Annotated in this window: 48 protein-coding genes and 1 pseudogene (1 of these 49 running past the window's edge); 20 read left to right on the forward strand and 29 right to left on the reverse strand. The window is 62.3% G+C overall.

Annotated elements, in window-relative coordinates; translation table 11 throughout:
• Positions 1-416: 416 nt before the first annotated feature.
• On the forward strand, positions 417-1196 hold the full coding sequence (locus tag PQQ96_RS13965; RefSeq protein WP_408292501.1) for a winged helix-turn-helix domain-containing protein: 780 nt from the start codon (positions 417-419) through the stop codon (positions 1194-1196).
• A 34-nt stretch (positions 1197-1230) separates the two neighbouring features.
• Here PQQ96_RS13965 and PQQ96_RS13970 read toward each other — a convergent pair whose 3' ends face one another.
• Both PQQ96_RS13970 and PQQ96_RS13975 read right to left on the reverse strand, forming a co-directional pair.
• Positions 1231-1560: a hypothetical protein gene (locus PQQ96_RS13970; protein ID WP_408292503.1), complete on the reverse strand. Its 330-nt coding sequence runs from the start codon at positions 1558-1560 to the stop codon at positions 1231-1233.
• A gap of 122 nt (positions 1561-1682) precedes the next feature.
• On the reverse strand, positions 1683-2045 hold the full coding sequence (locus tag PQQ96_RS13975; RefSeq protein WP_408292505.1) for a DUF2866 domain-containing protein: 363 nt from the start codon (positions 2043-2045) through the stop codon (positions 1683-1685).
• A gap of 253 nt (positions 2046-2298) precedes the next feature.
• Between PQQ96_RS13975 and PQQ96_RS13980 the strand changes: the two genes are divergently transcribed.
• Together PQQ96_RS13980 and PQQ96_RS13985 are read left to right on the forward strand one after the other, a co-directional pair.
• Positions 2299-3930 carry an ATP-binding protein gene (locus tag PQQ96_RS13980; protein ID WP_408292507.1) on the forward strand — a complete coding sequence of 544 codons (1632 nt, stop codon included), beginning with the start codon at positions 2299-2301 and terminating at the stop codon, positions 3928-3930.
• Between the two features lie 4 nt (positions 3931-3934).
• Entirely contained in the window at positions 3935-4639 is a 705-nt protein-coding gene (locus tag PQQ96_RS13985; RefSeq protein WP_408292508.1) for a response regulator, read from the forward strand.
• Between the two features lie 56 nt (positions 4640-4695).
• Here PQQ96_RS13985 and PQQ96_RS13990 read toward each other — a convergent pair whose 3' ends face one another.
• Positions 4696-5634 carry a LysR substrate-binding domain-containing protein gene (locus PQQ96_RS13990; protein ID WP_408292510.1) on the reverse strand — a complete coding sequence of 313 codons (939 nt, stop codon included), beginning with the start codon at positions 5632-5634 and terminating at the stop codon, positions 4696-4698.
• Between the two features lie 157 nt (positions 5635-5791).
• Between PQQ96_RS13990 and PQQ96_RS13995 the strand changes: the two genes are divergently transcribed.
• The 6 genes and pseudogenes from PQQ96_RS13995 to PQQ96_RS14020 all read left to right on the forward strand — a co-directional run bounded on the left by PQQ96_RS13995 (position 5792) and on the right by PQQ96_RS14020 (position 10815).
• The gene (locus PQQ96_RS13995) at positions 5792-6874 is read left to right on the forward strand and encodes a tartrate dehydrogenase (RefSeq protein ID WP_408292512.1); all 1083 of its coding nucleotides are present in this window, start codon (positions 5792-5794) and stop codon (positions 6872-6874) included.
• 37 nt (positions 6875-6911) lie between these two features.
• Positions 6912-7907: a M14 family metallopeptidase gene (locus tag PQQ96_RS14000; RefSeq protein WP_408292514.1), complete on the forward strand. Its 996-nt coding sequence runs from the start codon at positions 6912-6914 to the stop codon at positions 7905-7907.
• Between the two features lie 34 nt (positions 7908-7941).
• The gene (locus PQQ96_RS14005) at positions 7942-8286 is read left to right on the forward strand and encodes a cupin domain-containing protein (RefSeq protein ID WP_408292516.1); all 345 of its coding nucleotides are present in this window, start codon (positions 7942-7944) and stop codon (positions 8284-8286) included.
• 275 nt (positions 8287-8561) lie between these two features.
• Positions 8562-8771, forward strand: a pseudogene (locus PQQ96_RS14010) (porin); the annotation flags it as partial.
• Between the two features lie 80 nt (positions 8772-8851).
• Complete coding sequence (locus tag PQQ96_RS14015) at positions 8852-10210, forward strand: MFS transporter (RefSeq protein WP_408292517.1); 1359 nt, start codon at positions 8852-8854, stop codon at positions 10208-10210.
• Positions 10211-10485: 275 nt separating this feature from the next.
• Positions 10486-10815 carry a hypothetical protein gene (locus tag PQQ96_RS14020; protein WP_408292519.1) on the forward strand — a complete coding sequence of 110 codons (330 nt, stop codon included), beginning with the start codon at positions 10486-10488 and terminating at the stop codon, positions 10813-10815.
• A 48-nt stretch (positions 10816-10863) separates the two neighbouring features.
• On the opposite strand, the gene PQQ96_RS14025 is transcribed toward PQQ96_RS14020, so the two are convergent.
• The 6 genes from PQQ96_RS14025 to PQQ96_RS14050 all read right to left on the reverse strand — a co-directional run bounded on the left by PQQ96_RS14025 (position 10864) and on the right by PQQ96_RS14050 (position 18512).
• Positions 10864-12024, reverse strand: a complete 1161-nt coding sequence (locus PQQ96_RS14025; RefSeq protein WP_408292521.1) for a glycoside hydrolase family 53 protein — start codon at positions 12022-12024, stop codon at positions 10864-10866.
• Positions 12025-12148: 124 nt separating this feature from the next.
• The gene (locus tag PQQ96_RS14030; protein ID WP_408292523.1) at positions 12149-14113 is read right to left on the reverse strand and encodes a beta-galactosidase; all 1965 of its coding nucleotides are present in this window, start codon (positions 14111-14113) and stop codon (positions 12149-12151) included.
• 37 nt (positions 14114-14150) lie between these two features.
• Entirely contained in the window at positions 14151-15002 is an 852-nt protein-coding gene (locus tag PQQ96_RS14035) for a carbohydrate ABC transporter permease (protein ID WP_408292525.1), read from the reverse strand.
• Positions 15003-15021: 19 nt separating this feature from the next.
• Complete coding sequence (locus PQQ96_RS14040; protein WP_074288550.1) at positions 15022-15927, reverse strand: carbohydrate ABC transporter permease; 906 nt, start codon at positions 15925-15927, stop codon at positions 15022-15024.
• Between the two features lie 65 nt (positions 15928-15992).
• Positions 15993-17246 carry an ABC transporter substrate-binding protein gene (locus PQQ96_RS14045; RefSeq protein ID WP_408292527.1) on the reverse strand — a complete coding sequence of 418 codons (1254 nt, stop codon included), beginning with the start codon at positions 17244-17246 and terminating at the stop codon, positions 15993-15995.
• A gap of 126 nt (positions 17247-17372) precedes the next feature.
• Complete coding sequence (locus PQQ96_RS14050; protein ID WP_408292529.1) at positions 17373-18512, reverse strand: ABC transporter ATP-binding protein; 1140 nt, start codon at positions 18510-18512, stop codon at positions 17373-17375.
• Between the two features lie 205 nt (positions 18513-18717).
• On the opposite strand from PQQ96_RS14050, the gene PQQ96_RS14055 reads away from it, so the two are divergent.
• The 7 genes from PQQ96_RS14055 (at position 18718) to PQQ96_RS14085 (ending at position 26696) form a co-directional block, all read left to right on the forward strand.
• Positions 18718-19734: a LacI family DNA-binding transcriptional regulator gene (locus PQQ96_RS14055; RefSeq protein WP_408292531.1), complete on the forward strand. Its 1017-nt coding sequence runs from the start codon at positions 18718-18720 to the stop codon at positions 19732-19734.
• Positions 19735-19943: 209 nt separating this feature from the next.
• Positions 19944-21416: an NAD-dependent succinate-semialdehyde dehydrogenase gene (locus PQQ96_RS14060; protein WP_408292532.1), complete on the forward strand. Its 1473-nt coding sequence runs from the start codon at positions 19944-19946 to the stop codon at positions 21414-21416.
• A gap of 376 nt (positions 21417-21792) precedes the next feature.
• A complete protein-coding gene (locus PQQ96_RS14065) occupies positions 21793-23142 on the forward strand; it encodes an MFS transporter (RefSeq protein ID WP_408292533.1) in 1350 nt (449 codons plus the stop codon).
• 57 nt (positions 23143-23199) lie between these two features.
• Positions 23200-24417 carry an acyl-CoA dehydrogenase family protein gene (locus PQQ96_RS14070; protein ID WP_408292535.1) on the forward strand — a complete coding sequence of 406 codons (1218 nt, stop codon included), beginning with the start codon at positions 23200-23202 and terminating at the stop codon, positions 24415-24417.
• A gap of 16 nt (positions 24418-24433) precedes the next feature.
• Positions 24434-25006: a 4-hydroxyphenylacetate 3-monooxygenase, reductase component gene (gene hpaC / locus PQQ96_RS14075; RefSeq protein ID WP_408292537.1), complete on the forward strand. Its 573-nt coding sequence runs from the start codon at positions 24434-24436 to the stop codon at positions 25004-25006.
• Between the two features lie 2 nt (positions 25007-25008).
• Positions 25009-25725 (forward strand): EthD family reductase, encoded by a 717-nt coding sequence (locus PQQ96_RS14080; RefSeq protein ID WP_408292538.1) that lies wholly within the window; start codon positions 25009-25011, stop codon positions 25723-25725.
• 29 nt (positions 25726-25754) lie between these two features.
• Entirely contained in the window at positions 25755-26696 is a 942-nt protein-coding gene (locus PQQ96_RS14085; protein WP_408292540.1) for a LysR family transcriptional regulator, read from the forward strand.
• A 35-nt stretch (positions 26697-26731) separates the two neighbouring features.
• Here PQQ96_RS14085 and PQQ96_RS14090 read toward each other — a convergent pair whose 3' ends face one another.
• From PQQ96_RS14090 to PQQ96_RS14100, 3 genes are all read right to left on the reverse strand, one after another.
• Positions 26732-27586, reverse strand: coding sequence for an AraC family transcriptional regulator (locus PQQ96_RS14090; protein ID WP_408292542.1), 855 nt, complete (start codon positions 27584-27586; stop codon positions 26732-26734).
• Between the two features lie 23 nt (positions 27587-27609).
• On the reverse strand, positions 27610-28323 hold the full coding sequence (locus PQQ96_RS14095) for an alanyl-tRNA editing protein (RefSeq protein ID WP_408292544.1): 714 nt from the start codon (positions 28321-28323) through the stop codon (positions 27610-27612).
• A 194-nt stretch (positions 28324-28517) separates the two neighbouring features.
• Positions 28518-31370 (reverse strand): ATP-binding protein, encoded by a 2853-nt coding sequence (locus tag PQQ96_RS14100; RefSeq protein WP_408292546.1) that lies wholly within the window; start codon positions 31368-31370, stop codon positions 28518-28520.
• 391 nt (positions 31371-31761) lie between these two features.
• Between PQQ96_RS14100 and PQQ96_RS14105 the strand changes: the two genes are divergently transcribed.
• Positions 31762-33105, forward strand: a complete 1344-nt coding sequence (locus PQQ96_RS14105) for an MFS transporter (protein WP_408292548.1) — start codon at positions 31762-31764, stop codon at positions 33103-33105.
• On the opposite strand, the gene PQQ96_RS14110 is transcribed toward PQQ96_RS14105, so the two are convergent.
• The 6 genes from PQQ96_RS14110 to poxB form a co-directional block, all read right to left on the reverse strand.
• Positions 33047-34903, reverse strand: coding sequence for an ATP-binding protein (locus PQQ96_RS14110; RefSeq protein WP_408292550.1), 1857 nt, complete (start codon positions 34901-34903; stop codon positions 33047-33049). The genes PQQ96_RS14105 and PQQ96_RS14110 overlap by 59 nt on opposite strands.
• A 237-nt stretch (positions 34904-35140) precedes the next feature.
• Positions 35141-36100: an HlyD family secretion protein gene (locus PQQ96_RS14115; protein WP_408292552.1), complete on the reverse strand. Its 960-nt coding sequence runs from the start codon at positions 36098-36100 to the stop codon at positions 35141-35143.
• 81 nt (positions 36101-36181) lie between these two features.
• The gene (locus tag PQQ96_RS14120; RefSeq protein ID WP_408292554.1) at positions 36182-36382 is read right to left on the reverse strand and encodes a DUF1656 domain-containing protein; all 201 of its coding nucleotides are present in this window, start codon (positions 36380-36382) and stop codon (positions 36182-36184) included.
• Positions 36366-37865, reverse strand: a complete 1500-nt coding sequence (locus PQQ96_RS14125; protein ID WP_408292556.1) for an efflux transporter outer membrane subunit — start codon at positions 37863-37865, stop codon at positions 36366-36368. Before PQQ96_RS14125 ends, PQQ96_RS14120 begins: the two co-directional genes overlap by 17 nt.
• Positions 37862-40120, reverse strand: coding sequence for an FUSC family protein (locus PQQ96_RS14130; protein WP_408292558.1), 2259 nt, complete (start codon positions 40118-40120; stop codon positions 37862-37864). The genes PQQ96_RS14125 and PQQ96_RS14130 overlap by 4 nt, the downstream gene beginning before the upstream one ends.
• Positions 40121-40176: 56 nt before the next feature.
• The gene (gene poxB / locus PQQ96_RS14135; protein WP_408292560.1) at positions 40177-41898 is read right to left on the reverse strand and encodes a ubiquinone-dependent pyruvate dehydrogenase; all 1722 of its coding nucleotides are present in this window, start codon (positions 41896-41898) and stop codon (positions 40177-40179) included.
• Positions 41899-42176: 278 nt separating this feature from the next.
• Between poxB and PQQ96_RS14140 the strand changes: the two genes are divergently transcribed.
• A complete protein-coding gene (locus PQQ96_RS14140; protein WP_408292562.1) occupies positions 42177-43097 on the forward strand; it encodes a LysR family transcriptional regulator in 921 nt (306 codons plus the stop codon).
• Between the two features lie 7 nt (positions 43098-43104).
• Here the strand turns inward: PQQ96_RS14140 and PQQ96_RS14145 are convergent, their stop codons facing one another.
• From PQQ96_RS14145 to PQQ96_RS14185, 9 genes are all read right to left on the reverse strand, one after another.
• The gene (locus tag PQQ96_RS14145; RefSeq protein ID WP_408292564.1) at positions 43105-46119 is read right to left on the reverse strand and encodes an ATP-binding protein; all 3015 of its coding nucleotides are present in this window, start codon (positions 46117-46119) and stop codon (positions 43105-43107) included.
• Positions 46120-46280: 161 nt separating this feature from the next.
• Positions 46281-46799: a DUF3331 domain-containing protein gene (locus tag PQQ96_RS14150; protein WP_408292566.1), complete on the reverse strand. Its 519-nt coding sequence runs from the start codon at positions 46797-46799 to the stop codon at positions 46281-46283.
• A gap of 53 nt (positions 46800-46852) precedes the next feature.
• Entirely contained in the window at positions 46853-48397 is a 1545-nt protein-coding gene (locus PQQ96_RS14155) for an alginate export family protein (RefSeq protein ID WP_408292676.1), read from the reverse strand.
• Positions 48387-49337 (reverse strand): VOC family protein, encoded by a 951-nt coding sequence (locus tag PQQ96_RS14160; protein ID WP_408292568.1) that lies wholly within the window; start codon positions 49335-49337, stop codon positions 48387-48389. Before PQQ96_RS14160 ends, PQQ96_RS14155 begins: the two co-directional genes overlap by 11 nt.
• 80 nt (positions 49338-49417) lie before the next feature.
• Positions 49418-49669, reverse strand: a complete 252-nt coding sequence (locus PQQ96_RS14165) for a DUF1427 family protein (protein ID WP_408292570.1) — start codon at positions 49667-49669, stop codon at positions 49418-49420.
• A gap of 115 nt (positions 49670-49784) precedes the next feature.
• Positions 49785-50426, reverse strand: a complete 642-nt coding sequence (locus PQQ96_RS14170; protein ID WP_408292572.1) for an HD domain-containing protein — start codon at positions 50424-50426, stop codon at positions 49785-49787.
• A gap of 129 nt (positions 50427-50555) precedes the next feature.
• Entirely contained in the window at positions 50556-52025 is a 1470-nt protein-coding gene (locus PQQ96_RS14175; RefSeq protein ID WP_408292574.1) for a mechanosensitive ion channel domain-containing protein, read from the reverse strand.
• 39 nt (positions 52026-52064) lie between these two features.
• A complete protein-coding gene (locus PQQ96_RS14180) occupies positions 52065-53933 on the reverse strand; it encodes an amidohydrolase (RefSeq protein ID WP_408292576.1) in 1869 nt (622 codons plus the stop codon).
• 75 nt (positions 53934-54008) lie between these two features.
• Positions 54009-54698: a hydrolase gene (locus PQQ96_RS14185; protein WP_408292678.1), complete on the reverse strand. Its 690-nt coding sequence runs from the start codon at positions 54696-54698 to the stop codon at positions 54009-54011.
• 510 nt (positions 54699-55208) lie between these two features.
• On the opposite strand from PQQ96_RS14185, the gene PQQ96_RS14190 reads away from it, so the two are divergent.
• A complete protein-coding gene (locus tag PQQ96_RS14190; protein WP_408292578.1) occupies positions 55209-55391 on the forward strand; it encodes a hypothetical protein in 183 nt (60 codons plus the stop codon).
• On the forward strand, positions 55388-56209 hold the full coding sequence (locus PQQ96_RS14195; protein WP_408292580.1) for an alpha/beta fold hydrolase: 822 nt from the start codon (positions 55388-55390) through the stop codon (positions 56207-56209). Before PQQ96_RS14190 ends, PQQ96_RS14195 begins: the two co-directional genes overlap by 4 nt.
• 56 nt (positions 56210-56265) lie before the next feature.
• Here the strand turns inward: PQQ96_RS14195 and PQQ96_RS14200 are convergent, their stop codons facing one another.
• Complete coding sequence (locus PQQ96_RS14200; protein WP_408292582.1) at positions 56266-57267, reverse strand: 4-hydroxythreonine-4-phosphate dehydrogenase PdxA; 1002 nt, start codon at positions 57265-57267, stop codon at positions 56266-56268.
• Positions 57268-57289: 22 nt separating this feature from the next.
• On the reverse strand, positions 57290-57671 hold the 3' portion of the coding sequence (locus tag PQQ96_RS14205; RefSeq protein WP_408292584.1) for an L-rhamnonate dehydratase. It continues 794 nt past the right edge of the window; 382 of the gene's 1176 nt are visible here — the last part of the coding sequence; the start codon falls outside the window, past its right edge; it ends in the stop codon at positions 57290-57292.

Below are 57671 nucleotides of genomic sequence, written 5' to 3' on the forward strand. Positions count from 1 at the left end.
TTGGTCCTGCATGAAATCACTGAGATGTATCGCATCTTCAGGCAGCACGAATAGATCGCTCAGACGAATTGTGGGCAATCCTGAGGTCGTTGTATGGGGGCCGCGGGCATCGCCGGCATCATTGCATCGCGTTTTCAGGCGAACCCAGACATCCCACGTCACCGGCCCGAATCGGTTAACCGTCCGTTCAAAGCTCAGCGTCTTCCCTCTCCCGATCCGATTTCACAAAGTCTCCTCAATTTCGCCATTGTTGCTCCGACTTTAGTCCCTATCATTCGCTCATCGTCAAAGCGACCGCGTACGGTTCGCTGTTGAGCTCAATAAGTCGTTCCAGGGCAGCAGAGGGTTGAAATGGCTGAACGTGAACATCGCACAGACCGCAACTGTCGATTCCGGTTGGGAGGTAACGCAGATTGATGACTATCAGCCTTCTTGTCGTCGAACCGGATCAATCAGTCCGGGATCAATTGCGCGTTCACCTGCATAAGAACCAGATCGCGCTCTCAGTCCTGTATAGCGCGGCTCAGCTTGTCAGCCGGGTGGAGCTGGAGTGTCCGTCAGCGATTCTATTGCGCGCCGAGTCGCCGATGATCGAAGCGCGAGATGCGCTCCGGCAACTGCGGCTAGCGGGCTACGACATGCCCATCTTCGTACACAGCACCTCCGACGAGATCGTCGACAAAATCGTCGCTTTCGAATTGGGTGCGGACGACTATATCGTCGACCCGGTCGATCCGTATGAGTTGGCCGCCAGAATCAAGCGCGCGGTGCACCGCTGCAACCGGACGCTTTGCGACGCGCCGGAGATTCGTGAAAAGGTTTCGTTCGGCAGTTACCAGATCGACTTCGCTACGCGACGTCTGCTCAAGAACGGCTGCGAAATTTCATTGCGATCCGGCGAGTTTGCTTTACTCAAGCTGTTCGCCAGCAACCCGATGCGAATATTGACGCGTTCTATGGTCAACAGCCAGCTAGGAAGGGCGGAGAGCCAGAAGGCCAGTCTGGATGTAGCGGTCTGCCGGCTGCGCGGCGTGATTGAGGACGATCCGTCCACCCCTAAGTTCATTCAGACCTTGCGCGGACGAGGCTATATGTTCGTCCCGTCGCCAGCGTCGCCACCCTCATATGGGGCGCGCGAAAGTGCGGGTTGTGTCGGGCTCAGGGCGTTCGGCGAACGAGGCACCGGGTTTGTATGACACAAGCGCCAACAGGAAGAACCGCTAAACAGTGCTATTTTTGACCTTCCGCCACCGCTAGCTGCATGATAGGCAAGGTCATCGTGGCGTCGATCACGTCGATATAGTCGACGTAATCCGTGTACAGGTTACTGGTCGCCGCCAGCAGACCACCGAACCCGTAATGGAAATCCGCCGTAACAATGGGCCTCAACCCCGAGGCGTAGTGGGCCCGTGACGCGCACCCGCTCAGATCATCCGCGATGCCCGCGGGACCGCTGCCATGGCCGGCTGCGAAAGCATTGACGCTCTCCAGGCGAAAACCATGGCGGATCGAAGGACAACAGAGCGATGCCACGACCAGAACGAGTATGAAGATGCGCATAGGGAAAGGCTCAAAGTTGATCTTCCAATTCAGACAGCCATAGGACACCGAAGTTTTTTTGGCTGAATTACCATCTCTTTCCGCTGGACTGGCATATTTTCGGCGAAGCGGGTCTGCAGCGCTCAGGCACGCCGCAGACGCACGCGGCCCGCAGGCGCAGCGGGGTCGTCCGCCAGAGTGTGACGCTGACCGTCGCGATGCATACGCACACGCTCCCTGATCTCAGCGACGGTCGCGGCGCCCCGCACGGCAATGCATGAATATTCACCACTGCGGCTGATCCACTCGACGATCCGGTAACACTCGCCCCACAGTTGCATGAGCGGCTCAGAAACGCGGCAGCCGCGTATCTTGACGACGTCCGCAACCGGTGCCGCGCTTACACCGCGTTCAGTCTTGCCGCGGGCTGTGGCGGCGGTGACCGTCTTTCTGCCGGGCCGGAAACCGCGCGACTCGGCACGGCTCACTGGTGAAGAGACTTGCATGAGATTGCTCCACTGACGGAACTAACCACCGAATACGGCCTCTTTGTCAGGCCATCGTAAAAGTGCCAACCCATCATATCCAGACAACACGCAGACACAACGAAGAAAGGATGGAGAAGTTGTGGAGATTCGATGGGAACTGCGGGTCGACGTCGCATTCATCTAGAATTCAGCCATGCAAAGTGAAACCATCCGCGTTCGTCCAAGCCGCCCTTTCGGAACCCTTCTCTCTCGCGCGCGGCCGCAGCAGCGAATGAAGATGCGCTTTGGCATCACTTGGAAAATGTTCCTCGCGGTACTCATCGCCTGCCTGACGATTTCCCTAACGATGGGATACGCCCTGCGCGTGAGCTTCGAGAACGGTTTCCTGCACTATGTTCGGGAGCGCAACGCCGGGCGCATCAAAGCTGTCATGGCGAAGGTGACAAGCGAATACGCCGTTCACGGCAACTGGAATTTCCTGCGGCAGCATCCCGACGCATGGCTCGCGCTACTGGACAGCGCCGCGCACGATGCGCTGCGCGAAGAACTCGCCACCGCGCAGTTGGGCAAGTTGCCGGGCTGGCGAACCTTTCCCGGAAGCGGCAGTGTTCAGCAACTGCTCGGACCGCTGTCGGGCCCGTCTGAAGGACCGCACTGGGGCATGCGCCTTCCCCCGGCGCCGCCGCGCAATCCGGACATCACGCTGGAGCGTGACCGTGTGTCGGCAAGCGGTGTCGTGGGCGGCGAAGGGAGTTATGACCGGACTCCCCCGCTGCCCTCTCAAGACAGCATGAGCCGCGACACGCCGCCCGAGGGGCCGCCCGTCACACTCTACGACGCCAGCCACGAACTCGTGGCGAGCTCAGGCCGGCCGCCACCACCCGGCAGCACGATGAGACCGGTTGTCTACAGCGGCAAGGTGGTGGGCTGGCTGTCCGTGAACGGCCCCGACACGCTTTCGGACGCGGCCGACATCGCCTTCCAAGCGCAGCAGAAGCGCTCGACGTGGGAGATCGCGGGCGTGGCAGTGGTGCTCGCGGCGCTCGTTGCACTGATACTGGCGCGCATCGTTCTCGCCCCGGTCAAGCGTTTGATGAACGCCACCCATCGCCTTGCCGGCGGCGACTACACGACACGGGTGCCGGCCGGTCGACGCGACGAGCTTGGCCGGCTCGCGGGTGACTTCAACGTGCTGGCCGATTCGCTACAAAAGGCCGAGCGCTCCAGGCGCGATTTCATTGCGGATATTTCACATGAGCTGCGCACGCCGCTCGCGGTGCTGCGCGGCGAGCTGGAAGCCATAGAAGACGGTGTGCATGTGTTCAACCGCGATTCGCTCACGTCGTTGCAAACCGAAGTGAACATGCTCAACAAGCTCATCGAGGATCTATACGAGCTGTCTCTGAGCGATGTAGGCGCACTCAGCTATCGCAAGACGCCAACCCATGTCGGGCAATTGACGCGAGCTTCGATCGAGGCCATGCGGGAGTCGTTCAAGGCGAAACGAATCGAGCTCGACCTGAGCTGCATGCCGGAAGTCGCCAACACGACTTTCGCCGTCGACCCCGCGCGTTTCGTCCAGTTACTGAAAAACCTGCTGCAAAACTCTTTGCGCTATACCGACCCGGACGGTCAGGTGCGCGTGTCGCTTTCGCAAAGCGCCAGCGGTTGGCAACTTGACGTGCAGGACTCGCTGCCCGGCGTGCCCGAGGCTGCGCTCGGTCATCTGTTCGACCGTTTCTATCGCGTGGACGAATCACGCCGCCGTCAGAACGGTGGCGCGGGCCTCGGCCTCTCGCTGTGCCACGCCATCGTGACGGCGCATGGCGGCACGATCGACGCCCTGGCCTCGCCACTCGGCGGCGTCTGGATCACGGCCCGCTTTCCGCCGGAAGGAGACTGACAACATGAACGAAGGGCGTCCGCCGCACATCCTGATTGTCGAGGATGAACCCAAGCTCGCCGCCGTGCTCGAAGCGTATTTGCACCTCGAGGGCTTCGCCACCACGATCCTCGACGACGGCCACCAGGTGATGCCATTCATTCGCTCAACACCGCCGGCGCTGATGCTGCTCGACCTCATGTTGCCCGGGCGCAGCGGCATGGATATCTGCCGGGAGCTACGGCAATTTTCGGCACTGCCCGTCATTATCCTGACCGCGCGCATCGACGAAATCGACCGTCTGCTGGGTCTTGAGATCGGTGCCGACGATTACGTCTGCAAACCATTCAGCCCGCGCGAAGTGGTTGCGCGTGTCAAGGCGATCCTGCGCCGTGCAACGCCTGCCGCAGCCGCCCCGGCGGCGGACGGTTTGCCCCAGGCGTCACGCGGTCTCGAAGTCGACGAGCAGTTTCATCATGCCTTACTCGACGGCAAGGAGCTCAAGCTCACGCCGCTTGAATTACGGCTCCTCGCGCTCCTGATGAAATCGCCGGGACGCATTTTTCCGCGCGACTACCTGCTAAGTCATCTCTACGCGGATCACCGGGTGGTTACCGACCGCACCATCGACAGCCATATCAAGAACCTGCGCCGCAAGCTGCAGGGCGCACGGCCGGATAGCGAGCCGATCGCGTCCGTGTACGGCGTAGGTTATCGCCTGGAAATCTGATCGCTATGCTCCGGTGCCTCATTGCCGCCCTCATCAGGCGCTAACCCTGTTCGAATTCAGCTCGCCTGCGCGACCGTTGTGTCAGGCGGCGGGCTCCATTGCGCGAATTCCTCGCTCAGAAAATCGACGCACACCCGCACCTTCGCCGACTGCGCGAGCCGCGCCGGATACACCGCCCACAGGTTCGCCGGTTGCGTGACATCCGGCAGAACCTGCTGCAACTGGCCGCTGTCGAGCAGCGGCCGCACGTCCCACATCGAACGCAGCACGATGCCGCGTCCCGCCAACGCCCATTGCACCGCCACCTCGCCGTGATTGGTCGACAACGGTCCCGTGACTTTGATCGACACCGCTTCCCCGCGCACCGTCAAACGCCACAGACCGAATGGATGGTCGCGCTCCTTGATCGCGAGACACGCATGCGACGACAGGTCGGCGACTTGCCGCGGCGTGCCGTGCCGGGCGAGATAGCCGGGCGACGCGCACAGCACGCGATGATTCGACGCGAGCCGTTTGGCAATCAGATGCGGGGCGATCTCGTCGCCGATCCGGATATCGAGGTCGAAGCCTTCACCGCCTACGTCGACGAGACGGTCGAACAGATCGAGCCGCACGCTCAGTTGCGGATAGCGCTCCGAAAACCTGGCCAACGCGGGCGCCACGAAACGGCGGCCAAAGCCGAAGCTGCTGGAAATGCGTAATTTGCCGCCGGGAATGCGGCGCGTGGTGGAGACGTCTTCCACGAGTTGGTCGACGTCGTCGAGAATTTTTTCGGCCCAGGTGTAGACCCGCTCGCCGGCTTCCGTGATCGCGACGCGTCGCGTGGAGCGATGCAATAAACGCGTACCAAGCGTAGTCTCGAGCACATTGATGCGTTTGCTGACGTACGCCGCGGACACCGACAGCGCCTCCGCCGCCGCGCTGAAGCTCGATTTGCGCGCCACTTCACAAAACACGCGCAAATCGCCGAGATCGGGTGACGGAACGGTATTCATAGGTCGCTTAATTGGCCACGGGTTTGTACACGAATCGTGCACAGTGGCTTAACTAAAGCGACCATTTTAGGCTTAAATGGCAGGAATAAAATAACCGTTCTCGAATCAGCGAAACATCGCGTTGGAATGTCGAACGCCCTAACGGAGGAGCAGAAGCATGTCGAAGACCTATCGGATTGCGGTCATACCCGGCGACGGCATCGGTGTCGAAGTGATGCCAGAAGCCATTCGCGCGCTCGAAGCGGTGAAAAAGCGCTTCGGCATCGAACTGGAGTATCAGCACATCGAATGGGCGAGCTGCGATTACCACGCAAAGCACGGCAAGATGATGCCGGACGACTGGAAAGCCCAACTGCAATCCGCCGACGCGATTCTGTTCGGCGCGGTCGGCTGGCCCGACACGGTGCCCGACCATATCTCGCTGTGGGGGTCGCTGCTGAAGTTCCGGCGCGAATTCGATCAGTACATCAACCTGCGCCCTGCCCGGCTCTTCGCCGGTGTGCCCTCGCCGCTCGCGGGACGCAAGGCGGGCGACATCGATTTCTGGATCGTGCGCGAGAACACCGAGGGCGAATATTCATCGGTGGGCGGCGTGATGTTCGAAGGCACCGAGCGCGAGTTCGTGCTGCAGGAATCCGTATTCACGCGGCACGGTAGCGAACGCGTGCTGAAGTTCGCGTTCGATCTGGCGCAACGGCGCGAACGCAAGAAGATCACCGTGGCCACAAAGAGCAACGGCATCGCGATCAGCATGCCGTGGTGGGACAAATGCGCGGCCGGCATCGCGGCGCAATACCCCGATGTGACGTGGGACAAGCAGCACATCGACATTCTCTGCGCGCGCTTCGTGCTGAACCCGGACCGCTTCGACGTGGTGGTCGCCACCAATCTGTTCGGCGACATCCTGTCCGATCTGGGTCCTGCCTGCACGGGCACGATCGGTCTCGCGCCGTCGGCCAATCTGAACCCGGATCGCAAGTTTCCCTCGCTGTTCGAACCCGTGCACGGTTCGGCGCCCGATATCGCCGGCAAGAATATCGCCAATCCGATCGCGATGATCTGGTCGGCCGCCATGATGCTCGACTTCCTCGGCAATCACGAGGGCGCGGAACGCGAGGCGCATGACGCGATTCTCGCGGCAATCGAAGCGACGCTGATCGAAGGTCCGCATACGGGCGATCTCGGCGGCAAGGCGAACACGACCGAAGTCGGCCAGGCCATCGCGGCTAAACTCGGCTAAGCCTGCCGATCCCAACCCTCTGCGAGGACACCGTCGAATGAGCACGGAAGCCTACCCCATCGAAGTCGAATTCCCCGATATTTCGGTTCACGAACAATCGTCGTCCGGCATCGCCTACGTTCACACGTTCGACTCCGGCGTGCCGGGACCGCATGTGATGATCAACGCGCTCACACACGGCAACGAAGTGTGCGGGGCGATTGTCGTCGACGAACTGCTGTGCTGCGCTTTGCGGCCGCGTCGTGGGCGTCTGACGCTCGCCTTTGCGAATGTCGCTGCGTATCAGCGCTTTGACCCGGCCAAGCCCGACGCCGCCCGCTTCGTCGATCAGGACTTCAACCGTGTTTGGACCGCCGCGGTGCTCGACGATACGTCGCGCACGTCGAGCGAATTGGCCCGAGCACGCGAGATGCGCCCGGTGATCGACACGGTCGACGCACTGCTCGATCTGCATTCGATGCATGAGAAGAGCAAGCCGCTGATCGTGGCGGGACCGCTGCAGAAAGGCATCGACCTTGCGGTACGTCTCGGCACACCCGCCACGGTGATCTGCGACGAGGGCCATCCCGAGGGCCGCCGCATGCGCGATTACGAAGGCTTCGGCACGGCGGACAGCGCGAAACACGCGTTGCTGATCGAATGCGGGCAACACTGGGAACAGAGTGCAGTCGCCGTGGCACGCAATACGACCGCGCGTTTCCTGCTGCTAGCCGGCGTGATCGACGAAACCGATCTGCCGGACGGGTGGCTGGCGCCCCTGCCGCCCACCCAGCACATCGTCCGCGTGACGCAGCCGGTGGTGGCGACCAGCATGGATTTCCGTTTCGCGGCGCCGTACACCGGCCTGGAGATCTTTCCGGATGCCGGCACGGTCATCGGCTGGTCGAACGGCGAAGCGGTGGTCACGCCTTACGACAACTGCATGCTCGTCATGCCGTCGCTGCGGCAGTTGCGCCCCGGCGTCACCGTCGTGCGACTGGGCAAGATAGAACAGACCGTCACGAACGCAAAGACGAACACGAGCGGCCGATGAATCGGCTCATGCACATTCAAAAGGTAACGTGAAAATGAAGGTTCAGAGCATCAAGCAAAGCGTGAGTCTGCAGAATCTGGAAGACTGGGGCACGGCAGGACTGCCCGGCACGACGCCGCTTCAGGTGTCGGGCGTGCAGCGCGTCATCAAGGGCAGCGAATCCATCGACACCGGCATTTTCGAATGCACGGCGGGCACGTACCGTCGCTCGATCAAGCAGGCCGAGGTGATGCACTTCCTCGCGGGGCGCGGCCGTTTCACGCCCGATAACGAAGAGACTGTTCATTTTGAAAGCGGCGACACGCTCTTTTTCGAAGCCAATACAGAAGGGCTTTGGGAAGTCGAGGAAACGATGCGTAAAGTTTATGTGATCTTCTAAGCACAGCGCCGAGCGCCACCCCTCGGCGCTTGCCCTCACACCTACTCCGCCCCGCTCCCGGCGCACCCTGCGCCGCGGCATCCACAGCCATTTCCACTGTCCTTTCGCTCTGCCTCAATCGATGGGCATCGGCACCATGCGGGTAATCCCGCGTTGCCCGTCGTTGTCAAACTACTTACAGTTCGACGTGTTCTTATAGAGAATCGGAGTTCTTTATACGAACAAAACAGGCGGAATTATCGGCGCACGAGTCACCCGTATCCGCTCGTAGGTCAAGGCAGGTCAACCTGTCCGAGTACTATGCACTGTTAAAGCGCATCGGCCTCTATGCGTTGCACGCATTCCAGCGCACCAACGGCAACACGCCCGGCGCGGCGGGTTCGGGCAACATCATCACGGTCACCGCAACCATCGGCGACAGCTTGCAGAGCACGCCGTCGTCGTCACGCAGCCTGTTCGCCGCCGGCGTAGGCATCGTGCACCGCGTTCAACCGGCGTACGATCGTAAAAGAAAGGAAGGCTCGTCACGACGAGCCTTTACGTATTCTGCAGTCAGGAGACCATCATGAGCCGCAGCACTGCTGTGAACGTTCAAACGTTTATCAACGAACATCCCTTCTCGCCGTTCCAGTGGCTCATCTTCTTCATGTGTTTCATCATCGTCCTGCTGGACGGTTTTGACACCGCCGCGATCGGCTTCATTGCACCCTCGCTGATCGCTGAATGGGGCATCACCCGGCCGGCGCTCGCGCCGGTGCTCAGCGCGGCGCTGTTCGGCCTCGCGTGCGGCGCGCTCGGCTCAGGGCCCTTGTCCGACCGGCTCGGACGGCGCTCGATGCTGCTTGGCTCGGTGCTGCTGTTCGGCGTGGCCTGCTTCGCCTCGGCGTTCTCGAACAGCATCGAACACCTGACGATCTTGCGCTTCATCACCGGCGTGGGTCTCGGCGCGGCGATGCCGAATGCCGTGACGATGATGGGTGAATATTGCCCCGATCGCCGCCGTGCGACCGTGATCAATCTGATGTTCTGCGGCTTTCCGCTGGGCGCGGCCTTCGGCGGCTTTCTCGCGGCGTGGATGATTCCGCATTTCGGCTGGCGCAGCGTGCTGCTGCTCGGCGGCATTACGCCGCTGTTGCTGCTGATCTTGCTGGTGCTGAAGATGCCGGAATCGGTTCGCTACATGGTGGCCAACAGCCAGCCGGTCGAACGGATCCGCGCAGCGCTCGCGCGTATTTCGAGCGAAGCGGCGCAGGCCGGCAGCTTCATCATGACCGAGACCGCACCGCAAACCGGCGGCAAAGGCATCAGCGTGGTGCTGTCGCGTTCGTACATCATCGGCTCGGTGATGCTGTGGATTGGCTACTTCATGGGTCTCGTGATCTTCTACGCGTCGATCAACTGGATGCCGATTCTGCTGAAGGACGCCGGACTCACGCCGCAACGCGCGACGCTGATTTCCGCGCTGTTCCCGCTCGGTGGCGTGGGCGCCGTGCTGTGCGGCGTGCTGATGGACCGGTTCAACGCGAACCGCATCATTGCGGCCTGCTACGCGCTGACCGCGGTGAGCGTGTACTTCATCGGCCAGGCTGTTGGCAATGTCGGCGCGCTGGTGTTCATCGTGTTCGTCGCGGGCGTGCTGATGAATACCGCACAGTCGTCGATGCCAGCGCTTGCCGCTGCGTTCTACCCGACCCAAGGTCGTGGTACAGGCGTGGCGTGGATGCTGGGGATCGGTCGCTTCGGCGGGATCGCGGGGTCGTTCCTCGTGGCCGAACTGACGCGCCGCCACTTCACGTTCGCGGGCATCTTCGCGATGGTCGCGGTGGCGGGTCTGATTTCGTGCGTAGCCTTGCTGATCAAGCAGGCGGCACGGCCCCATGTGGCGGCAGAGGCAGAAGCCAAAACGGAGTCGTTTGGGCATTGATTGAGTGGAAGGCCGGCACGCCGTGCCGACCTTGGATTGCCTGTTGCTTCTTGAAGCCGCCCATCTACCGGGCGGCTTTTTTTTCGGGTCTCTCGCGCGGCACATCGTCGCATCGCCATGCTTCCGGGTGGCTGCGCATCGGTTCGCAAGAGGGTGAGTGAAAGGCACCGTACGTCACTTCCCGATAAACTACGCCGTTATTGATTCGTGCGGGCGCGACGAAGGTGAATACCGCCGCTTTGCTCCGTCGCCCATCTAACGACAGGATTCTGGTAATGAAACGCGTAGTTGTATCGGCCGTGCTCGCGGTGTGCCTTGCCCAGCCGGCAGTGGAAGCCGTTGCCCAAACAGTCAGCGACCAATGTTTTGCGATCGGTGATATTGCCGGCCAGGTGGCCTCCTGGCGTGCGCACAAAAAAACCAAAGAGCAAGCGCTTGCCCAGGCGGCCAAGTACTACAACGATGAATCCGACCGGCAAGCGGTCGGCGCCATCATCGAGAAGATCTACCGTCCCGGCGCGCCGCACATGACGCCCGATCAGGCCAGCATGGCGTTCACATCGGAGTGCGCTAACCGGCAGAAATCGCAGGCTCCCACGCAGTAGTGCCTGCAGCCAGCGCGGATATTTCACTGCGATACCGGCGGGACCTGGCTACCGCTTGCGAAACGCGTCCAGCGACGCCAACGCGTTCCCGTGAAAATCGAACAGCGTGTTGTTATCCCACTGATCTCCCGCGCCGACTTTCCAGCCGACATTCGGCGTCGGGATCCATTCCGGCTCCCACCAGAACACCCCCTTGCCGTGGCCGCCGGGAATCGCCTTCACGATATCCGTCACCGCGCCGATAAACTGCGCCTGACCAGCCGGTGTTTGCGGGAACGTCGTGGAACCGGTGTTGGTCATCGAGTTGGGTTCCGAATCGCCGTCGCTGGTGGTCCACGGATACGCAGTCTCGACAACCATCACGTCCTTGTCATAGCGCGTCGCCATATCGTTCGCATTGTTCTGCAAATCGCTTAGCGAGCCTTGCCACTGCGGATAGTAGGACAAGCCGATCACATCGAACGTGACGCCACGCTGTACCGCGCTGTCGAACCACCAGCGGCTCGTCGCATTGTTGCCACCACTATCGAGGTGCAGCATGACCTTGATCCGTTCATCGACCGATTTGACCGCGTCGTGCCCAGCTTTCAGCAACTGTGCGAGGTTGTCCCACTGGTCGTACTTGCCGAGCGGCCACAGCATGCCGCCGGTGATTTCATTGCCCACCTGAACCCACTCCGGATGCACGCCATCGCGCTTGAGCATCGTGAGGACCTTCGACGTGTAATCGGACAGCAACGCACAGGTTTGCTCGATATCCTTGCCGGCCCAGTCATGAGGCGGGTATTGCTTGCCCGGATCGGCCCACCAGTCGCTGTAGTGGAAATCGATCAGCACGCGCATGCCGAGCGCGGCAGCGCGGCGAGCCAGCACGCGTACATGTTCGGCATTGTTGTAGCCGGCTGCGGGGCTTTGGTCGGCTGGAAAAAAGTTCGGATTGCCCGGATCGTTCCACACCTTGATGCGGATCGAATCGATGCCATGACTCTTCAGGATGAAGAGACAGTCGAGCGGCACGCCATGCTCGTAAAACTTCGCGCCATTTGCCTCGAGTTCCAGCAGCGTCGACACGTCAGCACCCTTCGCAAACCCCTTGCCGCGGCCGAACAGACCCAGTTCCCCGGCGACGGCAGGCACGCCGACCGTTGCACCCACACCAGCGGCGGCTCCAGCAGATGCGAGCCATCCGAGCATTTCTCTTCTGTTCATCTGTATCTCCTCCATCGTTTGAATGGCGGTTCCGTTGAAGGCCGCCTGTTCCGGGTTGAAGCGCTTAAATTTTTGCCTCCAATAGCGCCGTTTTTTACTTGCTTAAGCCCATTGACACGAGGGTCTACGCGTTTCTCCACGCGCAGACATCGCCCGTGTTCAACTGTGGGTGTCCCAGCACAAAAATCGCATTGACCGGTGCGGGCGCCTGCACTTGCTCCGGGCCGAAGTTGAACGCGAAGGTCAGATCGCCGCGTCGGCGAATGCGCAGGCCCTCAGCCAGCCATTGCGTCTCGATGCCCGCCTGCTTCGCGGCCTGCTGCAAAACCTCGCGATGCAACACGTGCGATAACCAACCGGCCACATAGCGCACCCTTCCGTGGGTGAGGATTGCCGGCCACGTGTCGTCGAATTGCGCGTCGAGCGTCGTCCCTGCATTGGCGCGAACGTGTTCGCGCCAATGCAGCGCGACACCTCGCGTGTCGCCTATCGAAAGCGCCGGCGTAAGCGTCGGGCGCAGCGTTTCGACTTCGAGCACCTGCATCGGCAGAACGCGTTGCAACGCACCGGGTGGCAAACTCGACGGAATGGCAAAGGTCGTCGTCTTCGAACCGCTCCGCGGACCAAATACCCATTGCGCCGAACTCCGCCCGATCTGATCGACGAGCGTGTCGTCGATCACGGCAATGCTCGGCACTACCACCAACTGGTACTGCGATAGATCGGCCTTGCTCGACACGATATCGACGTCGAGGCCGAGTTCTCGCAGCGCCTCGTAGTAGTCGAACGCCAGCGTCTGATAGTCGAAGGTTTTGCCATGGCGCTGAATCTCGAACATCCACTGCGTCTCGTAGTCGAACACGATCGCAGTGGCCGCGCGCGCCGGCACGCCGAGTCCGGACAGCGCCGGGGACGAGGCAATCTCACGTTCCACCTGCTGCACTTCGAGGCCGCCCGGCGAGAGTTCGTTGTTCGGCAAATTGAGGCCGGAATGCATCTGTTCCTGCGCATACGGACACTGACGCCAGCGGAAATACGACACCAGTTCCGCGCCATGCGCGAACGCTTCATACGCCCACAGCCTGACCATGCCCTTCGCCGGCACCGGATTCCAAGGCGCCCAGTTCACCGGCCCGGCCTGTTGCTCCATCACCCAGAAACGGCCACCGCCGATCGCGCGATAGCGGTCATGATCGAATGCAGAGACATCGGGATGCGCGGTGCGTGCGTAACGTGCCTTCTGCTCTTCAGGCAGTGCGATCGATTCGGTGCGCGCGATCGGATAGCTGTCCCACGCCGCCACGTCGAGCGCGTTGTCTTCGGCGAAGCGATAGTGATCGAAGGTCGTGAAGAAGCCCATGAAGTTGTGCAGCAGATCTGCCTCGGGTGCATGCTGACGCAGCACGTCGATCTGCTCGCGATGGAAGCTCGCTACCTCGTCCGACATGAAGCGGCGGAAGTCCAGCAGATGGATCGGATTGGCGTCCGTGGGCGTGAGGTTGGGCAGGCCAATGGCCTCGAACGACGGGTACTCCATGCTCCAGAACACGTTGCCCCACGCATCGTTCAACGCATCGACGCTCTCATAACGATGCTGCAGCCACGTCTGAAAGCGCGTCTTTGCCGCGCTCGAGTAACTCGGCACGGTCTCGTGGCAGCCGAGTTCGTTGTCGGTCTGCCATGCGACGATAGACGGATGCCGTCCGTAGCGCGCCGCCATCGCCGCGACGATGCGCACGCATTCGTGCCGATATATTTCGCTGGAAATATCGTAGTGACGACGCGAGCCAAAATTCCAACGCACGCCGTCCGCACGAACCGGCAACACGTCCGGATGCGCGTCGATCAACCACTTCGGCGGCGACGCCGTCGGTGTACCCAGCACGAGTTTCAGTCCCGCGGCGGCCAGCGTCTCGACGGCTTCGTCAAGCCAGCCCCAGGCGAATTCGCCGGCGCGCGGTTCCATCCGGCTCCACGCAAATTCCGCGATCCGCACATGCGTAATGCCGAGCTCGACCATACGTTTCGCATCGTCGGCCCACATCGAACGTGGCCATTGTTCTGGGTAATAGCAAACACCAAGTTGCATGAGAATGTCTCTTTGTTAGATGACGGCAAACGGGCGATCAGCCCTTGCTTGCACCGAAAGTCAGGCCGGCGACGAATTGCTTCTGCATCAGGAAGAACATCAGCACAGAGGGCAAGGCGGCGAGCACCGAGCCGGCGGCGACGAGATTCCATGCCGTCGTCCATTGGCCCTTCAGCGCGGCGACGCCCACGGTGATCGGTGCAGCCTCGTCGCCTTGCGTGAGGCATAGCGCCCAGAAATAGTCGTTCCAGACAAACGTGAAGACGAGGATGCCGAGCGCGGCGAGCGCGGGCCGGATCAGCGGCAACACGATGCGCCAGTAGATCGTCCATTCGCTCGCCCCTTCCACGCGCGCCGCCTCGATCATCTCGAACGGTAGCTGCTTGATGAAGTTGCGCAGAAACAGCGTGCAAAAGCCGGTCTGAAACGACACGTGAAAAATCACCAGCGCCCACACGCTATTGAAGAGACCCACTTTCAGCGCCATGTCGCGCACCGGGATCATCAGAATCTGGATCGGCACGAAGTTGCCGGCTACAAAGGCGAACAGCACAGCGGTGTTGCCTGGAAACCGGTAGGTCGCCAAAGCAAAACCCGCCATCGACGCCAGCACGATCGCGCCGATCACCGACGGCACCGTGATCAGCACACTATTGGCGAAGTAATGGAGCATCGGCGTTTGCGTGAGCGCCGTGCCGTAGTTTTCGATTAACGCAAAATGCTTCGGCCAGCCCCAGTAGTCGCCTTGCGACAACTCGTCCGAAGAGCGGATCGATGTGACGAGCACGGCCAGCATCGGCAGGAGCCATACCAGCAGCGCGAGCGGCAACGACGCTTTGTACAGTGCGCGATTGAGCGGTTTCCAGCGTTCGACGGGAAGCGGATACATGACACGTGACTCCTGGAAATCAGTGTTCTTCGCGCAGCATGCGGCGCAGATGGAACACGATGTAGACGAGCATGATGGCGAACAGCACGACGGCGATCGCCGCGGAATAGCCTTCGCGGTAGTACTTGATCGCCTGGTCGTACATGTAATAGGCGAGCACGGTCGAGCTATCGAAGGGACCGCCGCCGCTCATCACCGCGATCAGGTCGAAGCTGCGCAGCGCGCCGATCACGGTCAGCACGACGGCCATGAACGTAGCGGGCCGCAGTTGCGGAAGGATCACGTGCCACAGCAGACGCACGCCTTTCGCGCCTTCCATGCGCGCCGCCTCGACCACTTCCGGATTGATACCTGTCAGCCCGGTGAGGTACAGCACCATGCAGAACGGCGTTTGCGGCCACAGCGCGGCGAAAATGATGCCGAAGGTGACGGTGTGCGGATCGCCGAGCACGGGAATGCCGTGACCGACTATCAGCCGCAGCAAGCCGAAACCCGGATCGTAGAACCAGCTGAACACAAGGCCGACCACCACGCCCGAGAGCACGAACGGCGCGAAGAACAGCGACTTCACGACGCGCATGCCACGGATATGCTGGTTCAGATAGAGCGCGAACAGCAGCCCGAGCGGCGGTGCCAACAGGAACAACGCAAGCCAGATCAGGTTGTTCTTGAGCGCCGTATAGAAAGTGTCCGCATGGAACAGCTCGATGTAGTTATCGAAACCCGCGAACGTCTTCGGTGTCATTCCATCCCAGTTGTAAAAGCTGAGCGAAATGCTGCTGATAATCGGGTAGACCACGCACAGGCAAAACAACGCACAACCCGGCAACAGGAAGAACAACGCGGCGCGGTGCTGATGACGGCGCGTCGTAGAGACGTGCCGGTGCCGCGCCGCGGGTAGGCGGCGCGCTGCGGAATGAGACATGTTCGGGCCTCGTCAGAGATCGAAGGCGAGCGCCAGCTGTTGCTACACGGCTGGCGCTGCGGGGCTTACTTCTTGTAGATGCGCTTGCGAGTCGCTTCGAGGCGCACGAGCACAGCGTCGAGTTGCGTCGGATCGCTGTAGAACTGCTGCATCGCCTTCATGCCTTCATCGGCCATTTCCTTCTGCATGTCGCGATCGTAGAACTGCGCGATGCCGCCCTTCGTGTTGGCGAGCGTCTGGAAGCCGACCTTCGAAATTTCATCTTCAGGTTCCGCGGCCTGGCTGTTCGACGGCAACTGCCCCCAGCCCTTCGCGAGATCGGCGTTGATCTGCGGCTGCTCCATGAAGGCCAGCAGTTTGCGTGCATCGGCCTTGTTCTTCGCCTTCGCCGGAATCAGCAGCACATTAACCGGACCGTCCTCAGCCATCGGCACATTCGCGTCGATCACCGGGAAGCGGAAGAAGCCGGTCTGCGGTTTGATGGACGCGGGGATGCTTGCCGAGAAGAACGTGCCCATCAGCATCATCGACGCCTTGCCGTTCACGAGAAATGGCGCAATCGAATCGAGGTCGTAGGAGAGCGCGTTGTCGATGAAGTAGTGATCGTCGATCAGCGTCTTCCACGCGGCATAGACCTTTTTAACGCGCGGATCGGTGTACGGAATTTCACCGGCCATCAATTGCTGATGGAAGGCGTTGCCGTTGATGCGCAGGTCGAGATAATCGAACCATGCGGCAAGCGTCCAGCTATCGCGTGCCGCGACGGCAATCGGTGCAACGCCGCTTGCCTTGAGCTTCTTGCAGGCGTCGAGAAACTCATCCCACGTTTTCGGTTCGCCCTTGATGCCGGCCTTCTCGAACAGGTCCTTGCGATAGAAGAAGCCGTAGGCGTCGTAACCGAGCGGCGCGGCGTACTGCTTACCCTTATACGTCGAGGCTTCTTTCACCGACGCATACTGTTGCGACCAGCCGTTCTTGTTCCAGTCCGACGACAGATCTTCAAGCAGGCCGCGTTGCGCGTAATACGCCATCCGCTCGCCGTCGTGCCACGACACGACATCCGGCGGATCGGTGGCAAGCCAGCCGCCCATCTGCACCTTGTACGCTTCCTCGGTGACGTAGGTCACTTTGAGGTCGATGTCGGGATTGGCTTTCTTGAACTTGTCGAACGCGTCCTGCCAGGTCGAGCGTTGATTGCCGCGCGCCGATACGTTGACGTTCAGCGTGGCCGCGTCGGCCGCGGTGGAACAGAGCGCGCCTGCGACCAGAGCGGCCGCAATCGACGCGTGTGCCAGACGGCGAAGGCGAAGAGAAATCATCTTTTGTCTCCTTGACTACCTTGTTGGCTGGCAGCGAGCCGCTGCCGGCGGATGTACCCGCTCTGTGGCGGAATAGGGTTCTGTGAATCGGGTGGTGTTTTAGATGCCTTAAATTCCCGAAGCATCTCAAGCGGCGACGCGCTCCGGTTCAAACGTGCTGCGCCGTAGTGCCACGCCCTCCCCATCGAACAGATGACATGCGGAAGGTGGAACGTGAATGCAGATGCGCTCGCCCGAACCGATCGGCGTATCGCCGGCGGCCTTGGCGATGAGCGTGCCGGCCGCGTGATCGGCGTGAATATAGCTGTGCTCGCCGAGCCGTTCCGATAGCACCGTGACGCACTGAACGAACTGCTCGTCGCCATCGAGGCGCAGATGTTCCGGGCGCACACCGAGCGTGACGGGCTGGCCACGCTGAAGACGTTCACCGTCGACATTCGCAATCAGCCGTTCGCCACTGTTTGTCAGCGTGACGGCCACTTTGCCCGCATCGATCGAATCGACCACCGCATCGATGAAATTCATTCGCGGCGAACCGATGAAGCCAGCCACAAAGCGCGACTTCGGATGGTGATACAAGTCGAGCGGCGCGCCGGTCTGCGCGATGCTGCCAAAGCGCTCAGCGTCAGCACCGGCGTGCAGCAGCACGATTCTGTCGGCAAGCGTCATCGCCTCGACCTGATCGTGGGTCACATAGACCACGCTCGCGTTCGCAAAGCGCTGGTGCAGGCGCGCGATTTCGACGCGGGTCTGCCCACGCAGCGCAGCGTCGAGATTCGACAGCGGTTCGTCGAACAGGAACACGCCGGGTTCGCGCACGATCGCCCGGCCGATCGCAACGCGTTGCCGCTGCCCGCCCGAGAGCGCTTTCGGATAGCGGTCAAGGAAGGCGTCCAGTTGCAGAATGCGCGCGGCTTCGCGCACCTTCCGGTCGATGACGTCCTTGGGTTGCTTCGCGAGTTTCAGGCCGAACGCCATGTTGTCGAACACGGTCATGTGCGGAAACAACGCGTAGCTCTGGAACACCATCGCCACGCCGCGCGCGGCGGCGGGCACGTCGTTCACGAGGCGGCCGCCGATGTGCAACTCGCCCTCGCTCAGGTCTTCGAGACCGGCGATCATTCTCAGCAGGGTCGACTTGCCGCAACCCGAGGGCCCCAGAAACACGCAGAACTCGTGCTGCGCGATCTCGAGATTCACGCGCCGGATCACCGGCGGATGGTCACCATACGACTTCTGTACGTTCGTAAGACGAATCGTAGCCATGCTGCTGCCTCCCGGATTTAACCGCTTAAATTTCTGTGAAAAATAAACGGCCAGCTCTTGTGCAGCAGACATTTAATCGCTTAAATTCGATCTCGAGGGAAAAAATCATGATGGGTGTCTCCGCTGTGTTTTCCAGAAACTTATCAACGTCGCCAGCCGCTTGCAACATTTGAATCGCATTCCCTGAATATGGGATAAACAGAACATGGTCACCCTGTCCGAAGTCGCAAAGCGCGCGCGCGTCACTGCCGCAACCGTTTCCAATGTCCTTCGCAACCGCGAGAAGGTCCGCCCGGAGACTGCCGAACGCGTACTCAAGGCGATCGCCGATCTCGGCTACCGGCCCAATCTGAACGCGCGCGCGCTGGCGGAGGGCCGCTCGTCGACCTTGGCCTTGATGTTGTCGAACATCTCGAACCCGTTCTACCCCGAGTTCGTGTCGGCCGCCGAGCGCGCGGCGCGCAAAGCCGGGTATTTCCTGATGGTTTGCAATACCGACGACGACGCGGAGATCAGCCGCGCGTATCTGAACCAGATCGCCGGCACGCTCGCGGACGGTGTGCTCGTGATGAATACGGACATCACGATCAACGAGTTGTGCGCCTCGGCCACGCACAGCGCGCCGATCTTGCTGGCGATGTGGGAACACCCGGAGACGCCGCCCGCGCTGCCCTGCATCGCCGTGGATTTTGCCCATGCGGGCGCGCTTGCCGCGAGGCATCTGCTCGAACTGGGTCACCGCGAAATTGGCCTGCTGATCGGCGACGGTTGCGGCGGCTTGCAGGATGCGCGCTCCAACGGATTTCGTGCGGTCATGCGCGAGGCCGGGATCGAAACAGACGCCGCCGCGGTACTGCAGATCCGCGACTCCATCGACGCCGGCTACGCTGCCTGCATGCAGTTGATGGCGAACCGCCCTCACCTCACCGCGATTTTCGCGACCAACGATCTGCTGGCGATCGGCGCGGCACAGGCGTTGATCACGCTTGGCCGTGCGGTGCCGAACGATGTGTCGGTCATCGGAATTACGGACATTCAACTGGCGCACCAGGTGCATCCTGCGTTGACGACGGTTGCGATCCAGACAGCGGCCGTTGCGGAGTTGTCGATAGAGAGTCTGATCCGGTTGATTCAGACGCCGGAACAGCAACCGTCGATGGTGCTTGCGCCGCCGCCGCAACTCGTCGTGCGGGCGTCAACGGGACCGCGGCGTATGCGTTGAGGCGTGAGGCTACGCGCCCAGCAGCCCACGCAACACGGCCGTCGCCAAGCGGTCACCAAGTCCGGCACAGCGGTTTCACCCCGCATTCAGCAGAAAATGCTGTGGCGGCCCGAAAAAAACGCTCCGCGCGCCGTAAAAACCTCGATTGGCGATTTCGTCGACGGCCGGGCACGCGTAGCATCGAAGCATCAATCTGAAGGAGCAACCCGATGTCTCTCGCATTGACTCGCAAAGAACTGATTCGCCCGCAGAATCTGATCGACGGCAAGTGGATCGGCGCCGCCGACGCCGCGCGCTTTCCCGTCACCAACCCGGCCACCGGCGAACGGATCGTCGACGTCGCGAACAGCGGCGCATCGGACGCACGCGCCGCCACGGACGCCGCCGCCCGCGCCTTCCCCTCCTGGCGAGACAAGCTACCGCGCGAACGCGCGGAGATTCTGCGCCGCTGGCATGCGCTGATCGTCGCCAATACCGAAGACCTCGCGAAGCTGATGTCGATGGAACAAGGCAAACCGCTCGCGGAAAGCCGGGGCGAAGTCGCCTACGGTGCGTCGTACGTTGCATGGTTCGCCGACGAGGCGACGCGCATCTACGGCGATCTGATCCCTCAGCAGCAGCGCGGCAAACGCATGAGCGCGGTGAAGGAACCGGTCGGCGTGGTCGCGGCGATCACGCCCTGGAATTTCCCGCTGGCGATGATCGCGCGCAAGATCGCGCCCGCGCTTGCAGCCGGATGCACGGTGGTCGCCAAGCCCGCAGAGGACACACCGCTGACCGCCCTCGCATTGGCAGCGCTCGCGCAGGAAGCGGGCTTGCCGGACGGCGTGCTGAACATGCTGTCGGCTTCGCGTGAACAGGGGATTGCGGCGGTCGCTGACTGGCTCGCCGACGCGCGTGTGCGCAAGATCACCTTCACCGGCTCGACGCCGGTCGGCAAATATCTCGCCCGCGAATCGGCTGGAACGCTGAAGAAACTGTCACTGGAATTGGGCGGCAATGCGCCCTTCATCGTATTCGACGACGCCGATCTCGACGCGGCGGTCACCGGCCTGATGGCCGCCAAGTTCCGCAATGGCGGGCAGACCTGCGTGTGCCCGAACCGCGTCTATGTGCAGTCCGGCGTCTACGCGCGTTTCGCCGATCTGCTCGCGAAACGCGTCGCCGCCTTGAAGGTTGCACCCGCAACCGATCCGGACGCGCAGATCGGCCCGATGATCAACGAGCGCGCCATCGACAAGATTGCCCGGCACGTCGAAGACGCGGTCAAACACGGTGCAAAAGTGTTGACAGGCGGCAAGCGCCTGACCGAACTCGGCCCGAACTACTATGCGCCCACCGTGCTGACCGACGCGCGGGACGACATGCTCGTCTGCTGCGAAGAAACCTTTGGGCCGGTGGCGCCGCTGTTCCGTTTCGACGACGAAGCCGAAGCGATCCGCCTCGCCAACGACACACCGTTTGGCCTCGCCGCCTACTTCTACACGCAGGACGTGCGGCGCATCAATCGTGTGGCGAGCCAGCTCGAAGCGGGCGTGATCGGCATCAACGAAGGCGCCGTGTCGAGCGAAGCGGCGCCGTTCGGTGGCGTGAAGGAATCGGGCTATGGCCGCGAAGGGTCGAAGTACGGGCTCGACGATTACATGTCGATCAAGTATTTGTGCGAGGGCGGGCTGGATTAACACGCTCCGGCACTTTCCGTGATATCCGCCTGATGCTTACGCCTCGCTTAATGCGAGGCGTAAGCATCAAACCAGCATTGTGTTGCGACGACTCAAGGCGCGCGTGCGCTGTGAGCATCTGGTCGCGCGCCTGACAATCTCCCTCAGTTATCCTCATGATTGACCCACAGTGCATGGGTTTGTAGCTGCACGCCCGTACACGCCATCTCGCTCCCTCGTCATGCATCCCATTCATGACGCCCATTTTTGTCCCTAATTTGACCGGGTTTTCTAGCGGCTCTATGGTTCGGCCATGCCTGCCGGATTCGTATCGCCGCTCCCGCCGATCAGCATGGCCGGGACGCGGAACCCTCAACATCGTGACCTTCCACATGCCATGAACTCTGACGCGACCGCCGCTCTCACACCCCTGCCCGCTCTTCGGCCAACCAGCAAGGTTCGTCGCGCAGTGACGACAGCGGTGCTCGGCCAGATCCTCGAATGGTATGACTTTTTCCTCTATGGAACCGCCGCCGCACTCGTGTTCGGCAAGCTGTTCTTTCCGGTCGGCAGCGATCCGCTGACGGGCACGATCGCGGCATTCGGCGGCTTTACCGTTGGCTTCATCGCGCGGCCCATCGGTGGCGTGCTGTGCGGCCATATCGGCGACCGCTATGGCCGCAAGACCGTCATGATGCTGACGCTGCTGGTGATGGGCACCGCGACCGTCGGCATGGGCCTTCTGCCGACCTACCAGCAGATCGGCATCGCGGCACCCGTCCTGCTCGTGCTCCTGCGCATCCTGCAAGGGCTGGCCGCAGGCGGGGAATGGAGCGGCAGCATCCTGCTGATTCACGAGAACGCACCCGCCTCGAAACGCGGTGCGCTGGCGGCATGGAGTCCGTGCGGGGCGGCATTCGGCTTCGTGCTGTCGACCGCTGCGTTCCTGCTCGTGCAGACGCTGTCGCCCTCCGACTTCCATAACTGGGGCTGGCGTGTGCCGTTCCTCTGCAGCGCCGTGCTGGTCGCGCTCGGTCTATGGATGCGCCGCTCCGTGGACGAAAGCGCGGAGTTTGCCGAAGTAAAGGCCACGCGCCGCGACAGCCGCATGCCGATCGTCGAGGTGCTGCGTCAATGTCCGCGTGAAGTGCTGACGGTGTTCGGCCTGCGTTTCGGCGAAGGCGCTGCGTCATACATCTTCTTCGCGTTCTCGATCGCCTATAGCCAGTTCCTTGGCATCAAATCAAGCTGGGTGCTCGGTGGTCTGACCTTGTCGATGCTGCTGATGATCCCTGTTTCGCTGTTGATGGGACGCCTCACCGACAGAATCGGCCGCAAACCCGTCTATCTCGCCGGCGCGATCGCGATGGTGCTGGTCGCATATCCGTACTTCACGTTGCTCGGCTCCGGCGTGCTGTGGAAAGTCATCGCGGCGCTCGTACTCGCCAACAGCATCACGCTCGGCATTCTCGAAGGCGCACAGCCCGCCTTCATCAGCGAATTGCTGCCGGTCCATCTGCGCTTCTCGGGCCTGGGTATCGGCCGCGAGATTTCGTCGGTACTCGGCGGCGGCCTCTCGCCGATGGTGGCAACCGCTTTGCTCGCCCATTACCGCAGCGCCACGCCAGTCGCCATTTACCTCGTCGTGCTTGGCTTGATCACCGTGCTCGCGACCTGTCTCGCGCCCGAGACCTTCCCCAAAGCGCTGCGGCTCCAGGCGCAACGTAAAGAGCAAGACAACGCCTGACGCCCAGCCGGCACCACGTCAGCCCGAACCCCTCATTCATTTCCCTACGTTGTCATCATGCAAAGCCTTCAGACAAGCACTCTTTCGACGTACGCCTACGAACCTCGCGCGATCGATCACGCGGATCCTTATCCTGAGTACGCAGGTCCGATTACGCTCGACGCCCTGATCGGCGAGATCGAGCGTCGCCGGGACGAATTCGATCAGGTGTCGCATGTTCCGCGCGACATGGTGGCGAAGATGAAACGCGCCGGAATTTTCCGCGCGAGCACGCCGCAGCGTTTCGGCGGCGACGCGCTGGCGCCGCCGCAATTCCTGCGCATCCTCGAGCGCATTGCGATCGCCGACGGCTCAACCGCCTGGGTCGCCGCGTTCGGCTCGGCGAACACGTATCTCGCCGCGCTGCCGATCGAAACGCAGCAGCACATTTACGCCACCGGTCCGGATCAGGTTTTCTCCGGCGGCCTCTATCCGCTGCAACCGGCCACCCGGGTCGCCGGCGGCTTCACGGTCAGTGGCCAATGGCGCTTTGCCAGCGGCTGCAAGGGCGCGGACTGGATCGGCGTCGGGATCGGCGGCACGCCTGCCAATTCGGGCGATGCAGGCGCCGGCAAGCCGTTCACCGCGGTCTTTCCCGCGCATGAGGTCGAGATTGTCGAGAACTGGAACGTCGTCGGTATGCAGGGCACCGGCAGCCACGACTTGCGCTTGCACGACAAATTCGTGGATGCGCAATGGACGTTTGTCCGCGGTGGCCAGCCATTGATCGATGAACCGCTCTACCGCTATCCCGCCGTCGCCTATCAGGCGCAAGTGCACGCCGCCGTCAATATCGGCCTCGCGCGCGCGGCGCTCGATTTGCTGACCGGCATGTCCGGTTCGACCCGAACCACCACCGGCGCACCGCGTCTCGCGGACCGCGGCTATTACCGCTCAGGTCTGGCCAAAGCCGAGGCCAACTGGCGCAGTGCCCGCGCGTTTTTCTATGAAGCCGCGGCCGCCGCCTGGCAAACGATCATCGCCGGCGACCCCGTCACGCAGGAACAGGCCAACCTGTTGCGCCTCAGCGCAACACACGCCGCGCAGATCTGCGCCGAGGTCGTCATGCAGGCTTACCAGATGGCCGGCATCGCCGCGATCTATCGCGAGAACCGTCTGCAGCGTCTGGTGCGGGATTCGATCGTCGTGACGCAGCACGCGTTTCTTGGCGAAGGGACCTACGACGCATCCGGCGCGCTATTCGCCGGCGTGCCGCCGGTCACGCCTTATCCCTGATGCGCCCGATGCCCTGATGCAATCAGCACTCCACCACTACGAGGCAGAGAACGTGACGATCGAAGACACCAGAAAGCGTTTCCGCGACGCCATGGCGTGCCTGCCCGCCGCCGTCAACGTCATCACCACGGACGGGCCCGGTGGACGCTGCGGCATCACCGCAAGCGCCGTGTGCTCGGTAACGGATGCGCCGCCGACGATGCTCGTCTGTATCAACCAGGCCAGCTACGTCCACGACGTCCTTCACCGCAACCGCAACGTGTGCATCAATGTGCTCGCCGCCGAGTATCAGGATCTCGCGCGCGATTTTGCCGGCATGACAGCGGGGTCGATGGACGAGCGGTTCGGACGACATGCATGGGCGAGCGGACACGCTTCGGCGCCCGTTCTCTCAGATGCGATTGCCAGTCTGGAGGGCGAGATCGTCGACATCAAAACGGTCGGCACGCACTCCGTGATGTTCGCGCAGATCCGGCACATTGCACTGCGATCCGATGGTGACGGGCTCATCTATTTCGGGCGGCAGTTCCATCGCCTGGAGCGGCCGGCAGCGGTCACGCCGTCCGCCCACGCGCATACCGGGAGGTGAGCGTGGAGGTCTGCTTCTTTCTTCTCGCCCACTGCGACGACGCAGCCGAAACGCGTTCGCCTATCGACCCGTCGTGGCTCGCAGCGGCATCACGTGACATACCAGGGCTGACGCGTTTCGTGATCCATCGGCCTGCGGCGTCGCCGGATAGCGACCCGCTGTCGAAGCCCCATCCTTCGAGCCCCTGCTGCGTATTGCAATGGTATTTCGACGATCTCGGCTTGCTCGAAACCGCCTTGCAAACCAACGGCGCGATGCAGCGGATCGTGGATCGCGCAACCAACGTTGCCGAAGTCGATCTCACGTTCGCGCAGCAGGCCATGGCAGTCCGGTCATTCGCCACACCGAATCCACGCGGCACAGATCATCGCACTGAGCGATGCACCTACCTCGTCAGCTACGAAGGCGAAGCGGAAGATTTCAACGCGTGGCTGACGCACTACATCACCCATCATCCGCCGCTGATGGCGCAACTGCCCGGCATTCGCGAGCTGGAAATCTACACGCGACTCGACTTCCGGTCCGGCCTGACTATTCCACGCGCCACCGCCATGCAGCGTAACAAGGTTGTATTCGACGATCCCGACGCGCTCGCCGCGGCGCTGGCGTCGCCGATCCGTGCCCACATGAAGGCGGATTTCAACGCATTTCCGCCGTATAGCGGCCCCACCCCGCATTTCCCTATGCGCAGCATTTACGGTAATCTGAATCCGATATAAACGCCCCTCATTGCCGCGATCCGAACGTCATGACCAAGTCGCACCCCGGCATTACGGATTTGAATCTGCTGCGCGTGTTTCTGGCCATCTCCGATCTGCGCAGCCTGACCGCCGCGGGCGAGCGACTCGGCCTGACGCAACCAGCGGTCAGCCATGCGCTGCGCCGTTTGCGTGTCTTGTTCGACGACCCGCTGTTCGTTCGAACGCCTACCGGCATGGTCCCAACCGACGCCGCTTTACGCTTGCACGGGCCCCTCACGCAGGCGCTTGGGATCATCAACGTGGCGGTCCAGCAACTCGCGAAATTCGACCCCGCCACCGCGCAACGTACATTCCACGTGTCCATGTCGGACATGTCGGAGTTCTATTTTCTGCCGCCGCTTCTCAGCATGCTCGACCAGAACGCGCGCGGCATCCGCATCGAGATCGCGAACTTTCCCGTCGACGCGGTAAGCGCCGCCATGCGCAGCGGCAAGATCGATCTGGCGCTCGGCTATGTGCCGGGCCTTGATCCGGGTTGTGTGAGCAGGACCCTGTTCGTCGATGAACATGTCTGCGTGGTTCGGGCAGGCCACCCGCTACGCAAACAGAAGCCGACCAAGGAAGACCTCGCGGGCTTGCGCTACGTCTACGCGAGCACCAACGCAACCGGGCACAGGATGGTCGAGCAATGGCTGGAAGAACTGAATCTGCGGCGGGATATCGTCTTGCGCCTGCCTCATTTTGTCGTGGCGCCCGAGATCGTTCAACATACCGATCTCGCTGTTATTTTCCCGAGGAGCATCGCGCAGCGCTTTAACCGCAACAAGGCTTTTCGTATCCTTCCCTTGCCATTCTCCCTGCCGCCAATCGAAATTCAAGTCCATTCGCACTCGCAATTTTCGGCGGACCCGGGCATTGCCTGGCTCCTCGATGCGATCTACACCCTATTCCATCAGCCGTCGGTCGACACAGAGACGAATCCCCTATGACTCCTGTCGTGCGCTGCATCCCAGCAGCGGGCGGCCTAATGCCCAGGCTTCAGCGCGGCATACGTCCCCGGTGTGAAACCATATGCCCGCTTGAAAAGCCGGTTGAGATGGCTTTGATCGTAAAAGCCGACGGCCGCGGCGGCCGTCGCCGCGCTATGCCCCTCCGCGAGCATGCGTTTGGCCGCGAGTAGCCGCACCTGCGTTGCATAGGCGTGCGGCGGCAGCCCGAACTCCTTGCAGAAGGCACGCGTGAGGTAATAGCGGCTCAGCCCCACCAGTTCCGCCAGTTCGTCGACCGGGATATCGCGCGCATAGTTGGCGGCGACGTACTCACGCACTTGCGCCATCTTGCGGGCTTCGCGGCGCACCTCGCCGAGTTCGTGCCGCGATTGCCCATACCGTCCGACCAGCATCCCCATCGCGGCCCACCAGTTCGCCTGGCGCTCCATCAGCGAGACCGAACCGTGTTCGTCGAGACTCGCATGCGCCTTGACCAGCAGACCGGCAAGATGTGCGTCCTGATAGAGCCCCGGCGGGATCAGAAGCGGTTTGTCGGGACGCGAGTCGGGCGAAAACACCGCACCCAGCGCACCGAGGCCCTCCATGTCGAGATAGATCGCGCGGTAATTCCATTCGCGGCCTTCCCACACCTCGCCGCTGTGATACTCGCCGGGTCCGAACACGAGCACGCTGCCGGGTCCAGCGACCTCGCTGCCGGCGCGCGTATGACACTGCCCCGCACCAGATTCCGTCATGACGATGACGAGTTCGTCGTGCAGATGCCGGTCGAATTTGTGCTCGCCGTAGCGGGCACTCGCGAGACAGGCGCCGTCGAGCGCGCCGTCTCGCCAGCACACCACCTCTGGCCCGCCTTTATCCGATGTGTCCATGGGTTGCTCTCCCGCAATGCCCTTCAAACCAGCTCTATTCTCACCCGGCGATTGCGGCGGCCCTTGTTCTCGATCTTCACGATGCGGATCGGTCCCGATTGCGCCGTATTGGTCAAATGCGTGCCGCCGCACGCCTGCCGGTCCAGGTCGCCGATTTCGACGATCCGAACCGTGCCGTCTGAGGTCGGCGGCGGCGCCACCGAGAGGCTGCGGATCAGGCCCTGCGTCGACTTCGCTTCCGTTGCGCTGACGTAGTAGGTGCGCACGTCCATGGCGCTGCGGATGACCTCGTTGGCAGGTTCCTCCAGTAGGCGCAGCGCGTCGTTATCCGCTTCCGGCAGATCGAAGTCCATGCGGGCGGTGCCGTCGGCATTGATCTGCGCACCGGTCACGAGCGCACCGGCGAAGCGCTGATACACGAGGGCGTTGAGAATATGCGTGGCCGTGTGAAGCTGCGCGACGGTGGCACGCCGGGCCGCGTCGACGGCCACGTGGACGTCGCCGTTCAGTTCGAGCGGCTCGATGAGCAGATGCCAGAGCATGCCGCCTTCCGCCGTGACGCCAGTAATGCGGACAACACCGTGCGCGTGCGTCAGCGTCGCCGCGTCCGACACCTGACCTCCGCCGCCCGGGTGCAAGGCCGAGCGACCCAGCACGACCGCGCCGGGCCGAGCGGCGATCACGCTCGTTTCGAACTCGAGTAGGTCCGGCTGCTCATGGCAAAGATAGTGCGCCACCTTGAAATCCCCGCATGAAATGACTGATTACGCCTAGCATAACCAGTCTCATGGGAGGTCGTCTTGGTTAAAAATGCCCTGTGCAATTGGGGGCGGACCGAGGCCGCCCGTCTTCGTTGGATCGAATGAATTGATGCCGATCCCTCGTGAGGGCGCCAATCGTCGGGGGTCCGGGCAACTTCAGGTCGTCCTGCCTACCCGCGCTTCAGCATCCGTAAATTGACCGGTTTGCTCTGGTCAAGATAGGCGAGCAATGCGCGCGCTTCGCGCAAGTCCTTCGTCTCGAAGCCTTCCGAAAACTGGCTGTAGACCGACAACAGCACCGCGCCCGCTTCCCCAAAGGCGCCTATCGACATTTTCAGGCGCGCGAGACTCATTGCGCTGCGCAACGCCCAGCCAAGTGCCCCCTGACCGAGGGCGGTATGCAGCGACTGATTGAGGCGTGCCTCAACCGTCTCGAACACCGGCGCACCCTGCGCCGCAAACTGTTGATCGGCACTTCTTCGCAGCACCTCAGGACCGCACCATCCCACCACCGCCTGATCGACGCGAGCCAGCACGCCATCGGTTACGCAGGCATCGGCGATTGTCGCGAGCATATCGCCTTGCTTCATGTCCAACGCGCTGGAAACCGTGCCGCGACTGTCGGTGCCTGGCACGGCGGGCGATTCGAGCTGCTGAAGCGCGAACCGGTATTCGAGCCCCCAGTTGCGCCACTGCAAGATGCTCTGCGTGCTCGCATGCGAGATCAACTGCTCGACCAGTGAGCGCGCATAGTCGATATCCCCGCGCCACATGGCAACCGGAAACGCAGCGAAGCAGATCGTTTGATAGAGCGAGACCGAGTGACCCTTCGACGCGATGTCGATGACCTCACGCACCATCGCGAGCGCCTGATCGGCGCACCCGCGCATCCACAGGATCCTCGCGAGGATGATTCTCATCGAGACGCGGCGGTCGACCCAACTGTTGTAGCGCAGCGGAAGCTGCACGTCGACGTTGTCGAGCACGTGATTCGCCAGGTCCCACGATAAACTATGGTTCCCAAGATAGTGTTCGGTCTGCGCGCGCAGACGGTCGCTATGCAACGCGCCTTTGTAATCGCGCGAGCGTATCGCCACCGCGTTGGCACGGTCCGCGGTCTGCTTGGCCGCGGGATAGTCGGCCGACCCGAACTGATGCTCCCACTTCGAATAGAGCAAGGCGATCTGCTCCGTCGTATTGCCGTCACGTTCCGCCTGCGCCAATATGCCGTCGAATGCGGGCCTGAACACCGGGAACCGGCCGCTCGTGACCCGCACCCATTGCGTCAGGCGATTCACCAGTTGCACATGGATGCCGCTATCGTCCATCCTGCTCGAGATGGCGTCGAGTATCTGCGGATAGAGCGAGCGCGCTTCCAGCGTCGGAAAATAGGCCGAGCGCGTCACGATTTCGGTCAGCGGGACGCCAATGGCGACATCGCCCTCCGCGGAAAACGACCATTCGACAGCCGCGCGGATCTCGCTTAGCGCGCCCTGGTAGATCGCTGCCCACGCTGCCTCCGGCATCAGTTCCCAGTCGTGTTCCATGGCCTTGATCCGTTCGCCCATCAGGGCCGCATGCCGGGCATAGGTCTCGTTGCGATCATCCATCGCCGCGAGACACTCGTGCGCAAATAGCCGCGTCACGTCGAGCAGTCTGTAACGAAGCGGAGCGCTGCCCGCTTCGGTCGTCACCAGCGATTTCTCGACGAGCGCGACGATGTTCTGCACGGTCACGTGCTGTTCCACTTCGGCGGATGCAATGACGGCCGTGGCGTCGGCCAGCGTAAAGGGCGTTCTGAATACGCTGAGGCGCGCGAGAGCGGTCTTCTCGTCGCCGGTGAGGAGCTGGTAGCTCCACTCGAGCACCGCGCGCAACGTCTGATGGCGTACATGCGATGTGCGCCGGCCGCCTATGACCCCTGCCACGAGCGACTCGACGTGCAACGCGACATCCGCGAGACCGAGTTGGCCTACCCGCGCAGCCGCGAATTCGATCGCGAGCGGCATGCCGTCGAGCCGGCGGCACAACTCGCTCGCCACGGCCACGTCGGCGTCTGTGAGTTTGAAGGCCGCGTGGCTCGCCTTTACTCGCTCAACGAACAAGGCGAACGCCGGATAGGCGCTCGCCGATTCAACCGTCAGTTCCACGCCGGCAGGCGGCGTAGCGAGCGTTGCCAGTGGATGAACCCATTCGCCCTGGACATTGAGACGCTCGCGGCTTGTCGCGAGAATGCGCAGGTCGGGGAGTTGTTCGAGCATGGCCTCCGCGCATAGCGCGGCAGACTCGATCACGTGCTCGCAGTTGTCCAGCACGATGAGCAGATGGCGGGACCGCAGCATGCCGATCAGCACCGGCAACGGATCGTCATGCGGCGCGGATAGGCCAAACGCCGACACCAGCGCACCGAGCACCTGATCCCCATGCACGCACGGGCTGAGGTCGACGAACAGCACGCCGTCCTTGAACGCAGAGCCGAGCCGCGCGGCGACGGCAACAGCCAATGTGGTCTTGCCCGAGCCGCCGGGGCCCACGATCGTGATAAGCCGTTGGGAAACCTGATGCTCAGTCAGACTGGCGATCTGCTCGTCCCGGCCGACGATCGAGCCCAGCTGCGCCGGAAGAACCTTGAGCGGCCATTGTCCGTGCAGGGACGGCGCGTGTTCCTGCCGCCCTGCCCGAGACGGCGCTGTCATGCATTGGACCGGAGCGACAAAGCTATAGCCGCGACCGGGCACGTTGATCACATAGGTCGTGCCGGGGTCGGACTGGCTTAACGCTTTGCGAAGCGCGGCGAGTTGCACGCGCAGGCTACTCTCCTCGACGAACAGCTTCGGCCATGCCGCGGCGATCAGTTCGTCGCGGCTCACAACCTCTCCGGGCCGGGACAGCAGCGCGATCAGCAGATCGGCGGCGCGTCCGCCCAACGGCACACGTGCCGCCGCAAAAAGGAGTTCGCGACGCTGCGTATCGAACGTGAAAGGGCCAAACGCGAGGGTTCCCTCAGACGGAGCAATAGTCATTCGAAGCGCAACATCTGATCAAGGGTATCGGAGAGATCGTATGCAACACCTGCGCCGCGATCAGCTGCATTGAGATGCATTGGCAAATACCGATGGCTGCGAGACGCTTTATTTTGTCGATATCAGGCGGCGGTGATTGAAGCATCTTGCGTGATTCACTTCAATACTTAAACCACTTCACTGAACCGGGCATGCTGCAATTCGTATTGCGTAACACCCGATTAATCGTGCTTAAGAAGATTTAAGGGGATTGCAGCGCGAGAACTATATCATGACACCGAACCATGACGGCAAGGCGGGAGGCGGCTTGCGGATACCTGTCAGTCGGCCGTGAAAGTCGCAAGGAAAGCGCTTGGAAAGCCAATGGGTCGACCTTAATCAAATAACCACTATGCAAGCATACGCACCCGCAACTGTCGTCGCTGCCCGTCTCGATCGTCTGCCCGTAACGTGGCTTCATGTGATTATCGTCGGCGTATGCGGTGTCGGTTTCTTTTTCGATCTGTTCGAAGTCGTGCTCGGCAACGCGCTGTCAGTGGTCTTTTCGACACCGCCACACGTTGCAACGGCGCGCGAACTGTCCTTGCTGCTTTCGTCGCTCTATGTCGGCGCTGCCGTCGGCGCGCCAGTGTGCGGGTTCCTCGCGGACAGGTACGGCCGGAAGACCGTTCTTACGGCGCTTCTGTTCTGGCTGACCTTCTCATCGATTTGCGCGGCTGCCTCGTCTGGCATCGCCACGCTGACCGTTTTTCGCGGCCTCACAGGCGTCGCGATCGGCGCGTATTGGCCGCTCGTCGTCGCGTATCTGACGGACATCCTCCCGCCGCGCCGCCGCGGGACGTTGATCTTCGCCATGGTGGCGGTCGGCACGCTGGGCTCCGTTGGCGGGATCTCGGTGCTGCGCTGGTTGACCATCATGCAGCCGTTCGGGTTCGAGGGCTGGCGCTGCGCGCTGTTGCTTGGCGGGATAGGCAGTTGTGTCGCGGCCGTTGTCTTTCTATTCCTGCCGGAATCCGCGCGATGGCTCGAAGCCAGGGGTGACAGCGCATTCGCCGAGAAGGCCTGCACGCGCTTTGAACGATCGTTGGGCATTCTCAGAGGCCGCTTTGCATCAAGCGCGCAGGCCGCGCTTCCCGTAGCACGCATCGGCGAACCCGGTCCAGTCACCTCGGGGCGCCGGCAGGTGGCCATTTTCGGCATGCTGTTCGCCTTGAGCCCGTGGTCGACCGTCGCGTTTCCCCTGATGACCGGTGTCGTGCTGGTGCAAAGAGGCTATGGCCTGAAGGACGTCCTGCTGTACATGACGTTCAGCTTCCTGGGTCCGTTTGTCGGTGTCATGTCGGCCAGTACAATCGTCGACGCGATAGGACGCAGGGCGGCAATGGTCGTGTCCGCCCTCGTGATGATCGCTTCCGGGTACGCCTTCTGCGTGACACCCGAACGATCCTTGCTGGTGGCTGCCGGGTTCGCGTACACGTTCTTTTGCGTCGTCTATGTCACCACACTCAACATCTATAGCAGTGAAATTTTCAGCACGCGCGCCCGCGCTTCTTCGCTCTCGCTGGCCTGGAGTCTGAACCGGATCGGCGCCGCGGTTGCGCCCGCCACGCTGCTGCCGATTTTGCATCGCAGCGGCCCTGTGACGATGTTCCTGCTGATTGCGCTCACCCTGGTGGTCAGCACGATACTGCTGTGCGTCGCGCCACGCAGTCGTTCCTGCGAGCCGGTCCGCTGAGTGCCAGCCTGTCGCCCGCCCCGGCGCGCTGATCGCCGGCCCACGTGCCGATCAGCGCGTTGGACTGGCCGGCTCCGGCAATCGCCATCAGCAGACGAATGCTCAGATCGGGCGCCGGCAGCGCACGCTCATGGGTCACGTTCCAGGCCGCAAGCGTCGCGCATGCGTGTTGCTGCAGTTCCGCCCACAAACCCAGTCCGAAGAAAAACGGCCCGGCGGTGATGAGCAGCTCCGCACCCAACGTGCGGTCGGAGCACGATGACGCAATGAGATGCAGTGCAGCACGCACATCGTCGAGGCGCACACGGAATTGCTCGAGTGAAGTCCGGTCGCAGTCGGCGCCCGCGCTCCCCAATGCACCTCCGACGCTTGCGTTCACGAAAGACACAAAGCGATGTTCGCTCCTGCGCGCTTCGCCGTTATCCGCCAACTTCTGCAAGGCATAGGCGCGGGTGGTTTCAAGGAGGCGGTAATGGATCGCCCCCTGGCAGACCTCCGCAATCAGGAGTGACTTCTCCGACAACGCGCAGACGGCATCGAGCACGTCCGTCGCGTCCACGTCGTCGCCCGCGGCAATCGCCGTTGCCGCATCGAGCCTGAACAACGACGGAAACACGCCGACGCGCCTCAACACGGCCTGCTGCTTCGGCGTGAGCAGATGGTAGCTCCAGTCGAACGTTGCTCTCAGCGTTTGATGCTGCGGCAATGCGGTTCGATACCCGCCGGTCAGGATCTGCAACCTGTCGTCGAGATTGGCGGCGAGCTCGCGGATGCCGAGCGTCGCCGCACGTGAGGCGGCCAGTTCGATGGCCAGCGGCATGCCGTCGAGCCGGCGGCAAATCAGCGCGGCGAGCGCAATGCCTGGCTCGTCCAAGGCGAATCGACTGTCGATCGCCCGTGCGCGGTCCAGGAACAACTGGACCGCACTGGTTTCGAGCGTGTCGTGACGGTATGGCTCCTGTCGCGGTACTGCCAGCGCACGAACCCGGTAGACGCATTCGCCGGCAATTTTTAACGGCTCGCGGCTGGTCACCATCACTTTGCATAACGGCGCCGCGGCAAGGATCGCCGCAGCAACGTCGGCCGCTGCCTGAATCACGTGCTCGCAGTTGTCCAACAGGATCAGTTTGTTCGCGCCGCGCAAGGACGCCGCGATCCGCGCGAGCGGCGGGCAATCGCTCGTGCCCTCGGGATCCAGCACCTCGGCCACCGCGCACGGCACGAACTGCGGCGTGGCCACGCGCGACAGCTCGACGAGCCATACGCCGTCCGCAAAGCAGTCTACGAGTTGCCGGCCCGCTTCGATTGCAAGGCGTGTCTTGCCGATGCCGCCTGGACCGACGAGGCTGATCAGTGTCGCGCTTTCGCTTGCGCCAATCACTTCTTCGATTGCCTCGTCACGTCCGTAAAGCGTCGAACTGGGCGATGGAAGATTCGACTGGACCGCTGTCCGGGTGTGCCCGGCTTCGCGCCCGGCACATCCGGACAGCGATTCGGACGCTGAGCCCTGCGCCTCGAGCGCAAGGCGATACCCTCGTCCGGGCACGGCGATCAGGCGGTTGGACGACGCACCGAGCATCTTTCTAATGGCAGAAATATGGACGTGCAGATTGTTGTCCACAACCACCGTGTCAGGCCAGACACGGCGCATGATTTCGTCCTTGGAGACAAGGTTGCCGCGCGCGCTGGCCAGCAGTTCCAGCATGTCGAAGGCTCTGGAGCCCAGATTGAATGGTTTCTTCGCAACCAGTACCCGACGCTGATCCGGCAAGATCTCGACATCGCCAATGGTCAACATGATGGCTTCCCCTGACTGCAATACTCACGTCCATTGCGGTATGTCTACGGCATACCGGGCAGTTTTCGCAGCGCCCGATGAAATCCGCCTGGGCATTCGCCCCAGTCGGCGGATCGGCTGCTGAACCGATGATGACGCGCCGGCACCATGGCTCCAAGTGAATATCCGTGAAAAAAAGCAACCGGCATGACGGGATCGGCGTGCCTGAAACGCCTGCCTGTTCGCGCCAGTGGCCGATCAACGGGCGGCCGCTGGCCGCAATGTCACCGTACAGGTCATGCCCATTGCGAGCTTGACCCCGGCGGGAATCCGATCCAGATGAATCCGCACCGGCACACGTTGTGCGAGCCGCACCCACGTGAAGATCGGGTTGACGTCGGCGAGCAGGTCGCCGTTGCTGGTCGGGTTATCCCGATCGGCGATCCCGCTCGCCAGACTGTCGACGTGGCCTTCGATATCCTTGCCTCCCGACATCAGACGCACGACAGCCTGATCCCCGACATGCACGTGCGGAAGCTTGGTCTCTTCGAAGTAGCCATAGACCCAGAACGAATGCGAGTCGATGAGCGCCATGCGCGCCACGCCGGCCGTGGCGAAGTCGCCGGGATAGAGATTCAGATTGGTGATGTAGCCGTCGGTGGGCGCATGCACTTCGCTGCGCGTGAGGTTGAGCACCGCGGTCTGCTGCGCGACCACCGCCGCCTTGACCATGGCTTCGGCTGCGTTGTAGGCGGCGACGTCGGCGGAATAGGCCGATGCGGACTGCTGCGCAAGCGACGCCGAATCAACCCGGCTCTCGTCGGAGATCACGTCACCGGCGAGATTGGCCCGGCGCGCCGCCTGCGCGCGCTTCATCGCGAAGCTGGTTTCGCTGCCGGCCATCTGGGCTTTCGCTTGCGTCATCTGCGCCTGGACTCGCTGGAGATCCGCGTCGGCTTGCGCAACGGCGTAGCGGAAGCGGGCCGGGTCGAGCACGAACAGAACGTCGCCTTTGTTGACAAGCTGGTTGTCTTTCACGCGCACTTCGCTGACGAGACCCGAGACGTCGGTTGCGACATTGACAACCTCGGCCCGAACCCGGCCGTCACGGGTCCACGGCGAGAACATATAGTCCAGCCATAGGAGGCGAACCAGCAGCGCCGCGACGAGCAGAAAGCCTAGCGTGAAACCTGAGCGCAGGATGGATTGCATTTTCATCGTCTTTATCCAGCGCATTGGCTGGCTCATTGGCTAGCGTGAGCGGTCAGTGGACTCATGGAAGCAGGTCCTGTTCGAGGGTCATTGACGCAGCAGCAGCGATGCGCCGCTGAACAGCGTGGCGAACAACGCGACCCGGAAGAGCCCTGGATGCCAGGTGTATCGATAGAAGCCGAGTCTCGCAAGCACCAGATCGAGCACGATGAACAGCAGCACGCACGCCACGAGGATCGGCAATAGACCGGGCACGAGCAGTGAAAACAGATCAATTTCGCCCGGCATCGTCCGCTCCCTGCGAAACACGCTCCGCCGAAGTCGACGCGAAGCCGCCGCCGAGTTCCTTCATCAACAGCGCCCACGCGTCGAGGCGTCTCGCCTGAACGTTCGCGAGGCTCTCCTCCTGTTGCAACTGTTCGGTCTGCGCCGCCAGCACGTTGAGAAATTCGGTGATGCCGCTGCGGTAGCCCGACTCGGCAAGCCGGAACGATCGGCGCGCCGAGTCGAGCGTGCTTTCGATCGACGCCTGCTGCTGTTCGAGAGAGCGCAGTGAGACAACCTGAAGCGCGACGCCCTGCATCGCATTCACCACGCTCTGGTTGTAGGCATCGACGGCCGCGTCACGGGACGCGACGGCCACCCCGTATCGGCCGCGCCGCCGCCCACCGTCGAAGATCGGCAGCGAGATCGCCGCGCCCACACCGTGGCCCACGCCGTCGCCATTCAGAAAATTTAAGAACCCGCCGAAGGTTGCCGCGGAGCCGAGCGACGCAGTGGCCAGCAGGTCGATGTCCGGATAAAAATCGGCGTGTGCGGCATCGATGCCTTGATCCGCTTCGAGCACGCGCCAGCGCCCCGCCACCACGTCCGGCCGATGCCCGATCAGTTCGGCCGGCAGCGACGCCGGCAACGTCACCGGCACATTCAGCGCGAGGCTCGGACGGCGCAGCGAATCGCCATAACCCGGCCCCTTGCCGGCCAAACCGGCAATGCCGATGCGGCTCAACGCGAGTTGCTGCTGCGCTTGCTGAACACGGGTCGTACTCATTGCGAACTGCGTCGCGGCCTGGCTGACCTCGAGACGGCTGCCGACGCCCGCGCGCCATCGGCGCGTCGCGATGTCCAGCGTGCGCTGCTGTTCGTCCTGCACGGCCCGGTCAACGTCGAGCAACGCGTATTGCAGCGATAGCTGCACGTAGCTGCGCACCATCGCCGTCTGCAATTCGACTTCCGCGAAGCGCGCGTCCGCGGCGACGGCGTGCACGTTGTCGAGTGCGCCTTCACGAATGTCGCGCGATTTGCCCCACAAATCGAGGTCGTACGAAAGATCCGCCGCAATGCTGTTGCTCCACACCGTCGTGCCGCCGGGCGGCGCCGGCGTCGTGTAGCGGGCATATCGTCTGCGCTCGAACTCGCCGCCGGCATCGAGTTGGGGGAATGCGTCCGCGCCGGCGATCTGCGCCTGGAATCTCGCGGCGTCGATTCGCGCCTCGACGGCGCGCAGGCCGGGGCTGCCGGCGGTGGCGTCCTGCACCAGCGTGTCGAGTTGCGGATCGTTCCATTGCCGCCACCAGCCGCCGGCCGGCCAGGCGGCATCGTGTTCGGTCGCGCGGATCGCCTCGCCGGGGTCGAGCGTCGCCGGGTCGATCAATGACTCGTGCGGCCGGATGCCACCGCTGTTGATACATGCGCCCAACAGCAGCGCACAGGCGAGTGCCGCCGTCAGCGGTCGGCATGCAGCAAATGCGGGAAAGTCACGCGGGTTCATGCCGGCGTCCCCGTGGCGTGCCATAGCGGCAAGGTTTCGTCCTGCAGTGTCAATTCAGTGAAATGCAGGAGCGCTCGCATCCGGCATTGCGTAAGCAATGCCGGATCGGCGCTGGTGTCCGGTGGTGCTTGGGGTGATGGCAGCGGCAGCGCATCGGGTGGCGTATGCGGAAGCGTTTGCGGCAGCGTCTGCTGCGACGCTTGCGGCAACACGACCGGCAGCGCTTCCAGCGCGCGCCGCGTCGCCGCCAACGCCTTGTCGGCGGCCCGCGGCATGACGCCGGCAAACATGTCGGCGAGCGCCGCCAGCCAGTCGCTCTGCACCGCCGGCCAGCCGGACGGCAGCGTGTCGCCGAGCTGTTCGGTGTCCGAGCGTATCTGGATCATCGCCCGCCCAATCTCCAATGCCGCGAAGGCCCAGCCGATCAGATGGTTGCGGTCCACCCGCGCATCGGCCGGCGCCGACGCGATCTGGACGATGAAATCACGCAGCGGCAATTCGAATGTGAAGAGCAGATCGTCGAGATCCCCCTCGCGCGCCGTGTGGGCAACCAGGGCGCGAACCTGCTTGAGGTATTGGGCTGAAATCCAGTCGCCGGCTCGCGGCGCGACGACCGAAAACGCGGCGGCCGCCACCGCTATGCCGCACAGCAAGGCAAAGCCGGTGTCGAGATAGGCGCTCGGGTTGTAGACGGTCGGATTCGATATGCCGACGATAAAACAGAAATAGATGCTGAAGCCGAGCCCAAGTATCGACGTCTTCGCAAACGTATTGACATAGCTGCCCACCATCACGACGATCGCCATCGACAACGCGAGCAACACGAACCCGTCCAGCCGTGGCAACAGAAAAAAATTGAACGCGAATCCCGCGAGCCAGCCTGCAAGACAGCCGCAGAATATCTGCCAGCTAGCGGCAGTGGGATTGGGTGCGAGCGCAAACAGCGTGCTGGTAATCGCGACCGCGACAATTGCGCTCGATCCGCCGACCCATCCCGACGCGAGCCACGCCGCACCGACCAGCAACACGGCCGCGGCCGCACGGATCCCGACGATCACTGCTGCCGCATGATTGGCCGTTGCCCGGGATCTGCCGATGTGGCTGACGGCCTGAATCAACGACTGCGCCCACGGACGCCGATCGGCCGTGCGCGCTTCGACGTAGCGGCCGCACAGCACGCGAAGATCGGCAATCGAAGAAAACAGCGCGGAGCCGGCCGTACCGACGAACTGCCGCTGCTGCGGCGGCAGTTCGCTCAGCGCGCGAAGGAGCGTGCCCAGATGCGCGGGCAATGCCTGTTCGAGCGCGGCAAGACGGTTCGACAAGGTCTCCACCTGCTCGAGCGTAATCAGATCAACCTGTGATCCATGCGGCACGATGGCGAGCAGCGAGCCGATCAGTTCGTCGACGGCCGCTAGCACGCGGGGATCCGCATCGGCGGCAACACGCGCCTGAAGTTGATGCAAGGCATGAATCCAGCCGACCGTGTCGAGAAAGCGCCGGTCGAGATCCAGAAACACCGGATTCAGCAAGCGGACCGACGGATCCTCGAACACCGCGCCACTGCGCAGGTTTTCCACCCCGGCGCGCTCACGGATCAGTTCGAGCAAGGTGTCGAAACCGCCCACCACCAGCGCGCCGTCGAGCATCGAATGCAGCGCGCCCAGCAGGTTCGTGAAACTCCTGCGGCTAGCTGCATAAAGTACCGGCGTGACGCGCTGCGGGAACACCACTGCGCTGACGAGACTCGCGCACGCCACCCCGATCACGACTTCACTGACGGTGAACACGACGTTATCGAATACGCCGTACGGGCTGGACCAGACCGGCATCGCGGTAATGGCGGTACCGTATCCCGTCAGCACGAAGCCGTACGACTGAAAATTGCGGTAGTACGACGCACCGAACACAGACGCCCCGATCCACGCCGCCAGTGCGACGAAAAACAGCAGCGGCTGCTGCGGAAACAGCGCGATGAGAACGAGACCGGCGAAGCTGCCGCACACCATGCCCAGACCGCGATAGAAGCCACGCGCAAGCACCATGCCGCTTTGCTGATGCATCATCACGATCACGACCGAAACCATGGCCGTGGCCGGCGTGCGCAATTCGAGACGCATGCACAGTCCCATCGCGAGGGCCGCCGCGACGGCCACCTTCACGATGTGGACGAAGCGGGGACCGTCGTCGCTCCAGTAGGTCCGCCACTCGTCCCGCAGACGCGGCCACGCCGTGCTGCCCATAGGCACGTTCATAACGCACTCGTCAGTTGCTGAACATCGATCCGCATCCGGTTTCGGGCAAGCCGGGGCTAACGCAGGTTGGTCCGCGCGAGCTCGATGATTTCGTCGCCTCTGCCGCTCAGGATCGCCCGCATCATGTAGAGACTGAAGCCCTTCGCCTGAGCGAGCTCGACGTTCGGCGGCATCGCGAGTTCGTGTTTGGATGTCACGACGTCCACGAGTGCCGGACCCGGATGGGCGAAAGCCTGTTTCAGCGCGCCCGCCACGTCTTCCGACTCTTCCACGCGGATGCTGAAAATGCCCGCGCCTTGCGCGATCGCTGCGAAATCGGTCTTGCTGAGATCGACGTTGGTGTCGAGGTAGCCGCCCGCCTTCAATTCCATCGACACGAAGCCCAACAGGCTGTTGTTGAACACCACGACCTTGATCGGCAAATCGAGTTGCCGCGCGGTGAGCAGGTCGCCGAGCAGCATCGACAAACCGCCGTCGCCCGACAGCGACACCACCTGCCGCCCCGGATGCGCGCCCTGTGCGCCGAGTGCCTGGGGCATCGCGTTGGCCATCGATCCATGATTGAACGAGCCGTGCAATTGCCGCTTGCCGTTCATCGTCAGATAGCGCGCGGCCCAGATAGTCGGCGTGCCGACGTCGGTGGTGAAGATCGCGTCGTCGTTCGCGGTCTCGTCGATGAGTTTCGCCAGATACTGCGGGTGGATCGGCCGGCCCGCGCCGGCCGGCGTAGCGAGATCGTCGAGTCCCTTGCGAGCCGACGCGTAGTGCTTGCGGGCGTTGTCGATGAACGCGCGGTCAGTCTTGCGGTTCAGCTTCGGCAAGGTCGCGGCGACAGTTTCCTTAACCGTCCCCACGAGCCCCAGCGCAAGCGGCGCGCGATGACCGAGTTTCGAGCCCTTCCAGTCGATCTGGATGACCTTCACGTGAGGCGGATAGAACGGCCGATACGGGAAATCGCAGCCCAGCAGCAACAGCGTGTCGCACGACATCATCGCGTGATAGCCGGAGCTGAAGCCGATCAGCCCGGTCATGCCCACGTCGTACCGGTTGTCGTACTCGATGAACTGCTTGCCGCGTAACGTATGAACCACGGGCGCACCCAGCATATCGGCGAGCGCCACCACTTCGTCGTGCGCGCCTTGCGTGCCGCTGCCGCACATGATCGTCACCGCATCCGAGGCGTTCAACATCGCCGCGAGACGATCGAGATCAGCCTGCGCCGGCAGGATGGTCGGCGGTGCGCTCTCGGTCCACGAGGGCACTTCATCCGGTCCGTCGCTCAATGCCACATCGCCCGGCAACACGATCACCGCAACGCCGCGCTCCTCGATCGCGGTGCGCATCGCCCGCGCCAGCACACGCGGAAACTGCGACGCGGAAGACACGAGCTCGACATAGTGGCTGCACTCCTTGAACAGTTCCTGCGGATGCGTTTCCTGAAAGTAGCCGAGCCCGATTTCCGTCGACGGAATATGGGCAGCGATCGCGAGCACGGGTTGCTGATTGCGATGGCAATCGAACAGCCCGTTGATCAGATGCAGATTGCCGGGTCCGCAACTGCCGGCACACACCGCCAGCCGCCCGGTGGAAGCCGCATCCGCGCCGGCCGCGAAGGCAGCCGCTTCCTCGTGACGGGTATGCATCCAGCGAATCGAGCCGGTCTGATCGAGGCTGTAGGCGAGTCCGTTCAGGCTGTCGCCCGTCACACCCCAGATCCGTTCGACGCCTGCCGCGGCGAGCGTGCCCGCGAGATATCCGGCAATGGTATTCCTGGCCATGCTTGACTCCTGTTCACGGAAGATGAAGATCGACCGGGCGCTCTCGAATCGGGGGGGCGTCCTGCCTGACCGGAAGAAACCCTCGCCGTGAAGCGGCGTGGCCGATGCGGTTCCAATCCGGTAAAGCTAGGGGATAGCGGGGAAAATGTCCTGAACCCGGACTGAAAACACCTGAAGGAACCCGGTTCAACAGCACAATGGAAGCGGGCATTGCGGACCGTGTGAAATCCAGTATGCTGATCATCCCGCTGACACCCTGACGAATCCCGCTGTTCGCCATGAACCTATCCTTTGAAGTCCTGCAGGTGCTCGATGCGATCGATCGAACCGGAACCTTTGCGAGTGCGGCGGAAACGCTTCACAAGGTCCCGTCTTCGTTGACGTATCTGGTTCAGAAACTCGAGCTCGATCTTGGGGTCAAGCTGTTCGACCGTACCGGCCGCCGCGCGACGCTCACGCATGCAGGGCGCGTGGTGGTCGAAGAAGGCCGCCGTCTGCTGGAGGCCGCGGAGGCCCTCGAATGCAAGGCGAAGCGAATCCAGCACGGTTGGGAATCCGATCTGCACATCGCTATCGACGAGATCATCCCGTTCGAGTTGCTCTGGAACCATGTCGACCAGTTCTACAAGCTGAAGCTGGACACGCGGCTGCATCTGACGAAAGAAGTGTTGGGCGGTTCATGGGATGCGTTATTGACGCGTCGCGCCGACCTGATCGTCGGCGCCGCGGGTGAGCCGCCGCCGATTCCCAATCTGGTCGCTAAACCGATCGGTTCGCTGCGGCATGTTTTCGTGGTGGCGCCGCATCATCCACTTGCGTCCATACCCGGACCGCTGACGCTGGATATCGTCGCTCGACATCGCGCCGTCGCGATCGGCGATACGTCTCGCAAGCTCGCGCCGCGGACCATCGCGATCGCCCCCAATCAGGAGGTGTTGACGGTGCCGACGCTCGAAGCCAAGCTCGCCGCTCAGATCAAAGGCCTGGCGGCAGGCACGATTCCAGAATGCCTGGCGGCCGAACCGCTCAGCAAGGGTGAACTGGTGAAAAAGGAAGTGCTCGGCATGCGCGATGTCACGCAGTTCTATCTCGCGTGGCGCGACGATGAGAGCGGTAAAGCCCTGCGCTGGTGGGTCGAGCAGTTGGACCGGCCGGATCTGATCGACGAGGTTGCGCAACAGAGGATGTTGCACGGATAAAGCGTGGCTAGCCGCCTCGGCTGATTTTGCCGCGCAGCGGCTGGTCAAATGGGCCAGACGTTGCATTTGTATCGGTATCTGCGTCTGCGTCCGCATCTGCATCGACCGAAGCGTTGGCCCGCTTGCCCGCCTCGGTGGCGATCCGCAGCAACTGTCGCGCGGCTTTGAAGTCATCCCAATCGAGACCCTCCGTCAGCCTTGCGCATGCAGAGTTCAACAACTGCACGGCTTCCATGCTCCGGCCTTGCGCATGCCAGAGCCGCGCGAGACTCGTTGCGGTACGCAATTGCAGCGAGCGGGCGCCTTGCGCTAACGATTCTTCGAGTGCCGCGATCAGGCAAGCCTCCGCGTCCGTCGCCACGTCGCCCAACGGCGGCTCGCCGGCATACGCCATCAGCAGCAGTTCGCCGTGAACGCGCCTGAGCTCGACCGCATACCAATGATCGCCGGTTTCGTCGCACTGCGCCAATGCGGCCACCACCGCGGCGATCCCCTCTCTCCACTGCCCGGCGCGCCCGAGCGCGAGGCTGTACTGTGCGGCGAGCATCGCGCGCGGCGCACCGTACCCGAGCGATTCCAGATCGTTCAACGCCGTGCGGAAGGCATACACACGCTCCAGACCGGTTTCGTCCAGCGAGCGCAGGTATTCACCGAAACAGCGACAGCACGCCTGCGATACGCTCAGGCCGCCGCGCCCCGACACCTCCTGCAACATTGCAATCGCCCGCGCCGCCCGGTCCCGCTTGCCGGACAGCAGCGCCAGCGGCACCTCCGCCTCGACTAGCACATAGCACGTGACGATGGCGTGCCCCTGATTGCACGCGGCGGCCACGCACTGCTCGGCCAGCGCGAGGGCCTGATCGCGAGAGCCCTGCAACCACAACACGCGTGCAAGTGTCGCGCGGCCGACTACCCGCTGGTCGACCAACTGTCCCAGCGGGAGGTGATGCTGCAAGCCGTCCACGTGTTGCAGAAACTGTTCGAGCAGCAAGCGCGCCAGCCGTTGATCGCCCACGTAGTGTGACGCAATCCCTAGCAACCGGTAGCCGAGGACCGCTTTCATCGCGTCACCCGATTCCGAGGCCAGCGAGGCAAAGCGCTGCGCGAACGCCAACGCATTGCGCGCGGCGCCGGACGATTGGCCCGCGTTCCACATGCCCCACAAGGCGCGGGCTTCAAACGCCTGATCGCCGAGCGCGATCGCCGTGGCGAGCACCTCTGCCCAGATGCCGCACGTCTCCCGATTCGGCCCGTTGACGTACACGAGCGCCCCACCGAGCGCCGCCAGAAGTTGCATACGCACGCGCAAGTGCTGGGTGGAGCGCGAGCCCTGATGGGTCGCCGCCACGGTATCGAGCGCGCGCCGCGCCCAGGTGCAGCATTCGTCCACCAGCGACAGCTCATAGAGAAGCGATGTGACTTTCACGGCCAGCATTTCGCCCAACGCCTCGTCGCCCTTCGGCGATAAAGCCCAGCCGAGCGCCGCGCGCAAGTCGTCGAGCAACCCGCGCATCCGCTGATGCCATGGTTCGGAACACGAGCTCGCCGGATCCGCACGCCTCGCCATTTCGCACTCCAGCAAACTCGAGAAGTAACGCGCGTGATTGAGCGTGGTGAGACGCCGCTCGCCGTTGTCGTCGAGCTTCTGCAGTGCATAGGCACGCGTGGTTTCCAGCAGCCGGTAACGTGCCTTGCCACGCTCCACCTGTGTCACCACTAACGATTTTTCGACGAGACCCGACACCGCTGCGATCACGTCGAGTTCGCGCAGCGCGCCGCCGCCGACCACCGCAATCGCTGCTTCCAGCGTGAAGCCGTTGGCGAAGATACCGAGCCCGCGCAGCGTCGCGCGCTCCGTATCGTCAAGCAACGCGTGGCTCCAGTCGAGCGTGGCCTTCAAGGTCTGATGCCGTGGCAAGGCGGTGCGATTGCCGCCCGTCAACATGTTGAAGCGGTCGTCGAGATGATCCGCGAGCGTCTCGATGCCGAGTATCGCCGCGCGCGCCGCCGCCAGTTCGATCGCCAATGGAATACCGTCGAGCCGGCGGCATACCGTGCCGGTCAGATGGATACTTCGCTCGTCGGACGAAAAACGCGCGTCGATCGAGCATGCGCGTGACAGGAACAGCTTAACGGCGCTACGCTGCAACACATCCTGGCTCTGATCGTCCTGGGCAGGTACCTCCAGCGACGCAACCCAATACAGGTGTTCGTCGACGACGCGCAGCGGCTCGCGGCTGGTCGCAAGAATGCTCGCGGACGAATTTGCGTTCAATAGCGTTTCGGCAAGCTCGGCAGCAGGACCGAGCACATGCTCGCAATTGTCGAGTACGAACAACACGCGTCGTTCACTCAGTTCTTTGCTAACCCGCGCAATTGTGAGCGACCCGGCCGCCGCGCTCACGCCGATGCTGGTGGCGAACATCGCGAGCACACTGTTTGCGTCCGATGCGGAGGCGAGCGAGACCAGATAGACGCCGTCAGGATAATGCTGCAGCAAACTGCGCGCGACTTCGACCGCGAGACGCGTTTTGCCGATACCACCGGAGCCGACCAGCGTCACGTGACGAGTCGACGCGAGCGCCAGCGTGACGTCGTTCATCGCTTTCTCGCGCCCGACCAGCGTCGAGAAATTAGCCGGCAGGTTGTTGGGAACCGTACGGTCCTGCCTCGTTTCGACGGCAGCCTCAAGCTCATCGTCACGAGCGGTGTTAGCAGAATGCGTCGTCAAAGCGTCCCGCAGTACCAGCCGGTAGCCTCGTCCCGACACGGTCTGGATGAGTCCGCGACTTTCGCCCAGCACCTTGCGCAGTGTGGACATGTGCACCTGAAGATTGTTCTCCTCAACAAAGGTATCCGGCCATACCTGTTTGAGGATGTCGTTCTTCGACACCAGCGTGCCGTTGGCTGCGATCAGCACGGCGAGCATGTCGAATGCGCGGCTGCCAAGCCGCAGGGGTTGGCCGTCGCGAAAGAGTTCCCGGCTGACGAGGTCCACCTGAAGCGGGCCAATGCGAATCATAGCCTGAGTATCCAAGACGCAGCGGGTAGAGGAACAACGGAGGACTGACCGCTCAGCGTTGTGTCCCCGCAGTCTAGACCAACAGAGGAGACACATGCGCGGAAAAAACTGAACTTATTGTTCAAAAATTTTGACCGGTAGATGGCTCCGTGTTGCCTGATCTAACGCGGATCGCCGTTCATCGCCATGGGGGACATACGCGCGATCACGGAAGCCAGAATCATGGCGTCGGCGTTCGCCGGGATCGCGCTGCGCACCCTCGGTTTGTAGATCGGATCGTCACGGCGGATCGTCGCGCCGCTCAAGGCGCAACATCCCTTGTGCCGGGCCCGGCAACTGATCCACACCTGATCGACGTAACGGCAGCGGGTTGAGTCCTGCCAGAGCACGGCAATCGACGTTTGCGAGAGCCGCTCGATCACTTCCACCTGAACATGCCGCGAGGGCGCATTCGAGGCGATGCACTTCGCCCGCGGCTTGAGGTACGCCTCGCCCTCGCCTTCGCAGCGATAGCTGGCCAGAAGCCTGACGATCATATGCTCCCAAACAGGAGCGCCGCCGTCCAGCACGACGGCCACGTTCCCGCGTGGCGGACACAAGGCCTCATGCACGGCGCGCGCTTCCTGATGAACCGTATCCGTGCGCTGTTTCAAGTGCGTTTCGCTGTGCATCGTGCTCATAACAATGACCTCCTCCAGCACCTCAACGTGATGACGTTGTGCAGATACGCCGGCTACCAGCCGAATTTGAGTTCGACGCCGACGTAGTCCGCGTTACGCGCGCCCAACTCGCGCAGAGACGGTCCAATCTGAAAATGCACGGCTTCGAGCGCTGCGGCAAGATTCGCGGCAACCGCCCAGTCAGCGCGCAGTTGCGTATAGAAACCGGTCCATAGGTTGCCATGCCCCGCCGTGCCCGGCACGACCGCCGAGCCCTGCTGGTAAACCGCATCCGCGGTGGTCTCGCGCCATTGCAGACCCACACCGGCCAGCAGCGTCAGCTTGCTATTCGGTTTGAGGGTGAGCGACGGCTTCACGTGAATCAGGTTGGCGTAGCCGGTGTAGCCGGCCAGCGCGAAGTAGTAGCCATTCGGGAACAACGGGTTGAAGGTACCGACACGGCCGTCGCCGGGATGGCTGTCGCCCGACGCGGCATCCACCTGAATGCCGAACCGCGGCGTCCACGGGGCGGTCTTCAGCGTGTAGCCGGCGAGGGACCCCACCGCCCACGCATCGATCGTGTCATTGCCGATGTGTCCCGACTGGTACATTCCCTCAACGTCCCAGTCGATCGCGTTGACGTTGCCGGAATAGCGCGCATCGAATACATCGCGATGTTCGTTGCCGGTCGCGTCGAGGAAGTTTGCATTCGTGCGGTTATAGCGGGAGTAGTACGCGGACAGATCCCCCGGGCCGACGTTTTTGCGCTCCACGCGCACGCCGCTGAAGGTCAGATTGCGATTCGAGACGTCATCGAAATCCGAGGTGTCGCGATACTGCACCGGCTGCGTCGCGTAGGCGATCCAGCGCCACGGACCGGTTTCATAGTCGGCCCAGATCGCGTCGAACGCCTGGCGCACATTGGGACCGTCACGCACGGAGATGAAGCGCTGCAAGTCGAACGCCATTTCCTGCCGCCCCACCCGGAACTTGAAGGTACCCGGCCCGAGCGGCTCGGTGATGGTGACAAACGCCTGGCGCAAATTGAGCGGGTTATTATCGACCGGCGTGACGTTGTCCTTGCCATAGGGTTGCGCGTCTTCGAATTGCACGAAAAACTGCACGTGGGGGCCGAGGTGCACATCCGCATGGACGTCCAGCCGTTGCAACAGATAGGTGTCGTCACGGCCCGAGCCGAGACCGAAGAGCGGCGCGTCGTTGATCTCCAGGCGCTCGCGCAGCACCATGCCGAGCGAGATATACGCGTCGGGATTGCCGAACAGCGGAATGTACTTGAGCGAATCGAACGGCGCTTTCGGCACGCACGGATTAGCCAACACCGACCAGTCTTCCTGCCAGCGGTTGAACATGATCGCAGGCCGCGCGCACGAGGAACTAGCCGCAGCCGGCACCGCAGTCGCGCTGCCCGTCGTGCCGCCCGTGGCACTGGTGTCGTCAGCGCCACCCACCGCTGTATCCACCGCCGATGCCGGCAGCGCGGCAGCGAGGCCCGTGCTGACCAGCAACGCGCGGACGGTGCGCAACGCGGCATAGCGCCGCCGGAACCGGGTTGCGTGGGGAGGCTTCGGCGGCGCCACACTGTGCTCATTACTGACCATCGTGGACTTCAGCAATGTATCCACCCGGGAATTCGAGCACGGCGGTCTTGCCCGCTTCGCTGCTATACGGCGCATACAGCACCTTCGCGCCTGCCGCTTGCGCGCGCTCGAGCGTCTGTGCCACGTCGTCCACGGCATAGCCGGTCGTTTCACGTCCGAACGGGAACGGCAGCTTGCCGTCCGTGACGAACACCACCATGCGCCCGAAGCCGGAGTTGATGCGAATCTCCCGGATCGTCTCGCCCGGCCGGCCGATCACGCCGGCATCCGCGCGCGGATTGTCCAACACCACCTTGCCGTGCGAAAAGTGCAGCCAGCGGCGCACGAAGTTGTTCGCCTCGTAGCGCGACACGTACACGCGATTGTCCGGCACGCTATGCAGCGGCGCGTAGTCCGGCGCCTTGGTGTGCCAGTAGAGTTGCATCGTCAGGCCGCCCGGCCATTGAATGATGGCGTCCTTGCCGATCGGATCGTCGAACGTATCGACGAGAACATTGGCACCGGCGGCACGCGCGGCGCTCACCGCCTGATCGATATGGGTGACCAGATACCCGGTCCGCTCGCTACCGAACGGATACGGAATCGGAGTTTCGAAGCCGAACACCGACAGCATGCCGACCGGTGTCTGCACATACTGCGATGCGGTCTTGCTCGGTGTAGGTGTCACCGTAAACACCGCGCGTGGCGACGCCTTGCCGCCGAAGGTCGCGAGGAAACTGGCGACGAACGCGTCGAGATCCGGCGCGGCCACATACACGTGGGTCGTGTCGTACTGTGCGCCGACCGATACGTCAGGTTGTCTGGCCGCGAGCGCGGTTTTGCCGGTCGGCACTTCCGGTGGCCCGGCATCGGCGAATGCGGACGAAACCGGCGACAAGCCGATCCATAACACGGCGCTGAGAAGCGCGACTGGGCGAAAACGTTGAAGCGAATTGAACATAACGGTACCCGTCGAGTTAGCAAGCTTTGAATAACGGCCTCGCAGCGAGGCCAGTTGTATTGTCTGACGAGACAGGTCAGTCAGCCGCCTTCTTTCGTCGCACCTGGAGCTACCGGTTTTTGCACCGCGTCGCCCTTCATCTGATCCGCGGCCTGAACCGCCTGCGCCTGGGCGAAAAACTGCGCCTTGACCACCGGTATCGCGTGCTCGCCCAGCACCATGCCGAGCAGGCCGGCGAGCGCGATCAGCGGCGGTGCCGGCGACTGCACCTTGAGCAGCCAGTAGAGAAGTCCGATTCCAAAGCCGACGCCTAAAGAAATGATGTAACCCATTCTGCTTGTCCTCTTGATAGCCGCCAGCAGCGTTCGCGTCGCCTCTTTTCTCAACAGGCACTCGACACGCGCTCAGGCGGGAGTACTTCACGGTAAATAACGCCAATTCGTCGCTTCAATTCGGCCAGTCGCACCCCAGCACCAGTCCGCAGAAATTCAGGCGCCGATAGTTCGGGTCCCACCGGTCCAGCACGTCGGCATTCACCGTGCCGAACGTCGTCTCGGGACGATGTTGCATGCCCAGCGCATACGCTTCGATGATTTTCTTCTTGAAGCCCGATTCGCGCGGAAACGCCAGCACGATTTCGTCACGCTGTTGCGCGGTGAATTCGTCGTAGCGGGCGCCGCGAACATCCATCTGCACGCCAGCGCTGACTAGCGCGATAACGGGCGACATGTACTCAGGAATGTACGGCGTGGTGTGCAGCGCAATCGAGGTCCATACCTCCTGAATCGCACTCTCGGCAACGCCATGCTGCCGCATGAAGTCACGCGCGGCATTCGCGCCATCCACTTCAAACCGGTGACGGGAATGCTGATGCTGCGCATTCAGACCGACGTTATGAAACAGCGCGCCGATGTAGAGCAGGTTCGCGTCGAAAGCAAGGTGTTCGCGAGAGCCGGTCAGCGCGCCGAACAGAAACGCCCGCAACGCGTGATGAAACATCAACTCGGACTCCGTGGCCCGGATCAGATCGGTCGCTGCCCGGGCCATCGCGCCGTCGGGAATGTCGACGCCCGCAATGCTTTTCGTCATCTCACCTCCTCCATGTCGGACATCCTCGTGCCTTGCGATCTGTCCAATGCAGCGTAGCGAACTAGTCCGATAAGAACTTCGGTGGAAACTTAAAAAGACTGAATCGATGCGGTACTTCCGTCATCCCGCTCATAGTGTGAGTTCATGAAAACGCCGCACGCCGTCACGGATCCATTGCAACAAGCCGCCCGGACTCTCATCCACGTTCGCGGGCGACGCAAGCAGCATCTTTTCGCTTTCGTGGTGTTCGGAAAGCAACCGGCACATTTCTCTCACCACTTCGGGCCGCCGTGCGAGGATCGGCGTCAGCGCGGCTTTGTCGAGCCTGAACACCGTGGCGCGGGTCAGCGCGCGCACGATTACGCTGGTTCTGACGCCGGCCAGGATGCCTGACTGGCCGATCGAATCGCCTGGCGCGAGTCTGCGCAGTTCGAGCTCGCCGCCGTCTTTCGGCACGGTCACTTTCGCCACGCCTAGTGCCAGAATGTGAAGCTCGTGGCCCCCCTCGTCAGCGGCCGCGTAGATCGTGTCGGCAGCATCGAATTCGTGCTTCGTCAGCTTCGCTTTGAGTTCGGCGATCTCTTCGTCGTCGAGCGTCTGGAAAATCAGCACGTTGCGCAGCAACCGGTGTTTCTCGTCCATGACCTCGACAGCCGGTTCAGACACGGACAAGGGGCGTAAGACGACACCGCGCGATAACAGGTGCCGGTGCGCGAGGTCGAATAGCGCATTGCGCACATCGACCTTTTTGCTCAAGGTGTCGACGTAACAGACAATCTCGTACTCGATCGCGTCGTTCGTGGCGCGGCGCACGCTGACAAGCGGCTTGGGATCGTTCAGCACATCTTCCGAACTGGCGGCGGCGTTCGCGAGCGCCTCCAATACCACGGCAGGCCGGATCGACGGCTTGACCGGCAGCACCACGCTGATGCCGTGCGTGTTCATCGGCTGATTCGCGTTGACGATATTGGCGCGCGCCGCCACGCTGTTCGGGATCACGACGATATTGCCTTGACCGTTCAGCAGGCTGGTGGCGCGCCAGTTGCTCTCGACCACTTTGCCTTCCACCTCGCCGACCGTGACCCAGTCGCCGATGCGAAAGGGCTCGGTCGCGTTCAGCACGACGCCGGAAAACACGTCATTAAGCGTGCTCTGGATCGCAAGGCCGAGCACCACGGCAAGCGCCCCGGACGTCGCGAGCAAGCCGCGCACTGGCAGTTGCAGGACGAACGCAATCGCGCCGACCCCCGCCGCCAGAAACAGGAGCGCGCCGAATACGTCCTGAAACAGACGCTCCTTGTGCCACGTCTCGGGCAGCACGGCACGATCCAGCACGATGGTCAGAAGACGCGCGCCTTGCAACCACCACACCACCTCCAGCACCTGGGCGAGCAGGTGGCGCAGCGGTTGATCCTCCCAGGGCGCCGCGCGCAGCGGATTCATGCCCGAACTGAACAGCACGTAACTCAACAGTCCAAACAGCAGCGCGCGAAAGACCAGACGCGCCTGCTCGCTTTTGCTGTCCATGAAGCGCCACGCGAGGAAATCGAGAACCAGGATGCCTATGCCAAACAGGACTCCGTCGGTCAATGTCGGCATGATGTTCCCCGCTTGCCCTGTGGGAAGAATCCCTGGATGTCAGAACGCGAAACAGCTGCATCCCAGGGCGCCCCAGAAGCCGTTCGAATCGCTGACCGGCACGTTCTTGCGCCATGCCCAGCCGTGCGCATGGGCATGCACCCCGCACAGATTCACGCAGCCATCCACGCACGCCACCGCGCCCGGCTTGTAACGGCTGTAGCCGCCGAACTCCGCAACGGGCGACCACGACGGGCTAACCGGCAGATCAGGGGGCGCGAGCGGCGCGAATTCATCGTCGGCGTACACAACCTTGCCGCCCACCACCGTCATCGCGGAAGTCAGGAACTTGATGCGGCTCTCGTCGACCGTGAAGTAATCCTCGCTGAGCACCGCGAAGTCCGCGAACTGACCGGGAACCAGCGCGCCTTTGCGCTCCTCCTCGTTCGAGAACCAGGCGCTGCCCACCGTGTAGCGACGCAGCGCTTCCATCCGGTCCAGACGATTTTCGCTCGTATACATCGCGGTACCGCCGACCGTTTTGCCCGACACCATCCAGTACAGCGATACGAAGGGGTTGAAGCTCGCCACGCGCGTAGCATCCGTTCCCGCACCGACGGGCAGGCCCGCGTCCAGCATGTGGCGAATCGGCGGTGTGCGTTGCACAGCCGCTTCGCCATAGCGCTGAATGAAGTACTCGCCCTGATAGGCCATCCGATGCTGGATCGCAATGCCACCGCCGAGCGCGCGCACACGTTCGATATTCTTCTGCGTGATGGTCTCGCAGTGATCGAAGAACCAGCGCAGCCCATTAAACGGAATCTCGGCGTTCACGCGCTCGAAGACATTCAGGAAGCGCTCGATCGATTCGTTGTAGGTGGCGTGCAGACGGAACGGCCAGCGGTTCGCCACCAGCAGCTTGACGACGGCGTAGAGCTCGTCCTCGAGCGTGTCCGGCAAATCCGGACGCGGTTCGAGAAAGTCCTCGAAGTCGGCGGCGGAAAACACCAGCATTTCGCCCGCGCCGTTGACGCGCAGGAAATCGTCGCCTTCGCCGGGCTTCGTCATCTTCACCCACTTCGCAAAGTCTTCGATTTCCTTCTTGGCGTTCTGCGTGAACAGGTTGTACGCGATGCGTACGGTTAGTTCATTGTGCTTCGCCATGTCCATGATGACCGCGTAGTCGTCCGGATAAGCCTGGTAGCCGCCACCCGCGTCGATCGCGCTCGTCACGCCGAGCCGGTTCAGCTCGCGCATGAAGTGCCGCGTGGAATTGTGCTGATCGTCCGGCGCGAGCTTCGGGCCCTTCGCCAGCGTGGCGTACAGCAGCCCGGCGTTGGGCCGTGCGATCAGCATGCCCGTCGGATTGCCGCGCTTGTCGCGCTGGATCTCGCCGCCGGGAGGATTGGGGGTGTCTTTCGTATAGCCGACCGCTCGCAGGGCCGCCCCATTCAACAGCGCGCTGTCGTAGAGATGCAGGAGGAACACCGGCGTGTCCGGTGCAATCGCGTTGATTTCGTCGAGCGTGGGTCCGCGCCGCTCGGCAAACTGAAATTCGTTCCAGCCGCCCACCACGCGCACCCACTGCGGCGCCGGGGTACGGGCCACCTGCTTCTTCAGCATCTCGAGCGCGTCCGCCAGCGACGGCACGCCGTCCCAGCGCAACTCCATATTGAAGTTCAGTCCGCCGCGAATGATGTGCAGATGGGAATCATTGAGGCCGGGAATGACCGTGCGACCTTTGAGGTCCACGTGCCGCGTCTTGTCGTTCACGTGCCGCATCACGGTATCGCGCGACCCCGAAGCGATGATGCGGCCATTCGCTACGGCGAGCGCATCGGCAAAGGAGCGTTTGTCGTCCTGCGTGGCGATCTTGCCGTTGAAGAAGACAACTTCGGCCGGCGTCGGCGCGGAAGTAGGGGAAGTCATGGCGATCCTCATAGGGAGCGCTCCGCGTTTCACGCGCGGAGCCATTCATGGGAAGCGGGCGCTCGCCGCGACTGCTTACTTCTTTGCAGGCACCGCTGCCAGAACCTCGTGCAACACCGCCGTGCGCTGGGGAGCCTTATGCACCATCGTGTAGGCATAGTCCACGCCCATCCCATACGCGCCCGAATGCTCTCTGACAATCGCCATGACGGCTTCGTAAGTCTCCTTGCGCGCCCAATCGCGCTGCCATTCGAGCAGCACCTGTTGCCAGGTCACCGGAACCACGCCGGCCTGAATCATGCGCTGCATTGCAAAATCATGCGCCTCCTTCGACGTGCCGCCCGACGCGTCGGCGACCATATAGATCTCGTAGTCGCCTTCGTCCATGGCGCATAACGCAAACGTGTTGTTGCACACCTCTGTCCACAGACCTGCCACTACGACCTTTTTTCGGCCATTCGCGGCAAGCGCGTCACGAACCTTCTGGTCATCCCACGAATTCATGGACGAGCGCTCAAGCACTTTGTGGTCGGGAAACACGTCCAGCAGCTCAGGGTACGAATAACCCGAAAAGCTTTCGGTTTCCACTGTCGTGATCGTGGTGGGGATGTTAAATGCCCGCGCTGCCTTCGCGAGTCCTACCACGTTGTTCTTTAATACCTGACGGTCGATGGACTGGACCCCAAAAGCCATTTGCGGCTGTTGGTCGATGAAAATCATCTGCGAGTTTGCAGGCGTCAGAACTTCAAGTTTCGGATTTGCCATGGCTTTGTGCATCCTGAAAGTTTGGTGAACATGGGAAGACATGCCGCACTCGCTTGAAGTGAAGTGCGCGAGAAACTGAAGCCCAGTCTATCGACGGCTTTCCTGATAGTCCTTGTTGAAAACCTTAATAGTTCTTAAAAAAGATGGACGCAGAAAAGGCCCGGCAGGCGTCACGCACGACGACGTTCCCAGAAGAATTCATATTTTCTGCAAGACTTTGAGCGCGTTGAATTCCTACACTTCAGTTACCGGATTCAGGAACCCACGCTGGATCGATCGACACCGTCAAATGGATCCCAATGAAAGACGAACAACGGTTGCTCCAGAAGGGGCCGCGGCTTGCGCAGTCGTTCGGACTCGGCTGTCCGCCTCCCTGATTTTCCATTCATAACAATTAAGCATTCTGAAGTTCTCTACAGAACTAGACGCCGTAGGATTGAAGCCTGCGATGTCGAGTCACGCATCGTCAAGATCAGGCGTCCTTCAACATCACAAGACTGGAGAAAAAGCTTGGCTAATCCATCCGGAATTCCGTCGACGAATCGCAGGCAGCTACTCGTTGCGGGCGCCGGTGCAGCCGGCGCGGCCGTCGCTGCCATGGCCGCACCTGGTATCGCGATGGCCGCGACGGCGACAGGCGGCAGCGCGCACGCAACCCATCCCACTCACAGCATGGAGAGCGACACACCATGAACACCGTAACGACCAAAGACGGCACGCGCATTTTCTTCAAGGACTGGGGCACCGGCAAACCAGTCGTCTTCTCGCATGGGTGGCCGCTTGATGCCGACGCGTGGGATGCGCAGATGCTGTTCCTGGTGCAGAAGGGCTATCGGGTGATTGCGCACGACCGCCGCGGTCACGGTCGCTCCGACCAGCCGTCGTTCGGCAACGATATGGACACCTACGCCGACGATCTGGCTGCGGTGATCAACGCGCTCGAGCTGAAGGGCGCGATGCTCGTCGGTCACTCGACGGGCGGCGGTGAGGTCGCGCACTACATTGGCCGCCATGGCACCTCGCGTGTTGCCAAGGTCGTGCTGATCGGCGCTGTACCGCCGATCATGGTCAAGACCGAAAGCAATCCGAACGGCCTGCCGATGTCGGTGTTCGACGGCATTCGTGCCAATGTCGCCAGTAACCGCTCGCAGTTCTATAAAGACCTCGCCATGCCGTTCTACGGCTTCAATCGGCCCAACGCGAAAGTCGCGCAAGGCACGATCGACGAGTTCTGGCGCGAAGGCATGCTCGGCTCAGTGCTAGGTCAGTATGAATGTGTCAAGCAGTTCTCCGAGGTCGACTACACCGCTGATCTGAAGAAGATCGATGTACCGACGCTGATTCTTCACGGCGACGACGATCAGATTGTTCCGATCGACGATGCCGGCCGCCTGTCGGCGAAGATCGTGAAGAACGCCACCTTGAAGGTCTACCCCGGCGCGCCTCATGGCATGTGCACGACGGAAGCGGATAAGGTCAACGCCGATCTGCTCGAGTTCCTGCAGAGCTGATGCACGTGCGAGCGCTTCGTTAGCGAAGCTGGTGAAGCGCTCGTTGGGTACGAAAGTCAGCGCAGTCGATCCATCGCCATCTGCGTAACGATGTCGAAGGCCTTCTGCGTCGCACCGACATCAGCCTTACCCTGGCCCTGAATGTCGAACGCCGTGCCATGCGCCGGTGTCGCGATCGGTACCGGCAATCCGCCGTGCACGGTCACGCCGCGCCAGAAGCCCATCAGCTTCATCGCGATCTGGCCTTGATCGTGGTACATCGTGACAACACCGTCGAACGCTTTCTGGTCACGCGCCCGCACGAAAATCGTATCGGCAGGGAACGGCCCCTGGGCGTCGTAACCCCGCTTGCGGGCCACCTCCACCGCAGGCGCGATCACGTCAATTTCCTCGCGGCCAAACGCACCGTTGTCGCCGTTATGCGGATTGAAACCGCACACCGCGATACGCAGCTTCGGATTACCGGCGCGCTTCAACCCATCGTGGATCAGTTGCACCGCGCCCACAATCCGCGCTTCCGATAACTTCTCGCTGACGTCCTTCAACGCCATGTGCGAGGTGACGCGCGAGGTCCACAATTCGTCGAGCACATTGAACTCGCAGAAACTGCCCGTATAGCCGAGCTGCTTCGCGAACCATTCCATTTCGTCGCCGGTTTCCATCCCGGCCATATGCAACGACGTTTTGTTCACCGGCGCGAACAGCATACCCTGCGTTGTGTTCTTCTGCGTCAGCGCAAGCGCCTGCCTGAAAGCATCCAGACTGTAGCGTCCACCGCGCTCGGTGGACGTAGCGCGCTCGTACGGTTCGTCGCCGGTCAGGCGGAAGTCGATCAGCGAAGGCACGCCCGGTTGGCGAAACGCTACGTCGGCGTTCTCGACCACCTGGTACTCGAAGCGCTGATCTGCGATCTCCATACCGGTTTCCAGTTCGCGCCGGTCGCCGATGATCAGCAGTTCGGCGCGCGCGCGATTCTCGGCTTTCGCGAGCAAACGCGCGATCAATTCGGGACCGATGCCGGCGGGATCGCCGAGAAGGACCGCAATGCGTGGGTTCATGGTGTCTCGTCCAGTGATGCGTTTATTCGATGATATTGAAGTCGTCGAGATGCTTGTCGCTCAAGGTGATGCCAAGACCGGGCGTCTCGTCCGACAATTGCAGGAAGCCGTTCTCAGGGCGCGGCTCGCCTTCGAAGATGTAGTAAAACAATTCGTTGCCGACCTCGACGTCGAATACCGGAAAAAACTCGGACATCGGACTCGCGGTGCTCGACATCGTCAAATGATAGTTGTGCATCTGCCCCGCATGCGGAATCACTGGCACCGACCACGCTTCGGCCATTGCGTTGATCTTGCGGGCCGCCGTAATGCCGCCGACGCGGTTCGTGTCGTACTGGATCACGTCGAGCGCGCGACGTTCGAGCAGATCCTTGAAACCGTAGCTCGTAAACTCGTGTTCGCCG

This window comes from Paraburkholderia sediminicola (assembly GCF_046027825.1).
Classification (GTDB): domain Bacteria; phylum Pseudomonadota; class Gammaproteobacteria; order Burkholderiales; family Burkholderiaceae; genus Paraburkholderia; species Paraburkholderia sediminicola_D.

What these genes read in the sequence shown, in the direction of transcription:
- PQQ96_RS13990 (WP_408292510.1), bottom strand. Translation starts at nt 5,634, where the DNA reads ATGAATACCGTTCCGTCACCCGATCTCGGCGATTTGCGCGTGTTTTGT.
- PQQ96_RS14060 (WP_408292532.1), top strand. Translation starts at nt 19,944, where the DNA reads ATGTCTCTCGCATTGACTCGCAAAGAACTGATTCGCCCGCAGAATCTG.
- PQQ96_RS14045 (WP_408292527.1), bottom strand. Translation starts at nt 17,246, where the DNA reads ATGATTTCTCTTCGCCTTCGCCGTCTGGCACACGCGTCGATTGCGGCC.
- PQQ96_RS14140 (WP_408292562.1), top strand. Translation starts at nt 42,177, where the DNA reads ATGAACCTATCCTTTGAAGTCCTGCAGGTGCTCGATGCGATCGATCGA.
- PQQ96_RS14110 (WP_408292550.1), bottom strand. Translation starts at nt 34,903, where the DNA reads ATGTTGACCATTGGCGATGTCGAGATCTTGCCGGATCAGCGTCGGGTA.
- PQQ96_RS14015 (WP_408292517.1), top strand. Translation starts at nt 8,852, where the DNA reads ATGAGCCGCAGCACTGCTGTGAACGTTCAAACGTTTATCAACGAACAT.
- PQQ96_RS14105 (WP_408292548.1), top strand. Translation starts at nt 31,762, where the DNA reads ATGCAAGCATACGCACCCGCAACTGTCGTCGCTGCCCGTCTCGATCGT.
- PQQ96_RS13995 (WP_408292512.1), top strand. Translation starts at nt 5,792, where the DNA reads ATGTCGAAGACCTATCGGATTGCGGTCATACCCGGCGACGGCATCGGT.
- PQQ96_RS14165 (WP_408292570.1), bottom strand. Translation starts at nt 49,669, where the DNA reads ATGGGTTACATCATTTCTTTAGGCGTCGGCTTTGGAATCGGACTTCTC.
- PQQ96_RS14120 (WP_408292554.1), bottom strand. Translation starts at nt 36,382, where the DNA reads ATGCCGGGCGAAATTGATCTGTTTTCACTGCTCGTGCCCGGTCTATTG.
- PQQ96_RS14125 (WP_408292556.1), bottom strand. Translation starts at nt 37,865, where the DNA reads ATGAACCCGCGTGACTTTCCCGCATTTGCTGCATGCCGACCGCTGACG.
- PQQ96_RS13985 (WP_408292508.1), top strand. Translation starts at nt 3,935, where the DNA reads ATGAACGAAGGGCGTCCGCCGCACATCCTGATTGTCGAGGATGAACCC.
- PQQ96_RS14050 (WP_408292529.1), bottom strand. Translation starts at nt 18,512, where the DNA reads ATGGCTACGATTCGTCTTACGAACGTACAGAAGTCGTATGGTGACCAT.
- PQQ96_RS14090 (WP_408292542.1), bottom strand. Translation starts at nt 27,586, where the DNA reads ATGGACACATCGGATAAAGGCGGGCCAGAGGTGGTGTGCTGGCGAGAC.
- PQQ96_RS13970 (WP_408292503.1), bottom strand. Translation starts at nt 1,560, where the DNA reads ATGCGCATCTTCATACTCGTTCTGGTCGTGGCATCGCTCTGTTGTCCT.
- PQQ96_RS14195 (WP_408292580.1), top strand. Translation starts at nt 55,388, where the DNA reads ATGAACACCGTAACGACCAAAGACGGCACGCGCATTTTCTTCAAGGAC.
- poxB (WP_408292560.1), bottom strand. Translation starts at nt 41,898, where the DNA reads ATGGCCAGGAATACCATTGCCGGATATCTCGCGGGCACGCTCGCCGCG.
- PQQ96_RS14100 (WP_408292546.1), bottom strand. Translation starts at nt 31,370, where the DNA reads ATGACTATTGCTCCGTCTGAGGGAACCCTCGCGTTTGGCCCTTTCACG.
- PQQ96_RS13975 (WP_408292505.1), bottom strand. Translation starts at nt 2,045, where the DNA reads ATGCAAGTCTCTTCACCAGTGAGCCGTGCCGAGTCGCGCGGTTTCCGG.
- PQQ96_RS14005 (WP_408292516.1), top strand. Translation starts at nt 7,942, where the DNA reads ATGAAGGTTCAGAGCATCAAGCAAAGCGTGAGTCTGCAGAATCTGGAA.
- PQQ96_RS14070 (WP_408292535.1), top strand. Translation starts at nt 23,200, where the DNA reads ATGCAAAGCCTTCAGACAAGCACTCTTTCGACGTACGCCTACGAACCT.
- PQQ96_RS14035 (WP_408292525.1), bottom strand. Translation starts at nt 15,002, where the DNA reads ATGTATCCGCTTCCCGTCGAACGCTGGAAACCGCTCAATCGCGCACTG.
- PQQ96_RS14025 (WP_408292521.1), bottom strand. Translation starts at nt 12,024, where the DNA reads ATGAACAGAAGAGAAATGCTCGGATGGCTCGCATCTGCTGGAGCCGCC.
- PQQ96_RS14065 (WP_408292533.1), top strand. Translation starts at nt 21,793, where the DNA reads ATGAACTCTGACGCGACCGCCGCTCTCACACCCCTGCCCGCTCTTCGG.
- hpaC (WP_408292537.1), top strand. Translation starts at nt 24,434, where the DNA reads ATGCAATCAGCACTCCACCACTACGAGGCAGAGAACGTGACGATCGAA.
- PQQ96_RS14185 (WP_408292678.1), bottom strand. Translation starts at nt 54,698, where the DNA reads ATGGCAAATCCGAAACTTGAAGTTCTGACGCCTGCAAACTCGCAGATG.
- PQQ96_RS14175 (WP_408292574.1), bottom strand. Translation starts at nt 52,025, where the DNA reads ATGCCGACATTGACCGACGGAGTCCTGTTTGGCATAGGCATCCTGGTT.
- PQQ96_RS14180 (WP_408292576.1), bottom strand. Translation starts at nt 53,933, where the DNA reads ATGACTTCCCCTACTTCCGCGCCGACGCCGGCCGAAGTTGTCTTCTTC.
- PQQ96_RS13965 (WP_408292501.1), top strand. Translation starts at nt 417, where the DNA reads ATGACTATCAGCCTTCTTGTCGTCGAACCGGATCAATCAGTCCGGGAT.
- PQQ96_RS14200 (WP_408292582.1), bottom strand. Translation starts at nt 57,267, where the DNA reads ATGAACCCACGCATTGCGGTCCTTCTCGGCGATCCCGCCGGCATCGGT.
- PQQ96_RS14055 (WP_408292531.1), top strand. Translation starts at nt 18,718, where the DNA reads ATGGTCACCCTGTCCGAAGTCGCAAAGCGCGCGCGCGTCACTGCCGCA.
- PQQ96_RS14030 (WP_408292523.1), bottom strand. Translation starts at nt 14,113, where the DNA reads ATGCAACTTGGTGTTTGCTATTACCCAGAACAATGGCCACGTTCGATG.
- PQQ96_RS14160 (WP_408292568.1), bottom strand. Translation starts at nt 49,337, where the DNA reads ATGTTCAATTCGCTTCAACGTTTTCGCCCAGTCGCGCTTCTCAGCGCC.
- PQQ96_RS14020 (WP_408292519.1), top strand. Translation starts at nt 10,486, where the DNA reads ATGAAACGCGTAGTTGTATCGGCCGTGCTCGCGGTGTGCCTTGCCCAG.
- PQQ96_RS14155 (WP_408292676.1), bottom strand. Translation starts at nt 48,397, where the DNA reads ATGGTCAGTAATGAGCACAGTGTGGCGCCGCCGAAGCCTCCCCACGCA.
- PQQ96_RS14040 (WP_074288550.1), bottom strand. Translation starts at nt 15,927, where the DNA reads ATGTCTCATTCCGCAGCGCGCCGCCTACCCGCGGCGCGGCACCGGCAC.
- PQQ96_RS14170 (WP_408292572.1), bottom strand. Translation starts at nt 50,426, where the DNA reads ATGACGAAAAGCATTGCGGGCGTCGACATTCCCGACGGCGCGATGGCC.
- PQQ96_RS14150 (WP_408292566.1), bottom strand. Translation starts at nt 46,799, where the DNA reads ATGAGCACGATGCACAGCGAAACGCACTTGAAACAGCGCACGGATACG.
- PQQ96_RS14130 (WP_408292558.1), bottom strand. Translation starts at nt 40,120, where the DNA reads ATGAACGTGCCTATGGGCAGCACGGCGTGGCCGCGTCTGCGGGACGAG.
- PQQ96_RS14115 (WP_408292552.1), bottom strand. Translation starts at nt 36,100, where the DNA reads ATGAAAATGCAATCCATCCTGCGCTCAGGTTTCACGCTAGGCTTTCTG.
- PQQ96_RS14000 (WP_408292514.1), top strand. Translation starts at nt 6,912, where the DNA reads ATGAGCACGGAAGCCTACCCCATCGAAGTCGAATTCCCCGATATTTCG.
- PQQ96_RS13980 (WP_408292507.1), top strand. Translation starts at nt 2,299, where the DNA reads ATGAAGATGCGCTTTGGCATCACTTGGAAAATGTTCCTCGCGGTACTC.
- PQQ96_RS14085 (WP_408292540.1), top strand. Translation starts at nt 25,755, where the DNA reads ATGACCAAGTCGCACCCCGGCATTACGGATTTGAATCTGCTGCGCGTG.
- PQQ96_RS14145 (WP_408292564.1), bottom strand. Translation starts at nt 46,119, where the DNA reads ATGATTCGCATTGGCCCGCTTCAGGTGGACCTCGTCAGCCGGGAACTC.